The organism is Okeania sp. SIO1H4, from assembly GCF_010672695.1.
Taxonomy (GTDB): domain Bacteria; phylum Cyanobacteriota; class Cyanobacteriia; order Cyanobacteriales; family Microcoleaceae; genus Okeania; species Okeania hirsuta.
In genome coordinates, this window is sequence record NZ_JAAHGB010000045.1 from 1 (window position 1) to 57,671 (window position 57,671).

At 35.4% G+C, this 57,671-nt stretch carries 54 protein-coding genes and 2 pseudogenes (1 of these 56 running past the window's edge); 41 read left to right on the forward strand and 15 right to left on the reverse strand.

Annotated features, from left to right (window positions below; all coding sequences use genetic code 11):
• Positions 1-209: 209 nt before the first annotated feature.
• On the forward strand, positions 210-332 hold the full coding sequence (locus F6K06_RS23175; RefSeq protein ID WP_275670435.1) for a hypothetical protein: 123 nt from the start codon (positions 210-212) through the stop codon (positions 330-332).
• A 480-nt stretch (positions 333-812) separates the two neighbouring features.
• Here the strand turns inward: F6K06_RS23175 and F6K06_RS23180 are convergent, their stop codons facing one another.
• On the reverse strand, positions 813-2,825 hold the full coding sequence (locus F6K06_RS23180; RefSeq protein WP_287243071.1) for an ABC transporter ATP-binding protein: 2,013 nt from the start codon (positions 2,823-2,825) through the stop codon (positions 813-815).
• 597 nt (positions 2,826-3,422) lie between these two features.
• Between F6K06_RS23180 and F6K06_RS23185 the strand changes: the two are divergent.
• The 10 genes and pseudogenes from F6K06_RS23185 to mnmH all read left to right on the forward strand — a co-directional run.
• Positions 3,423-3,665, forward strand: a pseudogene (locus F6K06_RS23185) (response regulator); the annotation flags it as partial.
• 24 nt (positions 3,666-3,689) lie between these two features.
• Entirely contained in the window at positions 3,690-4,022 is a 333-nt protein-coding gene (locus tag F6K06_RS23190; protein WP_275670388.1) for a PAS domain-containing protein, read from the forward strand.
• Positions 4,023-4,509: 487 nt separating this feature from the next.
• Entirely contained in the window at positions 4,510-5,064 is a 555-nt protein-coding gene (locus F6K06_RS23195; protein WP_124145443.1) for a DUF4168 domain-containing protein, read from the forward strand.
• A 14-nt stretch (positions 5,065-5,078) separates the two neighbouring features.
• Positions 5,079-5,516: an urease accessory protein UreE gene (gene ureE, locus F6K06_RS23200; RefSeq protein ID WP_124145442.1), complete on the forward strand. Its 438-nt coding sequence runs from the start codon at positions 5,079-5,081 to the stop codon at positions 5,514-5,516.
• Between the two features lie 48 nt (positions 5,517-5,564).
• On the forward strand, positions 5,565-6,278 hold the full coding sequence (locus tag F6K06_RS23205; protein ID WP_124145441.1) for an urease accessory protein UreF: 714 nt from the start codon (positions 5,565-5,567) through the stop codon (positions 6,276-6,278).
• 995 nt (positions 6,279-7,273) lie between these two features.
• The gene (ureG, locus tag F6K06_RS23210; protein ID WP_124145440.1) at positions 7,274-7,876 is read left to right on the forward strand and encodes an urease accessory protein UreG; all 603 of its coding nucleotides are present in this window, start codon (positions 7,274-7,276) and stop codon (positions 7,874-7,876) included.
• 31 nt (positions 7,877-7,907) lie between these two features.
• Positions 7,908-8,327 (forward strand): peptide chain release factor 1, encoded by a 420-nt coding sequence (locus tag F6K06_RS23215; protein ID WP_124145439.1) that lies wholly within the window; start codon positions 7,908-7,910, stop codon positions 8,325-8,327.
• Between the two features lie 21 nt (positions 8,328-8,348).
• Positions 8,349-8,864, forward strand: a complete 516-nt coding sequence (locus F6K06_RS23220) for an isoprenylcysteine carboxylmethyltransferase family protein (protein WP_124145438.1) — start codon at positions 8,349-8,351, stop codon at positions 8,862-8,864.
• Between the two features lie 396 nt (positions 8,865-9,260).
• The gene (locus F6K06_RS23225) at positions 9,261-9,584 is read left to right on the forward strand and encodes a Mo-dependent nitrogenase C-terminal domain-containing protein (protein WP_124145437.1); all 324 of its coding nucleotides are present in this window, start codon (positions 9,261-9,263) and stop codon (positions 9,582-9,584) included.
• Positions 9,585-10,040: 456 nt separating this feature from the next.
• Complete coding sequence (gene mnmH, locus F6K06_RS23230) at positions 10,041-11,057, forward strand: tRNA 2-selenouridine(34) synthase MnmH (RefSeq protein ID WP_124145436.1); 1,017 nt, start codon at positions 10,041-10,043, stop codon at positions 11,055-11,057.
• A gap of 112 nt (positions 11,058-11,169) precedes the next feature.
• Here the strand turns inward: mnmH and F6K06_RS23235 are convergent, their stop codons facing one another.
• Complete coding sequence (locus F6K06_RS23235) at positions 11,170-11,688, reverse strand: matrixin family metalloprotease (protein WP_124145435.1); 519 nt, start codon at positions 11,686-11,688, stop codon at positions 11,170-11,172.
• A gap of 272 nt (positions 11,689-11,960) precedes the next feature.
• Positions 11,961-12,635: a hypothetical protein gene (locus tag F6K06_RS23240; RefSeq protein WP_287243075.1), complete on the reverse strand. Its 675-nt coding sequence runs from the start codon at positions 12,633-12,635 to the stop codon at positions 11,961-11,963.
• A 292-nt stretch (positions 12,636-12,927) separates the two neighbouring features.
• Between F6K06_RS23240 and F6K06_RS23245 the strand changes: the two genes are divergently transcribed.
• The 3 genes from F6K06_RS23245 (at position 12,928) to F6K06_RS23255 (ending at position 14,556) form a co-directional block, all read left to right on the forward strand.
• Positions 12,928-13,449 carry a hypothetical protein gene (locus F6K06_RS23245; protein WP_287243076.1) on the forward strand — a complete coding sequence of 174 codons (522 nt, stop codon included), beginning with the start codon at positions 12,928-12,930 and terminating at the stop codon, positions 13,447-13,449.
• Between the two features lie 354 nt (positions 13,450-13,803).
• The gene (locus tag F6K06_RS23250; protein ID WP_287243077.1) at positions 13,804-14,244 is read left to right on the forward strand and encodes a CAP family protein; all 441 of its coding nucleotides are present in this window, start codon (positions 13,804-13,806) and stop codon (positions 14,242-14,244) included.
• A 69-nt stretch (positions 14,245-14,313) separates the two neighbouring features.
• On the forward strand, positions 14,314-14,556 hold the full coding sequence (locus F6K06_RS23255) for a patatin-like phospholipase family protein (protein ID WP_287243079.1): 243 nt from the start codon (positions 14,314-14,316) through the stop codon (positions 14,554-14,556).
• A gap of 64 nt (positions 14,557-14,620) precedes the next feature.
• On the opposite strand, the gene F6K06_RS23260 is transcribed toward F6K06_RS23255, so the two are convergent.
• Positions 14,621-15,703 carry an RNA-guided endonuclease TnpB family protein gene (locus F6K06_RS23260; RefSeq protein ID WP_287243081.1) on the reverse strand — a complete coding sequence of 361 codons (1,083 nt, stop codon included), beginning with the start codon at positions 15,701-15,703 and terminating at the stop codon, positions 14,621-14,623.
• Between the two features lie 59 nt (positions 15,704-15,762).
• Between F6K06_RS23260 and F6K06_RS23265 the strand changes: the two genes are divergently transcribed.
• The 8 genes from F6K06_RS23265 (at position 15,763) to F6K06_RS23300 (ending at position 25,330) form a co-directional block, all read left to right on the forward strand.
• Complete coding sequence (locus F6K06_RS23265) at positions 15,763-16,347, forward strand: hypothetical protein (RefSeq protein ID WP_287243083.1); 585 nt, start codon at positions 15,763-15,765, stop codon at positions 16,345-16,347.
• A 420-nt stretch (positions 16,348-16,767) separates the two neighbouring features.
• Positions 16,768-17,910 (forward strand): hypothetical protein, encoded by a 1,143-nt coding sequence (locus F6K06_RS23270; RefSeq protein WP_287243084.1) that lies wholly within the window; start codon positions 16,768-16,770, stop codon positions 17,908-17,910.
• Positions 17,911-18,466: 556 nt separating this feature from the next.
• Positions 18,467-18,925: a hypothetical protein gene (locus F6K06_RS23275; protein WP_287243086.1), complete on the forward strand. Its 459-nt coding sequence runs from the start codon at positions 18,467-18,469 to the stop codon at positions 18,923-18,925.
• Between the two features lie 234 nt (positions 18,926-19,159).
• Positions 19,160-19,750 (forward strand): hypothetical protein, encoded by a 591-nt coding sequence (locus F6K06_RS23280; RefSeq protein ID WP_287308888.1) that lies wholly within the window; start codon positions 19,160-19,162, stop codon positions 19,748-19,750.
• Positions 19,751-20,723: 973 nt separating this feature from the next.
• A complete protein-coding gene (locus F6K06_RS23285; RefSeq protein ID WP_287243089.1) occupies positions 20,724-21,392 on the forward strand; it encodes an RNA polymerase sigma factor in 669 nt (222 codons plus the stop codon).
• Positions 21,393-22,279: 887 nt separating this feature from the next.
• Entirely contained in the window at positions 22,280-22,885 is a 606-nt protein-coding gene (locus F6K06_RS23290; protein WP_124145429.1) for a C39 family peptidase, read from the forward strand.
• A 259-nt stretch (positions 22,886-23,144) separates the two neighbouring features.
• Positions 23,145-23,927: a glycoside hydrolase family 19 protein gene (locus F6K06_RS23295; RefSeq protein WP_287243091.1), complete on the forward strand. Its 783-nt coding sequence runs from the start codon at positions 23,145-23,147 to the stop codon at positions 23,925-23,927.
• A gap of 416 nt (positions 23,928-24,343) precedes the next feature.
• Complete coding sequence (locus F6K06_RS23300) at positions 24,344-25,330, forward strand: hypothetical protein (protein ID WP_287243095.1); 987 nt, start codon at positions 24,344-24,346, stop codon at positions 25,328-25,330.
• Positions 25,331-25,711: 381 nt separating this feature from the next.
• Here F6K06_RS23300 and F6K06_RS23305 read toward each other — a convergent pair whose 3' ends face one another.
• Positions 25,712-26,116, reverse strand: a complete 405-nt coding sequence (locus F6K06_RS23305; RefSeq protein WP_287243096.1) for a hypothetical protein — start codon at positions 26,114-26,116, stop codon at positions 25,712-25,714.
• A gap of 504 nt (positions 26,117-26,620) precedes the next feature.
• Between F6K06_RS23305 and F6K06_RS23310 the strand changes: the two genes are divergently transcribed.
• Entirely contained in the window at positions 26,621-26,752 is a 132-nt protein-coding gene (locus tag F6K06_RS23310; RefSeq protein WP_287243098.1) for a hypothetical protein, read from the forward strand.
• A 342-nt stretch (positions 26,753-27,094) separates the two neighbouring features.
• On the opposite strand, the gene F6K06_RS23315 is transcribed toward F6K06_RS23310, so the two are convergent.
• Together F6K06_RS23315 and F6K06_RS23320 are read right to left on the reverse strand one after the other, a co-directional pair.
• Positions 27,095-27,559 (reverse strand): hypothetical protein, encoded by a 465-nt coding sequence (locus F6K06_RS23315; RefSeq protein ID WP_287243099.1) that lies wholly within the window; start codon positions 27,557-27,559, stop codon positions 27,095-27,097.
• Between the two features lie 251 nt (positions 27,560-27,810).
• Complete coding sequence (locus tag F6K06_RS23320) at positions 27,811-29,145, reverse strand: TMEM143 family protein (RefSeq protein WP_287243101.1); 1,335 nt, start codon at positions 29,143-29,145, stop codon at positions 27,811-27,813.
• Between the two features lie 176 nt (positions 29,146-29,321).
• Between F6K06_RS23320 and F6K06_RS23325 the strand changes: the two genes are divergently transcribed.
• The 3 genes from F6K06_RS23325 to F6K06_RS23335 all read left to right on the forward strand — a co-directional run bounded on the left by F6K06_RS23325 (position 29,322) and on the right by F6K06_RS23335 (position 32,605).
• Positions 29,322-30,722, forward strand: coding sequence for a DICT sensory domain-containing protein (locus F6K06_RS23325; RefSeq protein WP_287243103.1), 1,401 nt, complete (start codon positions 29,322-29,324; stop codon positions 30,720-30,722).
• Positions 30,723-30,980: 258 nt separating this feature from the next.
• Positions 30,981-31,601 (forward strand): pentapeptide repeat-containing protein, encoded by a 621-nt coding sequence (locus F6K06_RS23330; protein ID WP_124146429.1) that lies wholly within the window; start codon positions 30,981-30,983, stop codon positions 31,599-31,601.
• Between the two features lie 242 nt (positions 31,602-31,843).
• Complete coding sequence (locus tag F6K06_RS23335) at positions 31,844-32,605, forward strand: DUF2993 domain-containing protein (protein WP_287243106.1); 762 nt, start codon at positions 31,844-31,846, stop codon at positions 32,603-32,605.
• A gap of 223 nt (positions 32,606-32,828) precedes the next feature.
• Here F6K06_RS23335 and psb35 read toward each other — a convergent pair whose 3' ends face one another.
• The 3 genes from psb35 to thrC all read right to left on the reverse strand — a co-directional run bounded on the left by psb35 (position 32,829) and on the right by thrC (position 35,160).
• Positions 32,829-32,996, reverse strand: coding sequence for a photosystem II assembly protein Psb35 (gene psb35, locus F6K06_RS23340; protein ID WP_192901174.1), 168 nt, complete (start codon positions 32,994-32,996; stop codon positions 32,829-32,831).
• A 312-nt stretch (positions 32,997-33,308) separates the two neighbouring features.
• Complete coding sequence (locus F6K06_RS23345; RefSeq protein WP_124146427.1) at positions 33,309-33,584, reverse strand: MoaD/ThiS family protein; 276 nt, start codon at positions 33,582-33,584, stop codon at positions 33,309-33,311.
• A 262-nt stretch (positions 33,585-33,846) separates the two neighbouring features.
• Entirely contained in the window at positions 33,847-35,160 is a 1,314-nt protein-coding gene (thrC, locus tag F6K06_RS23350) for a threonine synthase (RefSeq protein ID WP_124146426.1), read from the reverse strand.
• A 59-nt stretch (positions 35,161-35,219) separates the two neighbouring features.
• Here thrC and F6K06_RS23355 point away from each other — a divergent pair, with 59 nt between their 5' ends.
• Positions 35,220-35,369, forward strand: a complete 150-nt coding sequence (locus tag F6K06_RS23355; protein ID WP_161564647.1) for a hypothetical protein — start codon at positions 35,220-35,222, stop codon at positions 35,367-35,369.
• A 576-nt stretch (positions 35,370-35,945) separates the two neighbouring features.
• Here the strand turns inward: F6K06_RS23355 and F6K06_RS23360 are convergent.
• The gene (locus tag F6K06_RS23360; protein ID WP_124146425.1) at positions 35,946-36,197 is read right to left on the reverse strand and encodes a MoaD/ThiS family protein; all 252 of its coding nucleotides are present in this window, start codon (positions 36,195-36,197) and stop codon (positions 35,946-35,948) included.
• Between the two features lie 776 nt (positions 36,198-36,973).
• Between F6K06_RS23360 and F6K06_RS23365 the strand changes: the two genes are divergently transcribed.
• The gene (locus F6K06_RS23365) at positions 36,974-38,305 is read left to right on the forward strand and encodes a lipopolysaccharide assembly protein LapB (protein WP_124146424.1); all 1,332 of its coding nucleotides are present in this window, start codon (positions 36,974-36,976) and stop codon (positions 38,303-38,305) included.
• Positions 38,306-38,991: 686 nt separating this feature from the next.
• Here the strand turns inward: F6K06_RS23365 and F6K06_RS23370 are convergent.
• Together F6K06_RS23370 and recR are read right to left on the reverse strand one after the other, a co-directional pair.
• Positions 38,992-39,135 (reverse strand): hypothetical protein, encoded by a 144-nt coding sequence (locus tag F6K06_RS23370; RefSeq protein WP_287243110.1) that lies wholly within the window; start codon positions 39,133-39,135, stop codon positions 38,992-38,994.
• Positions 39,136-39,143: 8 nt separating this feature from the next.
• Complete coding sequence (gene recR, locus F6K06_RS23375) at positions 39,144-39,737, reverse strand: recombination mediator RecR (protein WP_287243131.1); 594 nt, start codon at positions 39,735-39,737, stop codon at positions 39,144-39,146.
• Between the two features lie 180 nt (positions 39,738-39,917).
• Here recR and F6K06_RS23380 point away from each other — a divergent pair, with 180 nt between their 5' ends.
• The 4 genes from F6K06_RS23380 (at position 39,918) to F6K06_RS23395 (ending at position 42,217) form a co-directional block, all read left to right on the forward strand.
• On the forward strand, positions 39,918-40,436 hold the full coding sequence (locus F6K06_RS23380; protein ID WP_287243111.1) for a hypothetical protein: 519 nt from the start codon (positions 39,918-39,920) through the stop codon (positions 40,434-40,436).
• Between the two features lie 175 nt (positions 40,437-40,611).
• A complete protein-coding gene (locus tag F6K06_RS23385; RefSeq protein ID WP_287243112.1) occupies positions 40,612-40,962 on the forward strand; it encodes a glutathionylspermidine synthase family protein in 351 nt (116 codons plus the stop codon).
• Entirely contained in the window at positions 40,922-41,857 is a 936-nt protein-coding gene (locus tag F6K06_RS23390) for a hypothetical protein (RefSeq protein WP_287243114.1), read from the forward strand. The genes F6K06_RS23385 and F6K06_RS23390 overlap by 41 nt, the downstream gene beginning before the upstream one ends.
• 225 nt (positions 41,858-42,082) lie before the next feature.
• A complete protein-coding gene (locus F6K06_RS23395; protein ID WP_287287206.1) occupies positions 42,083-42,217 on the forward strand; it encodes a hypothetical protein in 135 nt (44 codons plus the stop codon).
• Positions 42,218-42,774: 557 nt separating this feature from the next.
• Here F6K06_RS23395 and F6K06_RS23400 read toward each other — a convergent pair.
• Together F6K06_RS23400 and F6K06_RS23405 are read right to left on the reverse strand one after the other, a co-directional pair.
• A complete protein-coding gene (locus F6K06_RS23400) occupies positions 42,775-44,196 on the reverse strand; it encodes an NAD(P)/FAD-dependent oxidoreductase (protein ID WP_287243118.1) in 1,422 nt (473 codons plus the stop codon).
• A 906-nt stretch (positions 44,197-45,102) separates the two neighbouring features.
• Complete coding sequence (locus F6K06_RS23405; protein WP_124147062.1) at positions 45,103-45,585, reverse strand: ABA4-like family protein; 483 nt, start codon at positions 45,583-45,585, stop codon at positions 45,103-45,105.
• Positions 45,586-45,617: 32 nt separating this feature from the next.
• Here F6K06_RS23405 and F6K06_RS23410 point away from each other — a divergent pair, with 32 nt between their 5' ends.
• The 9 genes and pseudogenes from F6K06_RS23410 to F6K06_RS23450 form a co-directional block, all read left to right on the forward strand.
• On the forward strand, positions 45,618-46,931 hold the full coding sequence (locus tag F6K06_RS23410; protein ID WP_287243120.1) for a serpin family protein: 1,314 nt from the start codon (positions 45,618-45,620) through the stop codon (positions 46,929-46,931).
• 132 nt (positions 46,932-47,063) lie between these two features.
• Positions 47,064-48,188, forward strand: a pseudogene (locus F6K06_RS23415) (serpin family protein).
• A gap of 213 nt (positions 48,189-48,401) precedes the next feature.
• Positions 48,402-49,679: a serpin family protein gene (locus F6K06_RS23420; RefSeq protein ID WP_287243123.1), complete on the forward strand. Its 1,278-nt coding sequence runs from the start codon at positions 48,402-48,404 to the stop codon at positions 49,677-49,679.
• Positions 49,680-50,402: 723 nt separating this feature from the next.
• Positions 50,403-52,298 (forward strand): serine/threonine-protein kinase, encoded by a 1,896-nt coding sequence (locus tag F6K06_RS23425; protein WP_124147057.1) that lies wholly within the window; start codon positions 50,403-50,405, stop codon positions 52,296-52,298.
• 759 nt (positions 52,299-53,057) lie between these two features.
• On the forward strand, positions 53,058-53,327 hold the full coding sequence (locus tag F6K06_RS23430; protein WP_287243125.1) for a hypothetical protein: 270 nt from the start codon (positions 53,058-53,060) through the stop codon (positions 53,325-53,327).
• A gap of 244 nt (positions 53,328-53,571) precedes the next feature.
• Positions 53,572-53,748 carry a hypothetical protein gene (locus F6K06_RS23435; protein ID WP_161564687.1) on the forward strand — a complete coding sequence of 59 codons (177 nt, stop codon included), beginning with the start codon at positions 53,572-53,574 and terminating at the stop codon, positions 53,746-53,748.
• Positions 53,736-53,918 carry a hypothetical protein gene (locus F6K06_RS23440; RefSeq protein WP_124147055.1) on the forward strand — a complete coding sequence of 61 codons (183 nt, stop codon included), beginning with the start codon at positions 53,736-53,738 and terminating at the stop codon, positions 53,916-53,918. The genes F6K06_RS23435 and F6K06_RS23440 overlap by 13 nt, the downstream gene beginning before the upstream one ends.
• A gap of 369 nt (positions 53,919-54,287) precedes the next feature.
• Positions 54,288-54,647 carry a hypothetical protein gene (locus F6K06_RS23445; RefSeq protein ID WP_287243128.1) on the forward strand — a complete coding sequence of 120 codons (360 nt, stop codon included), beginning with the start codon at positions 54,288-54,290 and terminating at the stop codon, positions 54,645-54,647.
• A gap of 341 nt (positions 54,648-54,988) precedes the next feature.
• A protein-coding gene (locus F6K06_RS23450) for an efflux RND transporter permease subunit (RefSeq protein ID WP_287243129.1) crosses the window boundary here: on the forward strand, positions 54,989-57,671 show its 5' portion. Its footprint extends 239 nt past the window's final position; 2,683 of the gene's 2,922 nt are visible here — the first part of the coding sequence; its start codon is at positions 54,989-54,991; the stop codon falls past the right edge of the window.

Below are 57,671 nucleotides of genomic sequence, written 5' to 3' on the forward strand. Positions count from 1 at the left end.
CATAGTCTTCAGCGGCACCCTTACCTAATTCTCCAATAACTTCCTGAGCAATAAATTTAACCGCTTCACTACTCCCCCAAGCAATTAACCATTCAATCATAATTATTTAATCTGTTATGTGTTAGTTATTTTTTATAATAGCGCTGTGCGCAGGCAACAGGCAACAGGCAACAGGCAACAGGCAACAGGGGGAATAAAAAACTGATAGTTTGAAGAAGGAGACAGGAGACAGGAGACAGGAGACAGGAGGAAAATTACATGGGGATTCGCTCCCCCAAGTAATTTTGAACACCCCCGTTGACGGTGGGGTATTAAACCCACAAAGAAAATGATAAAACTTTTAGCTATTGGACAGTTCTTTTCAACAATTAATAATTAATAATTAATAATTACCTCTCCTTGAAAACAAGAGGATTGACTAATAATGAAAATTTTTCTTTATTATCCCCTTAAAAGGGGAGGCTTTAAACCACAATTTTTCGGTAATTTGTAAATATGCAAGCGCACATTGCTATACATTTTGTTGAGCAGGGGAGTAGGTAGGAACGTTGCATGCAACGTCCGTACAGGGAGAAGCAAACATAAGAATAATTAACATTAACGCAAGCTAAAATTAGCATACAAAGTGATTTTGCTTGTACCGATCGGTTGACAACTGAAGTATTGCCCAACTTCTTTCTTCCCTCCTGACTCCTGACTCCTGACTCCTCTAAATTAAGAACACCACTCCGCGACCAAAAAACTTTCTCCTCCTTCCTTCTTCCTTCTTTCTTCCATGCTGACTCCTGACTCCTGACTCCTGACTCCTCAAGTTACGAAACCTTGAACTTCTCTAAATTTCCAGTAGGAATAGAGGCAATAAGTTGTCGCGTATATTCTCGTTGCGGTTGATTATAAACTTGTTCGGCAAGGCCAATTTCTTCAACTTTACCTTGATTCATTACCATGATCCGATCGCTCATAAATTTAACTACACTCAAGTCATGGGAAATAAATATGTAAGTTAAACCAAACTCATTCTGCAATTCTTTAAACAAATTCAAAACTTGCGCTTGCACCGATACATCTAAAGCTGAAACAGACTCATCACAAATAATCAATTTAGGATTCAAAGCTAAAGCACGAGCAATACAAATTCGTTGACGTTGACCACCAGAAAAAGCATAGGGATAACGATTTAATGAATCAGCAGTTAATCCTACCCTTTCTAATAAATATACTGCGCGATCGCGCCTAATTTGGGAATTATTACCTACTCGATGAATTAACATTGGTTCCATTACTGCAGCGCCAACAGTTAAACGAGGATCCAGAGAACTAAAGGGGTCTTGAAAAATAATTTGCATATCCCGTCGTAACCTCCGCATCAATTGCTTAATTCCTGACCTACCTGTATGGGAGTTTGTTATTTCTTGACCCTCAAAAAACACCTGTCCGCTTGTAATCGGAATCAATTGTAGTATTGCTCTAGCTAAGGTACTTTTACCACAACCAGATTCTCCCACTAAACCCAAAGTTTCACCGGGAGCAACACTAAAAGAAACATCATTAACTGCCATATATAAACGTTTAGTTTGACCAAACATTCCTTTAACTGGGAATCCTACTCGCAAATTATTAACTTGTAAAATTGAATTTTCTGTTGTTTGGGGAGTTGTTTGTTTTGCCAAATCTACATTTTGTTTTTCTGCTGTTACTGTTATCTTTTTTTCTCTAATTTCAATTTCGCCATTTGAGTTTGTTACTTCTTCCATAAAATCAGAAACAGTAGGCAAGCGCAAAATTTTTCCATGGAGGGGAGGACGACAAGCTAATAAACCTTTTGTGTAGGGATGCTGTGGTTGAGTAAATATTTGTCCGATCTCGCCAGACTCAACTATTTTACCTTGATACATTACTGCTATAGTGTCCGCAACTTCAGCCATTACTCCTAAGTCGTGAGAGATAAATATAACTGACATTCCTCTGCGTTGTCCCAACTCCCGGAGTAATTCTAAAATTCTCGCCTGGACTGTAACATCTAAAGCTGTTGTAGGTTCATCTGCAATTAATAAAGTGGGGTTACAAGAAATCGCCATTGCTATCATCACTCTTTGCAACTGACCGCCAGAAAGTTCGTGAGGATAACGGTCTAGCATGGCCAGCTTTTTTTTGTTGACTTGTAGCATAATTTCGCGTTCGCTTGTACCACTACTTATTCCTTCTTCCTCCTTCCTTATTCCTTCTTCCTCCTTCCTTCTTCCTTCTTCCTTATTCCTCTCTTGGTGCGCATTCCCTTGCGACTGGCGTCGTCGCGGGGTCGCACCGCTTCTTCCTTCTTCTGCTATTTCTTCTATAGATTTTTGTCGCAACACTTCATCATTAGGCAGAAGTTTTACTTCTTGAAGTAGAGATGCTACTTGACGTCGTGCTTCTGCTGGTGAAACATTTTGATGAAATCTAATAGCTTCTGTTAACTGAAATCCAATGGTATAAACAGGGTTAAGAGAACTCATAGGTTCTTGGAAAATCATGGCTATTTCGCCACCCCTGTATTCTTGTTTTTGCTCTGCTGGTAACTGTAATAAATTTATTGGTTGAGAATTTTGTTCATTTTCAGCAGAATTATTGAACCAAATTTCACCGTTAATTTGACAAGATTTAGTTAGTAATAAACCCATAATTGCCAGAGATGTAACAGATTTTCCGGAACCTGATTCCCCTACAATTCCTAGAGTTTGCCCTCGTTTGACTGCAAAAGATATACCATCAACAGCTTTTAGTAGTTTTTCTTCTGTTGTAAATTGAACTTTAAGGTCGCGAACATCTAGTACAATATTACTCATTATTACTCATTAGAAACTAAGTATTAATAATTAGGTTAATTTATATTTATATTTAAAATTTATTTAAATTATATAACAATACTATGATTTTGTCAATTTTATTTAAGAGTTAAAATATTCTCTATAGCAATCCTAAATAGATTGCGGGTAATCAAAAAGTAAATAAAAAAACTGAAACTCTTACCTGTTCCCTGTTCCCAGTTAAGTGTTCCCTAAAAAGCAGTAAGATTTTTGACAGGAATAAAATAGGATTGCTATAGTTTTTAATTTGCCCAAATCGAGACTCAATTAATTAAGTATTGGATCTAGAAAATTATTAAGGTAAAATAGTTACTAACTATGACTTAGTAGATAATAATTACCTACTAAATAATAATAATTGTGAAAAAATTATCTTTATTTTAGATAATTTTACTGAAATATTTCAATGGATTTAGTTAGAGTAAATTACTAATTTCAGTGTATATACTTAAAATTATGGATAACAATCAATTTAAAGAATTTTTGGGTGATATCTTAGTAGTGGACGACCAACCTAATAATCTCCGAATTTTAGCTAAAATACTCTCTGAAAAAGGGTATTAAGTAAGGGAAGCCACCAATGGAGAAATGGCATTAATAACTATCCAATCACAAGTGCCAGATTTAATTTTATTAGATATTATGATGCCACAAGTAGATGGTTATCAAGTTTGTCAACAGTTAAAAGCAAACCCTAAAACGAAAGATATTTCTATCATTTTTGTTAGCTCTATCAACGGTTCTGTAGATAAAGTAAAAGAATTTTCTGTGGGAGGAGTAGATTATATTACTAAACCACTACAAATAGAAGAATTATTGGCTCGTGTAGAAAATCAAATGATGATGACTAAACAAAAACAAAAATTGAAAGAAGAAAACACTAAACTCAAACAAGAGCTTTCAGAACATCAACAAAATGAGGAGCAATTACAATTATTACACAGAGCAATTGATGCTTGTCAAAATGGGATAATGATTACTGACTCTACTCAAACAGATAATCCTATAGTTTATGTGAATCAAGGCTTTGAAACAATAACTGGTTATTCAAAAGCAGAAGTAATGGGCAAAAACCCTAGATTTTTACACAAAAATCACCCAAATCAAACTGCTCTGACAGAAGTCTCCACAGCTGTGCAAGAACAAAGAAAATGGGCGTTGCACAATCAGGAATGATAAAATCCGAAAGTAGATATTTTTGGATAATTCTTTCCTCAATATATGTACAGTTTAAAATCTATTATCATTAATGTGCAATCCCTCTTTTTAAAGATATCTCAAATGGGTTCTATAAGTAGAATTCCCAATTGGCCTACAGCTATTACATATCCCAGAGCTTTATATTTAAAATATACCTATTGAATAAAATATCTAGTTCCTAAAAATTACAAATTCTTGGATCAAACACAGATGATGTGCTGTATTATCATTTTCTTTGTGGGTTTAATACCCCACCGTCTACACGGTGTTCAAAATTACTTGGGGTTAGAATCCCCATGTAATTTTCCTCCTGTCTCCTGTCTCCTGTCTCCTGTCTCCTTCTTCAAAAATAACTTTAATTTTTCCACTTTCATTAGAAACTCTTAAGTAATTAGGAACTTTCTCGGACTAAAATAATTCGTAAGTATTTAGATAGTTTAAATTTTATTCGTTATCACAGATTATGAAGATTAAAGCTTTATTTCGTACTGTTCCACTATATCCCCATAGACTAATGTCCCAGTCTTTATCAGCAGTAACTCTATCTATATTAGGCTTAATGATGGGTGTAATACCTACTAGGTTATCTAACTCATTAATTCCTGTATTTGATAGAGCTGTCTACGCTCAGGAATCTTTTACAGATACAGAAGAAGAACAAGAAGCAAACTTTACAGATGAAGAAATAACTAAATATAGTACTACAGTTTTACAAATTGAAAACTTAAGAATAGGAGTTTATCAAGAAATTCAAAATGAATTTCAAAAACAAAGTCCAGGAGGATCTATTCCTCCAATTATTTGCAATCAGAAAAACACTGTTAACGATCTACCACGAAATATTCAAGTAATTGCCGTGAATTACTGCAATCAAGCTAAAAAAATTATTGATAGTAATGATATGACCGTTACTCTGTTTAATCAGATTACAATGGCTCAAAAGATTAATCAAACCTTACGAGAAAGAATTCAAACTGAGTTGCTCCGTCTTCAACAAGAGCGAACAAGTAGTCAATAAACCCATGACTGACAATGGTAATTTTAACCCAACGTTTAGCTGCTGACCAAAATGCAGTAGTTTGTTTGACTTTACCTCTGACTGCAGTACAACGGACCAGGAGTCGCTATCGTTTTGATACAGAGAATGGGGAAATTTTACATCTGCGTTTGTCTAGAGGAACAGTGCTGCGCGATCGCGACTTACTGGCCAATGAGACGGGTGAGTTTATAGTCAGAATAATTGCTAAACCAGAACCCATCCTGAGAATAACAGGGAAAACTTCCTTAGATTTACTCAGGGCAGCTTATCATTTAGGTAATAGACATATACCAATAGAAATTACTCCTACCAATTTAAAGTTATCTCCAGACCCAGTGTTAAAAGCTATGCTGGAACAATTAGGTATGGAAATTATAGAAGAAATCTCTCCATTTCAACCAGAAATAGGAGCTTATGGTCATGGTCATTAAGCAAGAGATAGCAAACCATATATATGTCTGTTTTATAAACCGGAAATCATGCACTATCAAAACCAGGGAGAAAACCAACTTTTATGTCTTTTACAGTTAGCAAGTCCGGCGTTACCAGTAGGAGCTTATAGTTATTCAGAAGGTATTGAAGTATTAGTAACTACAGGAAAAATTTCCGATTATGATAGTCTCAAAAATTGGTTGATAGATTGTCTCAAATTTGGAAGTATTCGATTAGAAGCAGCATTAATAGTTAGAGCTTATTTGGAAACTAATTCAGGAAATTTACAGCTTTTAAATAATTGGAATAATTGGGCAACGGCAGTTAAAGAGACAGAAGAATTGCGTCTGCAAAGTTTACAAATGGGTCGAACTTTGATTCGTTTATTTACGAATATTCAGCCAGATTTATCAACAGAATTAATGAGTTTTGTCCAAAAAAAACTCGAAACAGAAACAGATTTTTGTAACTTTGCGATCGCTTATGGTCTAATTTCTGCTAGCTGGCAAATTGAGATTGAAACTGCAATTTTAGGTTATCTACATAGTTGGGCAACTAATCTAGTTAATGCTGGTGTCAAATTAATTCCTCTAGGTCAAACAGTAGGACAAAAGTTATTATGGGAATTGCAAAATCAAATAGTTTTGAGTGCCAAAGAAATCCTCAAATTAAAAGATGATGAGTTAAACAGTTGTAGTTGGGGATTATCTCTAGCAAGTATGGCTCACGAAGTTCAATATACTAGATTATTTAGAAGTTAGGTTTGAGGTGGTAGTTCAACAATTAATAATTAATAATTAATAATTAGGGCTTGCTGAAAAAGTCTTATGAGTGAGGGGAGGAGCAGGGCAAACGCATCTTATTTTGCCGTTCCCTATATGTAGTGTTTATTTGATTTTATAGACACTATATGTTGAAAGTCTATTGTCAACAAGCGCAATAAAACCCGGTTTATTGAGAATTACCCCTAGTTTATTGACGAGATGCGTTTGCCCTGAGGGGAGGAGTCAGGAGTCAGGGTCAGGAGTCAGGATAAATGCGAATTATAGAGGAGGTAGTCAGATATTTTGCCCCTTGATTTTTCTGTGCTTGTCTACCCAAAATGCCAACTTTTTGAGCATTTTAGACTGAAACAAGCGCACTTTTTTCGATCCTTTAAAGGCTAAAACCTTTATCTGTAAATGCTTTGATATTTAATCAGCAAGCCCTAATTAACAATTACATCTCCTTGAAAAGAAGAGGATTGACCCTTAAGGAAAAAATTTCTTTTTTTCCCCTTGAAAGGGGAGGATTTAAAGCTGAATTATTTAATTAGGGTTTGCTGAATAAAGTCTGTTGGTAGGGGGAGGAGACAGGAGACAGGAGACAGGAGACAGGAGACAGGAGAAATGGGGAATGAGCGAGGAGGCAGTAGGAAGAATTATCCCTTGATTTTTCTGCCATAATCATCCCAAAATATTAGCATGCATGAGCTTTTTAGACCGAAAAACTTGCACTTTTTTCGACAAAAAAAGGCTGAAACTAATATCAGTCAATGCTTTGATATTTAATCAGCAAGCCCTAATTATTAACAATTCGGTAAACTTTTACAGCACTTCCCGCTGCCCGTGAGGTACTTAATTACTACGGAATCTACTGTATTTTAATAATAGCCTGCTAAACTATTATTTGAAAGGCTTTTCCTTTTTCCTTCTTCCTTCTTCCTTCTTCCTTCTTCCTTCTTCCTTCTGCTATACCCATTAACAATTAGTAATTTATGAATGTTTTTCGGATTGGAATAGCTGGCCCGGTAGGCTCAGGTAAAACAGCTTTAGTTGATGCCTTATGTAAGTCAATGCGACAAGAATATAATATTGCAGTTGTCACCAATGATATTTATACCCAAGAAGATGCCCAATTTTTAGTGCGAAGTCAAGCATTAGATAGTTCCCGTATAATAGGAGTAGAAACAGGTGGTTGTCCTCATACAGCTATCAGGGAAGATGCTTCTATTAATCTCATTGCTATTGAGCAGTTAGAAAATAAATTTACCGATCTAGACTTAGTATTTGTCGAAAGTGGCGGTGATAACTTAGCAGCAACTTTTAGTCCCGAGCTAGTTGATTTAACAATCTATGTAATTGATGTAGCTGCCGGTGATAAAATTCCCAGAAAAGGAGGTCCAGGTATTACTAAATCCGATCTACTTGTAATTAATAAAATTGACCTTGCTCCCCATGTAGGAGCAGACCTGAATATTATGGAAAAAGATACTAAAAAGATGCGAGGCGATCGCCCTTTTGTCTTTACGAATCTCAAAACAAAAGTTGGTTTAGAAGCAGTTTTAAACTTTATCCACAGATATCTAATTGTAGATTAACTCAATTTTCCTAATTCTATCAACTTAAAACATGAATAATATTTGGCAACGTTTGAAAAGTTTACCTTGGCAAGAACTATTTTTAGTAAGTTTCATTGCTATTTTGGCAGTTGTAGCAACAGAAGTATTATTAATCTTAAGCTTCACTTATTTTGTTGTTATCCTGAAACCATTGAGTATGCTATTTTCTTCTCCAATTTTTGGCGTATTAATACCTGTAGGAGCAGCAGTAGGAATGGGAGCGTTAGCAGTTTATTTATTAGAATTCTGGCAAAAGCAGTGGTTACTGAATAATTCTAGTCTTTGGGCGCTAGTTTTATGTTTATTTATCGGATTATTATTCAAGTCTTTATTTCCTCTCCCTGCTGTATTAGTTAGTGCATCTAGAACTTCATTAATAAGTCTAGCTATAGGAGTTTTCTGGAAAGGGCGACCTTATTGGCGACGTTAAAAAAATTCTAAAAATATAATCATGAAAATACTTACAAATTGCGGTTTTACCAGAGATGGGTGGCGCAGTGGCAAACGCGGTGAATATTTGGTATTAATTCAAGGTTTATTGCTGGTAGGATTTATTTTTTTGCCTACATATCACCTACCAGGAATTAGTTTAGAATTGCCAAAATTAATATACTCTTGTTGGATCGTAGCAGCACTTTTTAGTGCTACTGCATTAGTTTTTATTGTGAAAGGATTATTAGATTTAGGCAAAAATCTGACACCTTTGCCATATCCAAGAGTAGATGGTGAGCTAGTGCAAACAGGAGTTTATGGCATTGTTAGACATCCTTTGTATAGCGGTTTAATTTTCTTGACTCTCGGTTGGAGCATTTTTCAACTTAGTTTGTCTCATTTTGTAGCTGTTATTGTGATTTTTTTGTTTCTTGACTTGAAAGCAAGGCAAGAAGAAACCTGGTTAAGTGAAAAATATCCAGAATATTCAGATTATCAACAACGGGTAAAAAAATTAATTCCAAGGATTTATTAATTAGATATTAATTCACGATATTTGTCTCGAGGTCAATATATTTATTCAGAAGCAATTGAGATTATAAAAACAGTATATTAGATAACAATTTATCAATATTTATTATTTCCATAACTATTTTTTAACGTAATTCTACTGAATATTCTGCTAAAGTGCGAATAACAGTAATTTTTTTAGCTTCAATGATTTGATTTTTGGAATAACAAATTTTGGCGATAAAAGCTAGTTATTTTAAACAAATATCAACAGATTTCATCTAATCTTCACAATACTAGGATAAAAATTAAAGTAATTGTGAAAGTTTGCAAAATCAGGCCAAATTGGCTATACAAGAAAGTGAGATCAAAGTTAGACTGAAAATATATTGATAGAGTTGATATATAGGATGATCTAATTATGAGTTCTATTACAAGTATTTCACAGCAAGCTGCTCAAACAAACCATAACTACCTAGATAAACTACTGCAACCAATTCGCGAATATCTCGATCGTGTAGAAATAAATAATCAAAAAATAGCACATTTGCTGTGTCAATTGATCCCAGCTCAATGTCCTTTTGAGAGAGATGTGAAACTATTCGGACATCTACTGTTTCATATTCCTGCAATGTGTAAACTGAATCCTTTGTATGACCAATTTATTGGCTTACGATTTCGCGCTTTAACTTTTCTAGCGGATGTTTGTGGAGAGGATATTACGGGTTATATCAAATCCGTTTAATTCGGTATAAAAACATTCTTTATCTTCACCATTACCAAATCTTCATAAATTTTTTCCCTCCTGACTCCTGACTCCTGTATGTCGCCAATCCGACGGCTCCCCTACCTGACTCCTACTTCAAAAGATTTTATACCGATGCTACCGGATTTGATATTATTGCTGAAATATATTTCTTAATTTTAAATACTTGCTTCTACATTTTGTCTTAGAGTAGCTCAATGATATTTAGGTTATGCTACCAAGAGCTTAGTTTTTCTATGAAACTAGGCTCTTTATTATTGCCGAATGCGATCGCTATAACAAAAGGCAGAAGGCAAAAGGCAGAAGGCAGAAGGCAGAAGAAAAAATATCGGGATAAAAAATCTAGGACTTCAGCAAATACCCTACACATAAACATGATAAAATATAATATTCAAGACTTTCTTCCTTCCTACTTCTGTCTTCCGTCTTTAAATAATGGCAAAATCCCTAAAACCTGACGCATTTTTCCAAACACCAGGAGTCATTCTCGATGTTCGTAGTCCCGGCGAATATGCTCAAGGTCATATTCCTGGATCTGTTAATTTCCCTCTATTTAATAATGATGAACGTGCCTTGGTGGGAACTTGCTACAAACAAAAAGGTAAAGATGAAGCAGTCGAATTAGGGTTAGCGATCGTCGGTCCGAAATTAGCTAATTTTGTTGCCCGTGCGAAGGTATTAGCTCCAGACCGTCAAGTTAGAATTCACTGTTGGCGAGGTGGAATGCGTAGCGCTGCAGTTGGTTGGTTACTGGAAACCGCAGGATTTAATGTTGCTCTACTGATTGGCGGTTACAAAGGGTTTCGACGTTGGGCACTTTCTCTATTTTCGATTCCACAAAAAATGATTATTCTGGGGGGAATGACTGGCAGTGGTAAAACTGAGATATTGACTGCTCTGGAAAATATAGGAGAACAAGTATTAGATTTAGAAGCTCTAGCTAACCATCGGGGTAGTAGTTTCGGTGCTTTGGGGCAGTTGCCTCAACCTACTAATGAGCAATTTTGGAATGCGATCGTGATGGAATGGGCAAAGTTCGACCGGAGTCAAGTTTTATGGGTTGAAGCGGAGAGTAAGCGTATTGGAATGTGTTGTATTCCCCAGGAAATTTTTGAGCAAATGGAAAGGGCGAAAGTTATCTCAATAAGTCGTAGTCGTCAGGAAAGAGTAGCATTTTTGGTCGAAATTTATGGAGAAGCAGATATTAATGATTTGATTGCTGCGACCGAACGCATTAGAAGACGACTGGGGGGTCTACGGACGCAAGAAGCGATTAATTTTCTGAGGGAGGGAAACTTGGCAGCAGCTTCAGATTTAATTCTCCACTATTATGACAAAACTTATACTTATGATTTAGAAAAAAGAGGAGTTAGTATTCATAAAGTAGATATTTCTGGTTTGTCGGCGGTTGATGCTGCCGTTTTGGTGCGGGAGAAAAGTCAAGAGATATAGTGGCGATCGCCGGATATTATTGTAGGGAAAAGGAAACAGCTAAGTTATTCTGTAGGGTGCGTTGCAACGCACCTATCGGTAGATTAGTTGTCTAATATCAAATCCGATACTCCTAAAATTGTGATATTAAATAATTGGTTTCTATTGCCCACAAATCAAAGGCTGTAGGGAATAAGTTTAGTGAATTTAAGTCAATGACTTCCGACACAACAGAATCTTGCCTGACAGTATGGTTTAAACCGATAGCGTGTACTACTTCGTGAGATATCACATACTGTTGTAAATATTGATTTTCAACATATAGCAATTCATCAGATAAGAAAATATCGCTGTTGATTGGACGATCTCCAGGGAAGTAAGCATAGCCAAGATAAGGAGTATTTGAATCTATACTAATTTTTATTTCTGCTGTATTGTAATCTACTTGTTGAAAGTCTAAATAGGTTCTGTTTTCTATGTAGTTGAAAGTATTGTTAAATAAGGCTTGAAGTTGTGGTGTAATACTATTGTCATAGCCATAAGTTGCATTTGGACTTAAAGCAAGTCCAGTTAGAATATCGTACATAATTACAAAAGAAGGTAAAGTGAAGAGAGGGTGGAATATATTTTTGATCGCTAATAAAGCAAACATGATATTATTGATTGAGCTGATTGCGATCGCTCAGTTGTCATATCATTAAGGTTGGGTTACTAAAGTAAGACCCAACCTATCAGCTAACAATTAAGAAAGTGCAGTTAGTTATTACAAAGGCATTCTGACAGCTTCTGAATACCGAATAGTGTAATCATAGGTTTGCAATTAAGTTACAACTGTGTTACACCTCAAATCAGAAAGGTTAGGTGTTACCAACGTCCAACTTCTCCAGCAGTCTTAGTCCCTAGATTCGGAGGCCAATTTGATTGTTACAAAGTCTGCATATAAAACCGATATTCACTACCATCATGCAACATTGCCATACTCGCTAAATTGCAACTTGGCGGAATGTTCTCTAGAGTCAATACTTGACAATTAGCAGATTTGTAACCATACTTATACTCGCTACCATTCCAAGCTCCTTGATAGAACTCGTTGTTGCTACCAAGTTTGAATGCGTAAATGCGGTAATCATTACCATCATTCAGCATCGACCACCGAGACCAGTCCGTGTCATCTGGAAATCCAGATATTGGAAGTGCGGGACCAGGGACATAACTTTCAGCCTCTTGATCCCATAAAAATTGATACAGTTTATTGGGATTACCAAGTTGACGGAAGTAGACTCGGTAATATTCCTCCCCATAGAGCATAGAGAAACTATTGGTATCTGCATCATCAGGAATGCCAGATATAGTTAACACGCGATATGAATTATGACCATATTTATAAGAGCTACCATCCCACCCAAATTGATAGAGTGTATCATGGGTACTACCCTTGAAACAATACATACGATAGTCAGATCCATCGTGGAGCATTGACCAACGTCGCCAATTTGCATCAGAGGGCGCATCAACGACCGGCAAGTTAGCACTTACATCACCTAAAAACTTATAGGTGCTAGAATTAGGAACATAAACAGCTTGATTAATAGAAGTCATTAATTTCTTTCCTTGTTTCTTGGTTTTTGGCTTCTATCTAATAGACGCTTCCCAGTAGTAATTTCTGAATTTTCAATCGACTTTTTGACTCAATTTTTTATTCGATTTATTGCTCAAAGTATCTCTATATCTATCTTTTCAGCCTATAAATTTTATTTGATCAAATTTTTTCTCTTAAAATCTCACTCAAAAAAGTTCAGAAATTGATAACCATGATCGTCTTATTAATAGAAACGAGAAAGGAATTTAACCAATCTCTGTTTTGAAATACTGAAAGTTAAGGACGAAAAAAATGGCTATTGTTGAGAAAGGCGATTGGATAAAATTCAATCCCAAAGCTAAAGAAGATCAAACGATTAAATGGCAACAAAATTTAGGTAGCAGGCAAGAAGAGTATATTGTTGTGCCATACTCTGTTAAGGATAAACAAGCAAGTGGTAGCCTATTTATTGAGCTAGGTCTTGCTGATTCATTTTTTGAGAAATGCCAAGAAGATGAGTCCAAAAATCCTCTAGTGAGTGGTGGATACAAAATCCAGGTTGACGATGCTTTTCAGTATGGGCAAAATAATGAGAAAACATTGCGGTTTTTAGTCTATCACAATAAGTCTAACAAGCCATATCAACACCGATTTATTGAAACAACTGCCTTTTCTAACATAGGGAAAAAGATTGTAGCATCTGCAAATGCTGCTGGAGCTGCTGCTGCAACTGCTACTGGAGCTGGAGCTGCAACTGCTGCATGGGAAGACCTTTTGAAGCAAGGAGAAGATATAGCAAAAGCTTTCATTGGTGATTATTTGAGGAATTTTTAATCAGATTCCTACTTTTTGACCTAAAACTTGATAAATGGTAGTAAAATTGCTACCGATCAATTATGTAAGGGTAAGAAAGAGAATCATGCTGACATAAACCTAGCTGACATAAACCTAGAGTCGATCGCCTCTAACATATCTAGTATAAAAGGAGGCGATCGCTCTTTTTTTGATTTTTTCATTCAGACGTTTCCCAGAAGGAATTTCTGAATTTTCAGCCTACTGTTTTGAGTTAAGCTTTGATTCAAATTAATTGGAGCAAACTCAAGTCCGACTCAAAAAATTCAGAAATTGATGTCGAAAATCGTCTTATAGATAGAAATGAAAACAACTAACTAAAGAGCGAAGTCAATCATGCCTAACATAGACACTGAAAAAGTCCTATCTGCTCACAATAAATGGAGGCAGGAAGTTGGAACGCCAGATTTAACTTGGTCTGATGATTTAGCTAAATTTGCTCAGGAGTGGGCAAATAAGCTAGCCAAGGATAATAGCTTCGAGCATCGCCCTGACAATAAATACGGCGAAAACATTTATCAGGGAACAAAAAAATCAGTAGAACCTCAAGAAGTTGTAGATTATTGGGCGAGTGAGAAGAAAGACTTTAAGTACGGTACATTTCCTGATGTTGTAAAGGACCCACAGAAAGATTGGTCTGATGTTGGCCATTATACTCAAATCATCTGGAAGAATACAAAAGAAGTTGGCTGTGGTGTTGCCCAGTCTAATCAGCATGAGATTTGGGTTTGTAACTATGCTCCAGCAGGGAATTTTACAGGTGAGAAGCCTTATTAGTTTTGAAATTATACATCTAATATCATGCCCAGTTGAATAGTTATCATTAAAGTTCGTAGTAGGGCTTTAATGATAACTATAGATGGGGCTAAAGCCATACTGCAAACAAAAACTTTTTTGTTTCGCTTTCCTAAAAAAATTATGAGTTTTAAGATTCTTTGTCTAGATGGTGGAGGTATCCGGGGAGTTTTATCAGCTAAACTTCTGCAAGAGGTAGAAACAACTGTCAAAGAAAAAAAAGGACAAGAATTACACGAATATTTCGACTTAATTTCTGGTACATCCACTGGCTGCTTCATAAAACCGATATAAAACGTCATAACAAGTGACATTTTAATGTTTACTTCCTGCTTCTACTGAGGCCGTCGGCGGCTACTCATCCACAGGCATTGACGGTCAAGCCGACCGCATCTTTCAAATTAATACTGGCGTTTAAATCTCTATCTATTGACAACCCACATTCTGGGCAATCATAAGTTCTCAGATGCAAGGGCATATCTTGAACATGACCACAGTAGGAGCAAGTTTTTGATGATGGAAAAAATCTCTCAACTACTACTAGCTCAGAACCGTACCATTCGCACTTATATTCTAGCTGTCGCCTGAATTCATAAAATCCTTGGTCGGCTATTGATTTCGCTAGTTTATGATTGGCTAACATACCCCTGACATTCAAATCTTCTATGACTACACTGCCGTGGTTTTTGGCTAAGTATGTTGTCAGTTTATGAAGTGCGTCTTGACGGATGTTTGCTACTTTTCTATGCAATCTGGCTATCTTCCGTTGTGCTTTTTTCCAATTAGCAGAACCTACCTCTTTATGACGATTTAAGTATTGCAGTCGGGATAACTTGGCTTCAAATTTCTGGTACGATCTGACACTTTCAAATACTTTCCCGTCACTTAATGTAGCCAAAGTTTTCACACCTAAATCTACACCGACTACATCAGTTTTTTTGGGTGTAGTTGTGGGGTGAAATTCATAGCTACAGCCAATATACCAATCACCAGCTTGTCTACTAATTGTTATTTTTTTAGTTGTTGCCTCAATGGGTTCATAAGTTTTGACAATACCAATAAATGGTAATTTATGGCTCCATCCGTTTAGTTCTATTGGTTTTCCACAATTATCTATTGTGAAAGAATCATGTTTACCTTTTTTCTTAAATCTTGGATATTTACCCAATCCTTGAAAGAACCTCTTAAATGCCTCACCCAAGTTTCGGAAAGCATACTGATAAACTTTAGATGACAAGTTTTTCATCCAAGGATATAAAGGTTTTGTGTGATTGGTAAAAACTTCTCTCAGCTTACGGGCATTAGGTTTACAGCCATCAATATATGCAGCATTCCACAAACTTAAACCCCAGTTATAACACCACCGTGAATAGCCAGCGTGTTGAGCAAAGAGCGTTTTTTGCTTATTATTTAATTTAAGTTTGGTTCTAATGGATTTCATTTATGGGTGAGTGCAGCCTTTATAAAAGTATGCTTTTTAAGGTATTATATCGTTATTCTATGATTAAGTCAATACTCCCCTATAACGAGGAGGAAAGTCTGCCTCATATTGATGGAGGAGTATCGGCAAATAATCCTGTGTTAGTGGCGATCGCTCATGCATTATGGATGGAAAAAAACAATGGATTAAAATTGAGCGATATTGCGGTCCTTTCTATCGGAACTGGCAATACAACTTGTCCTTACAGTTATGAAGAAATCAAAGAATGGGGTTTACTCGGTTGGGTGCAGCACATACCGGACATTTTTCTGAATCCTTCTGCGAAAAATTCTGAAGATATCTGTAACCAAATTCTAGACAGTGTAGGGGGCGATATCCTCCGTTTGGATTTCGATCTTAATGACCGTTTAGAAAGGGAAAAACAACCTGGTAGAGTCAGAAAGCTACTGAAAAAGCCTCATAACAGATATATTAGGGATAAAAAACAGCACTATCAAGAAATAAATGAAGATATCGACGATCCAGATAATTGTCAAGACCTAATCGATGCTGCTGAATGTTATCTTGACTGTGGGGAAGTTTATTATCAGAAGCCAAAGGTTCCAGTGCGAGAGGCTCTTCAAAAGTTTATCGGATCTAATTAAGCATCCAGACAGTTTTTTCTAAGGAATGAGAACTAAATAAAGTCCAGAATTTTTTTCAGAACTCAGACGCTATGAAAATTAGGCAATTTAACTTCTGTAGATAATAAAATTCTCATTCCTAATCTATCTTTTAGCTTTCCTGTCAGCCTATGAATTTTATTTGATCAAATTTTTTTTCCTGAAAATTTCACTCAAAAAATTCAGAAATTGGGAAGTATAAACGTCTTATTAATAGAAACGAGAAAGGAACTCAACCAATCTCTGTTTTAAAATACTGAAAGTTAAGGACGGAAAAGTTTCTCTAGGAATATCTATCTTTAAAATCAGTAATTTCTGCCCATTGTGATCGTATTACCAAATATGACTCGCTGTTGCTTTTTGGGCATCAAATCACAATCACAAATTGACACGGAGAATAACATGGCTAATAATCTTCTTATTGTTTTTGGTGGAACAACACAATCAGAACCCCAAACTATATTTTCATGTCAAGACTTGTCAACCGCTTCGGTTGACGTCTTACAAATTAATCTACTCACGATAGAACCTAATGTTAGTTTTATTTCAATTAATAATAATAATAAAGACACATATTTCTTGTCTCAACTAGATGGAAACTGGTTAGAAGGGACTCCTACTGGCACTTTGCGAAATTTACAAGTAAAATTACTATTGCAAGAAAACGATGTTTTAAAAGCACTTAAGACAACAATTGAAAAAGTAAACTGGAGCCACGCCAACTACACTAACGATTCAGATGCAAAAGGAATGCAGAAAGAAACTTTTGATAGTTTTTCACAAGTTTCACAACAACTCATTGTAGATTTTTTGGAATGGACAAATAACCAAGGCAATGATTATCAAAATGTATTTATTTTGGCACATAGTCGAGGTTGTGCCTTGGCAATCCAGTCCCTATCAAAATCAAATGTAACAGAATTATCTGATAATTTATTAACACAAAAACTTAAACGTATTGTCTTGCTAGATCCAGTCTCAAAAAATGCTGGTAAAAGTCTGAGTTGGTTTTCTAACGAGGAAGGTGTAGATGAAAAAATTATTACTGCAAATGCGAAAATCGTCGAACTCCTAAGCAAAAAAAACAAGGAGATACACATTATTGTCAAGTCGGTGAAAAAAACGATGAATTATGAGTGTTACGCAGATCGTTTAGTTGGTACGAAACGAGGTGGCTGCTACACTACTTTCTCTCCTATTGATATGAAAAATGTCTATGTGCATATTGCTGCTATGGCGCACGAGGGAATGCTGGGAAAACGTTTTCGCGATAACTTCAAAAACTACCGAAAAATAATAGATAACAATTGGAACGAGATTTTTTGGAATGATAAAAAAGTAGATTTCACACAAATGAGAAACTCAGATGCTTTAAAAACATACAAGAATGGGGAAAAAAGTGTAAGCACAATAGTCAAAGAAGTATCCTCCAGCACCAATGATTATTTCCAGAATTTTAATGCATTTTCTAACGAGAAAGCATTGCTGGATCGCCAAAGAGCTTTTGTACATTGCCTAGCCCAAAAAGTTCAGCCGCTTTCCTAAAGCTTGGGATGAATTCTGAAAGCCGATCGCCCCCAACATATCTAGAACAAAAGGGGGCGATCGCTCCTTTTTTTTGTATTTTTTTTATTCAGAAGTTTCCCAGAAGTAATTTCTGAATTTTTCGACTACTGTTTTTACTTCAGCAACAAAGGGGGGCGATCGCTCCTTTTTTTTTGTATTTTTTCATTTTTCTAATTCTTTCTCCTCCTGACTTCTGTACGTCGCCAATCCGACGGCTCCCCTACCTGACTCAATACGACCACATTTTGGACCTCCATAGGTTCGTGTTATATCATGTCCGGATAAGAGCGCGATAAAACTCCGTTCCGCGCTCCGCGACCAAAAAGTTTTTGTTTGTAGAATTGCTCTAGCCCCTATCTGTTATCGGGCTGGAGCCCTACTACAAGCTTTAATTATACATATTCAACCGGACATGATATTAGTCCCAACAATTAAGTTCTAAATCAAATATTAAGTTTTGTTAAAACCTCATTTTTAGCAGCTAATTAGATTATATTATTAATATAAGTTCCATATAGCAGTCAAATAGAACCTAATGATCGATAGTAATAGAAAAACAAGGTCTGAAAAAATATCTGTCACTATGTCCGCAGGAACCTATAGACAGCTAGAGGAAAGAGCTTTACAAGAAGAGCGAACTTTAGTTAGTCTGGCCCTGTTTTACATAGAGAGCGGATTAGCTAGGAGTAGAGAATATGATGTTCTGCATGAATTAAGTTTTGACTATAAAAAGGCTTTAGCAGAACAACAAGCTCGGATAAAAACTCTTGAAGCCAAAATTGATAATTCCGCTCCTCCTTTGGACAATCTTGTCAGAAAGGCGATAATCAAATCAATTTCAGGCCAAGCTTTAAACAATGTAGACATCAGCCTTATATGCGAGTACCTTGATTACGATCAGGAATTGCTACCCGATCTAGTCTATGGAGATCAAATCCTAGAAAAAAATGTATATGAGGAAAAAGATCGAAAATCAGCCTCAATTCCTGAATAGACATCTCTGAAAATAATCAAACATCTACTATAACCATCTTTATGGCAAGAAATCGCTATCAATGGATGGATTAAAGCTGTATTTAAACAGGGTGCATGAAATTGCACATTAAAGAATGATAATAAATTTTCAACTGTACATATATTGAGGAAAGAATTATCCAAAAATATTTACTTTCAGATTTCATCATTCCTAATTGTGCAACGCCGGGTGCAGACACAATCCCAGAAAAAAATGCAGATGAGTAAAAATATCAAAGGTAATCAGCCTCAATTCCTGAATGGATGGACTGAAGCCGTCTTTAAACAGGGTATCGTCTTTATTGCCCCTTTTTATTATAGGAAAGAAGACGTAATTGCTATCTACAATCAACATGAAGATTGGTTTATTTTATTAGCTACTAAGTGGGGTGAGGTTCGCCTCATCTGGAATGGAGCAAAACGAGGTATCAGAATTATAGGGAAAAAAATAATGATTAAAGAACTAGGTAAAAGTCTAATTGAAATTTACGGCGAGGTTAACCCACAGTTTATCACTGATATGAATACTAACGAGGTTATTTGGATGAACCAAGCCGCCATTGTTGCTAATAGTAACCAACCAATGAGTAAAATTGTTGGTCAGCAAGCCAAAGATTTATGGCAACCTGGTGAATTGAATAAAATGCTTGATTTCTTAGATAATGACGTTTACCTTCCTAAATTTGAAGTTAAAGGCTATAGGTTTCTTCCCGATGGAGAAAAGGAAAAATATACTACCTTAAACGAGTACAGAATTATCAATGCTTTTGGCAGAAAGTGTCGATGGTCTAGAGTTAATGTTTAAATATTCTAGCCTTGTTGATGCTGCTTGAGTAAGGGGAACCTCAAAAAGTACTCAATTACTTAGGTGAATACAATCAAAATCAGTGGGCATCGCATATCTCGTGAAAATCAAGTAGCAGATTTGATTTATTCATAGAGTGTACGGTGCTCAATTCCATGATACAGAATGGTAAGCTGGAAAGCTAGAAAGTGGAATTCTAGTTAATTCCTCCAGTAAAGAGTTTGACTCTTGCCTTGATTCAACAAAGCTTATTCAGATTACGAATATTGATCAGATTAGCGATCAAAGTAGGCGATCGTAATTTGCCCAATCAATCTGACTATAAAGATCGTTAAAAATGTTTTTTGGCATATTACTCAGGATATAGTAAAATAGAAATAAAGTTATTCAGCGATCGCGATATTTTTTCAAGGTGATTGGTAGTAACAGAACAAAAATCTAAACTAAGATTACGATTCCTACTGGGAATAAATTAAGGAAACAGGACTTACACATAAAGCAGGAAAAACTTGGATTTGAGATTATTTTCCCTATCGGTCACAATGATGGAAATACCTTGTGGTGACTAAGTTATAAGAAATTAGATTTTCCTACATAAGTACATAGGCAAAATCAATTACACATATTTTAAGGTAATAATAAATCGCTCTATTCTTTGAATATAGACTATTACAGCGTTTATTGTTTTCGGTCTTAAATTTGCATGACTACTTATCTAGGAATAAATCAGCTTTTCAGAGATGATTAGATACTCTTTATGACTTACACATGAGGTAGGAAAAACTTGGATTTCAGATTACTTATTCCGGACTGGTCTACAAACCCCATCGGTAGCTTTGGACAGAAATAGATCGTATTGTGTAAGTTTCATGGTGTTAAATTATAACATACAATTCCCAAGAATGCTACCCATTCCCTTGAAATTATAGTTCTGCTCCAACTAACTAATAGATTTCTTTAAGGGTTGACTATTATGGTATCAAATTCTCTCAAAGTAGTTTCAGCTACTACATTGGGTCTAAATTGTACTGAAAAAACAGAGCAAGAGTTTTGGCAGCAATGGCTAAAGCATGAAGATTATCTTTATTATTGCTGTGTCAAGTGGATGGGCGGAAACCGAACTAATGCTGAGGATGCCCTCAGTCGGGCAATGCTCAAAGCTTGGGAGAAGAAGCAAAAGAATGCAGCAAAAATTTATAATTCTAAGGCATGGCTGACAAAACTGACTTATAACCTCTGTGTGGATATTCATCGAGAACACATTCGGGGTGCGAATAGAGTTGAAAATATCGAAGATTACGCATCTGCTGAGGAGCAAGAAGTGGTTTTAGTTGAAGAAAGGCCAAATTATTTTATAGAAGCAGAAGAGAAAAGGATTGTGATTCGTCGTGCTATTGATAATTTGCCGACGAGAATGCGTGAAACGTTTATCCTGCATTTTTATCAGCAACTTCCTCATCAAGACATTGCCCAAAAACAAAATATTTCCTACGATAATGTCTGCAAGCGAATTTCTCAGGCACGGAACATATTACGAAAGGAGTTGAGGGAATATTTTATCGGGGGGGGGGTGGCCAGTAAGATGAAAAAAATATTTCTACTGGCTGTAACAGGGTGGTTGATAGGGAAATGTTCTTGGTGAGACAGTGACATCAAATCCGGTAGTATCGGTATAAAAAAGCAGAGAAACCGGGTTTGTATTTAATATCAAATCCGTTTAATTGGACATAAAAAAAATCTTCAATCGTCATAACTACGCTCATCTTTGTAATTCTTTCTTCTCCTGACTCCTGACTCCCCCTCCCAGGAGGGGAGGGGGAGGGGCGGGGGTGGGTTGACTCCTCCTAACTTAACCATTCTATGGTTGTTTAACCGGATTTGATATAATGCCCCACTATACTAACATATACTTTCCACAAACCCGGTTTCTGATAACACTTCCATTGCAGGCAGATTTGATCTGACATCAGAAGTTGCTTTTCCTAAGCAGACAACATCTATAGCAATGAGCGCTGGTATATTTACAAATTGTAGTAGGGGCAAAAGAGCTAGAAGTCTTATATTATCGGCAATTTATTCCCCCTGTTCCCTGTTCCCTGTTGCCTGTTCCCTGCGCACAGCGCTATAAGTAAAGTTTCTTTGAATTTTAAGAAAAAAATAATTCAGAAATTTGCTTCCTTAAACGTCTAATTAATGAAAGCAATTACAAGCTTTCTATTTAGTGAGGACAATATTATGCTGTAGTTGAGCTAAAACAGCCCAAAACTCAAGCATTAATCAAATCATATCAAGTCCAGATAATTACTTAGTGTAAAAGTCATTGCGACTGAAATGGAGTTCAAGGTTTGCGGAGCATTCCGGAACGGAAAGCAATCTCTCAAAGCTGGAGATTGATTTTCTATAGAATGTTCTACAAATGTCGCAATGACAACTGTTCAACCGGACTGGAACTCAAAAAGTATTCTGCCTCTCTAAACTTCTTGTTCCATCTGTTTTTTGTACTTTTTTGTATACAATACTATTTCTCAAATGACACAGACAAAAGAAAAATTCAAAAAACTCGAAGTTCCCTATTTCTCTCAGTTGGATAACGATACGGCCTATCACGGACCTGGTTACAGACAATGTAACCTAACTTCTTGTTCAATGTTTTTAGCCTTTCTCAGACCCGATCTTGTTGAAAAAGCAAAATCAGAGGGTTATAGTGAATTTGAAAGTATGTATGGGAAGATACTAGATAAATATGGGGATACTACCGATCATCAAGCAAATACTCGTGCTTTACAATATTTTGAAGTAGATACCTATTTTTCCTATACACTTTCAATTGATGAATTAATCGAGTGCTTGCAAGCAGGATATCCAGTAGTTATGGGTATGGCATATAAAGGTAGCGGACACATGGTGGTAGCTACAGGATTTGACCTAGACAAACAGAAAATTTTCATACACGATCCTTATGGTATTAGAGACGGAGCGGGCAATACTTACCAGGTAGGGGTAAAAGCAGCTTACGATCCTTACAGTTTCGATCTTTTAAGAAAAATTTGGGTCGATATGGGTGAACAAGCAGGATGGGGTAGAGTCACTGTTTCTGTTAAAGGAAAACCAACAGGACTACCTCAGAATTTGTAGATTTTGCTATGCTGTCTCTGCCGATAGCAGGGAACAGGCAATGGTGGCAAAACATTAATATTTATGCCTAATTAAATCTGACTAGATCATTGCGACCGGAGTGGAAGGAAGTAACCTCTAATGTCCTAAGATTGCTTTCTAATAGAATTGCTTTGCCAACTTTCCACTCCCTTGCTCCTTTACCTCCTGTCTCTCTTCTGTTTCTACCCTCTTTTGCTCGTTGCCTGTTGCATTCACAAAAATATCAAGACTATAAAAAATGGAAACTATCAAAGCAATTAGTCAAACTGTTCTCAAAAAAGCAGTAGCTCAAGCTTCTCAACTTCCTGAGAGTCAAAAAACATCTGTTGCTCAAGGAAAAACTTATGAAGTTATCAAATATTCTCTAGCAGAACAGGGACATTACCAAGTTGAACTCAATCATAATGCTGGAACCTGGTATATTTTCTCCGATCATTGGGAGCTATCCTGGGAAAATCAGGCAGAAATTATAGAATCTAATAACTCAGATTTATTGACTGCTGAAAATCTGAAAGCAATTATGCCCGATGCTTCTGATGATGATATTCATAGATATGTCGCTCCTCTCAATCAAGTTATACATGATTTTGATTTAGCAACAACAGCAAGAGTTTGTGCATTTATTGCTCAAATTGCCCATGAAAGCGGTTCTTTTTATTATAAAGAAGAATTAGCTAGTGGTGCAGATTATGAGGGACGAGAGGATTTAGGTAATACTCAACCAGGAGATGGCAGACGATATAAAGGAAGGGGTCTGATTCAACTTACTGGCAGAGCTAATTATCGTCAATGCGGTGAAGAATTGGGTTTGCCTTTAGAAGACAACCCGGAAATGGCTGTTCAAGACCCTTATACAAATGCGGCAGTGGCAGCTTGGTATTGGGAAAGTCGGGATATTAACGAGTATGCAGACCAAGGAGATTTTGAAAAAGTCACCCGTCTGATTAATGGTGGTCTGAATGGTTATAGCGATCGCCTGCAATTCTGGGAAAGAGCTAAAAAAGTTTTTGGCATTGATTAAGAAAGGAACAGGCTATTTTGACTCTTTCTTAGAAAAAGTTAATTTAGTGCAGGTAAACCTCAAAATGTTTGCCTTTGTTAAGTGTTAGTCTTAAGACAAATTATCCATTGGCAAAGCAGATCTCAAGGATCAACCCAACATTCATGTTTTGTTGGGTTACCTTTGCGGGAAGCAAGCTAAATTCTTCAACCCAAACTTACCCCCATGGGATTAACTCTTATTTCTCTATAATAGGAGTTTTCATAAATATGATATAGAGTACAGAGATTTTGGCTTAAAGGCATAATTTTTGTAGTTAACATTTCTGGAAAACTTCTAAAATTGCCTAATTTAATAATTCTGAATTCTACATTCACTCATTCTACATTCATAAAAATGAAGTTTTTTAGTCTACCTTTGTGAAAACTTTTATAAGTATGCAGCCTCAAAATGATTTTGATAATTCTGATTCCACTCCTCTAGAAAACAAGCAAATTTTAGAGGAACAAAATTCTATTCCGGTTATTGATGAAATAGATACTAAAGTTTATGATTTGTTAGCCCAAATCAATGAGGTAATTACCGACCCTAATTTTCTCCAGCAATTAAGCGAGGAAAATCAAGAAGAATTTTCTAAAGTTATGATATTACTCTCAGACATCAAAACTCTATATCTATCTGGAAAATTAATTAAAAATATTCACCAAAAATCAGAGGTTGCTAATTTAGTCTTTAATCTTAGTCTTGCTATTAAATCTTTTCAGCATAACCCCCAAAAGCGACTGATTGAAAAACTGCGAATTGATGGAGAATTTAGAATCAGAAGAATTAAAAACTTTTGGCTAGCTTTACCTATTAATTTTTATCGAAGAGTTACTTCTAAGATTATTCTGAAAATTTTACTAGGGTTAATTTTAGGACTTCCATTATACATAGTACTTCCACTAGGGTTATCATCAGGAAGCGACAACTTAGAAAAAGCTCTACAGTCAAAAGGAATTCTTTCATTCAATGCTGATAGTAGAAGCCATGAAACACCAGATATGTATATCAAAGATTTTCAAATGACAGTTTGGCTAGGAAATTTGTGTTTTACTGCTGGCGCTCTAGGTAGCATAGTTAGTATCTTATCTCGACTTAGTAATTATGAACAATCTGAAGAGGATTGCCAATATGAAGACTCAATAATTCCTATCTTAGTTGGTTTTTATAAGCCTCTGATCGGAGGTACATTTGGCATTTTAATTTTTGCTATTTTACAGGGTGGAATTATTCCTATTACCTTTGGTGCAGTTAATAATGAAAAGAGGCAAGATCAAAGATGGATGTCTCTATTTTCTTTGTCTTTTGTGGTGGGATTTAGCGAGCGGTTAGCAAAAGATATTATTAATACGACTGAAAAACATTTTGATTCGGATAAATAGGAAGTAATAGATGGATGGACAAAAATGTTGAAAGGTAATTACTTAATAACTGAAGTTTTATATCATGTCTGGATAATCAGTGATAAAAAAACTTTATCCCTTTTAATCTTTGATTCCCTTCTGCCTTCTTTCTTACTTCCTCCAAAGTGTAAGTATTTAACTGGACATGATATAATCATTTGTATTCGTTCTCCTTCTTTAGCTGTTATTAATTAAACGCTTTTCAAGTTCGGAAATGTTTCATTAATTTTGACTTTTAAGAGAGGAGCCATAAATACAAGAGCGTTAGAGGAGCGTGGCGTCAGCCGTATCGCTCCCTAGTTTTCTTCACTATTATATCTGATTAACTTATATGAAGCACAGCTTCATAGAGAATTGGTATCAAATTTGTGACACTATATAATTTGTTTCTATTGCCCATAAATCAAAAGCAGTGGGGAATAAGTGTAGAGAATTTACGTCATCAACTACTTCCGATACAACAGAATCTTGCCTGACAGTATGGTTTAAATCTAGAGCGTATTCAACTTTCTGAGATATGAAAGACTGTACCCAATTTTGGTTTTCAGTAGATACTAATTCGTCAGCTAGGAAAATATCGCTGTTGATCTTTATTTCTGCTGTATTGTAATCTACTTGTTGAAAGTCTAAATAGGTTCTGTTTTCTATGTAGTTGAAAGTATTTTTGAATAAGGCTTGAACTTCTGGTGCAATACTATTGTCATAGCCATAAGTTACATCTGGACTTAAAGCAAGTCCAGTCAGAATATCATAATTATCAGACATAATTTCTTACCTCATCTACAATTTTGAACAATTCAATTAAAAAAAACGTTTAAAAAGCTTCACCCCTATTAATAAATTATCTTATTTCAATGATTAATAATCCGCAACCCTTCCCCAAAAATCTTCACTGAATCTTCATAAAACTGATTTTTTTGATATTTTATTCGTGATTATAACGAGTTTTTCTTCTTGTTGTTATATGGTATATTTTTTTTGACTACTTTATTTAACTACTTTTTTTAGTAAAAAAAAACTTGATATATATAGATTATAGTTAACTTGAATGTGGTCTTTAATACCGGAAAAGATTTAGCGATAGTCCTTTAAAAAACTTGGACAAAAAGTTTACATCTCTATACCAACGCTAAGTAGAACATGGTAAATTTGGTAGTGCATCAAGAAAGTGTGGGAATGGTAATATAACTATTGTCCCTAAATACTTTTAACTCTTAAGCAAATGCTTACGGATAATGTAGTTTTTTTCAAATTAAAAGGTAAGAAATAATGTTTGTTAAGAATGAAAAATTGTGTGCTGCTTTTACTTTGGGAATAGCAATGGCAATATCCTCTCCTCTGTCTGTTCAAGCTGCTGTATTATCTTATGAAATAGGATTTGAAGATAGAAGATATAGATGAAACTGCATTACAGATGGAACTGAGTGGTGAGGATCTGAATAATGATGGAAGAAATCACCATAGAAGAAGTTTTTGAACTAGAGATAGAAGAGGAATGGGAATTATAGAGGAGGTAGAAGTCAGAATTTGCCCTTGTTTTTTCTGCCGTTGTCTGCCGAAAATGCTAACTTTTTGAGACCGATCGAGCGAAAAGCTCGTACTTTTTTAGATTCAAAAAGGCTAAAACTTTTATATGTCAGTTCTTTGATGATTATTCAGCAAGCCCTAATTATTTTTGTTATCAGACATAGCAGTGGGAGCATCTTGCCCCCATACTAGGCATTCCTTGTTTGTATTTTTGAGCTATTCAGAATATAGTTTTCGCAATTCATCCATTGAGGAAATCTGGGGAATTTGATAAGCGATCGCCTCCAACAATTTCAGATCCTCTATTTGGGAAATATCAGATAAGATCCCCATATATTCATCACCAAACTTGAGTTTCAATCCCATTTCAATTGCCAATAATAATGCCTGTTTAATTTGAATATCTTTTTGAAATATTTCAGCATCTTTTTGAGATATCTCAGCATCTTTTTGAGATATTTGCAGATTTTTTTCTGCTGCTAATTCATCTCCTGTTTTAATTACATTCCCATCAGCATTACACCAACTTAACCAAGTACCACTTAGATTTTCAAACACACCATTCCAAAGAGTTAATCCTAAATTTACATCAGCAAACCAAGCATCATTTTTAGGAATAAAAGAGTCAATTTTTCTGACATAGTTCCTCCAGATTGATTTGGTAATTATAGCGCTACGCACAATTCAAAAGTCAGAAGTAATATCTGACTGAGTTTGAGAATTTATAAATTTCCTAACCTAAATCCGTAGTGCTATATTTAATATATGAAATTTCAGTGGTACTCAGCAGTATATCAAAACGCGCAATTCAAAAGTCAAAATTCAAAAGTCAAAAGTAATATCTGACTGAGTTTGAGAATTATAAATTCTAAATTCTTAATTCTAAATTCTTAATTCTTGAACAATTCCCGACTCCTCAATTTCTTGGTCTCTTAAGCATAACTAAACGCATTATCCCAAATATAATCTATTAATTGTTTCGCATCATCTAAGGGTAATACTCGACAACAAAAATTTTCATCATAAGTTAATAATGGTATATTTGAAATCTCATTCTCATCTTCACCATCCCTGACAATTTTGCCCTGAATTTTTGTGAGATTATTTAAAGGTCCATTAATATCAAAATCAATTTTTGTATCAAAATTTTCCTCCATCCAGGCTTCAATCTTGTTATCCAATTGTTCTGGAGTTAGATATGTATTGCTTGTCAATAAGTGATAGTAAACTAAAATAATTTCCTTACATTCTTCTTCCTCTGCATCATCAATTAAAGTTTGAAATACACCTCCATTATTAGCAATATTATTGAAAAATAAAGTGTCTGTTACCTGTTTTTGAAACTTAATCTGTTTAGTTTTGTATTGAGTATACTGCTTGAAACAAAATCCTCCTAAAGTTACTAATAGAGATAATGAAGCTAATAAAATTCCAGTCATATTCCTCACATCCTCCGGATTAGCTCTCAAATTCAATTTTTCTACATAAGACGGACCGAAAGCTAGAAAAACAATTACACCGATAATTAGTAAAAGTTGCGGTAAAATTTTCAGGGCAATAGGTACTGCTGCACCAATAGCAGGTACTACTAACATTAGACGGTCTTTCAAAGTCATACTAACTTTTACATTGGGAAATAGAAATTCTATATCATTTTTAGGAATATTTTTATAGAGAGAAATATATATTTTTTTAGAACTCAGATGAGATTCTTCCTGAGAATATTCTGAACCATCAGTCTCTTCTGTATTTTGGCACTTAATTAATAAAGCAACCCTTTCAAAAATATCAATTTTCTTTTCAATTTTTCGGAAAAAGTTCTTAACTTTTATTGTCTTATATATATCTCCTCGACAGTAACATATCATCTCTTCAAAGTCATCAAAATTGATATCTGTTTTCAGTTCAATTAGGGAAGTTTCCTGAAAAGCACGTTCTAAACTAGCGTGAGATATAGGAAAAAAATTTCCTTGCTCTAGAATTTTCTCAAAACTCTGAACAACTTTAGTTTTCATCATTGCTAGTTCTGATTCAGAGAGAGAAGCAATATATTTAGTATTAGCATCTGGATTAAATGGAGCATAATTTTCCTTTAATATCTCCAGTGTTTTATGTAATTTAAAATGATAATAAGCCAGGAGAATAGAACAAAAATCTCTAAACTTTTGTAAAGATCCTTCTGGTAATTTACCATCTTGAATACAAAGTTCTATGATATCTTTTCTAGAATAAGGAATAAATGCTTCCCTGTCTTGATAAACTGCCATGGTTATATACCTCGATTATATGAGGATATATTTTACCACTTTTTTCGCCCCATAAAGACGCGATAATACTTGACAAAATCATCATAGTATGTATAAATAAAAGAAGCTATCGCTTTAATAATAAAGGTAGCTAAAAAATAAAATACAAATATATAAAATCATCATCATTTAATAAAATGAATCCAGAAGCAACTTTAAATCAACTTAAAGAAGCCAGTCCGGAAGGAAAACTTCCCTCTAGTTACGGAGTTTATTTCAAAAATACATTGGTAGCTTTATGCCATGCTTTAGAAGACCACATATTACAAACTAACCCTAAAAATTATGAAGAAAAACCATTAGTTTTAGTCACATTTCAAAGAGGTAAATGGTATTTACAAGAAGCAGATCGTTATCAAGAAATAGCACAATCTAGCCGTCACATTATTATTAGCGCAGTACCAGATAGTGGGTTACCCAAACATCCTACAAGTCAGCTAGAAAATGTCTCTTTAGTTAATTTAGAAACGACGGATAGTTTAGTTAATGAATGGAATCTAATTATCTTAGCTCCAGGTTACAGAGCGATGGTACTTTGCCATGAACTATCAGAAGATGAATATGTACTCAATGGTAAACCCACTGTAGATGTAGAAAGAAAATTTTACGGTTTATGGAGTTTCGACCGGAGTTTAGTAGTTAAAGCCGCAGAAATTCTCATAGAAAGATGTCGCCCCTACGATCCTGCCTTAGCAGACAGCATTCAAAAACAACATCAAGAAATTCTAACTATCAAAGATGCACCACCTACAGATATGACTAATGTGGTATCTCGAATAGTTTCTTATCTGGAAACTTCCCAACAGCAGATGATTACAATGAATCGTCAAACTAGGGAACTATGGGAATTGGAAGGTCAAGCGTTACGAGTTAGTCGCAACCTAAACGCTAATAAATTGCAGGCATTTTTACGAATGGCGCAGAAAGCAGATGAACGCGATCCGAGTAACCCTATTGCCTCTTTGCAAGTTGCAGCTTTATCTGAAACTCTTGGTCAAATGTTAGATTTACCTACTTTGCAGTTACGACGTTTGCGGTTAGCAGGATTATTGTTTCGAGTGGGGTTAGCATCAGCACCAAACGAAGTATTTACTCAAACACCAGATGAATTAGATGATGCAACTTTAGCTTTTTGGCAGGAAAGGAGCGTACTTGGTGGTCAATTATTAACAGCGATGCCAGAGTTAGCACCTATAACTAAAATTGTGACTCATCATTTAGAACATTGGGATGGTAGTGGTAAACCAGACGGTCTCAGAGAAGACGAAATACCCGTAGAATCTCGAATTCTGGGGTTAATTTCTTACTTCCAAGAGCTAATACAAGCACGAGGTAAAAGAATAGCTCTTAGTTTCGGAGAAGCTTTAGAAAAATGTATCAATCACAGTGGTAGATATTTTGACCCTATTCTTGTAGAATCTCTCAGCAACGTGGTTCGTTTAACAGAAATGGGTCTGATGCAATTACCTCAAAGACCAAGTCAACTTCCCAACGTTTGGTTAGAGGAAGCAGTTACATCAAAGACATCAGTCAATTAATATCTTTAAAAATACCTCGATCTTTTCTTTACTTTGGATGTAGGAGCTTTTCTATTTCTTGAGTGGGGGAGTAGGGGAGTGATGGAGTAGGGGAGTGGGGGAGAAGTAAACATCAGAATAATTAATACGCTAGTGGCGTGCTCATTATCAAAAATATCATTGTGCCTGTGTTAATTACTTAATAATTGAAGTTTCACCTCACAAAAGCATTCTTTTTTCACCCTAATACCTAAGACCTAACACCTAAGACCAATTTTTATGTATATGAATCAATCAACATCCCTAGATATTTCGGCCATTCGAGTTGGCAAAATCAAACTTTTAGCGAGTGCTAATCTCCCTGGTGCAGATTTAGCAGGAACCCAACTTTCAGAAGCAGACTTCTACCAAGCTAACTTGGTTGGAGTTAATTTTGCTGGAGCTAATCTACAGAAAGCACAATTGAGAGCTAACCTGCGTGGAGCTGACTTCACTGGTGCTGATTTGAGAGGGGCAGACTTTCGTAATGCTGATCTACGGGGTGCTATTTTTATGGATGCCCAAGTTAGAGGAGCTAGCTTTGCAGGTGCTTTCTTAAATGGAGCTGTACTGAATAATTTGGACTTGAGTGGGGCTGATTTTCGTGGTGCTGACCTACGAGGTGTGAATTTCACTAGAACTATTTTATTTCAGGCAGAATTTAGTAGTGCTAATTTAGCTGGTGCAGATTTATCCCAAGCAGATTTAGAAGAAGCTAATTTTACTGGGGCCATACTCCGGGGCACAAATTTACAACGGGCTAATTTGCTCTGCGCTATTGTCGATCAAGCTGACTTCAATGGGGCTATATTCACCGATGCTTGTCTACAAGGTACACCCCTTGATTCAGTCTATTCCTAAAAGTTTTATTTGCCTAGTGGATTGACACATCTAAAATTTTGCAATAGTAGGGGCGGGTTCGGCGTTAAATTAATTGCTCAACATTAAATTGAGATGAACCCGACCCATCCCCCTATGTCAGTCCAGTAGGCTATGTCTTCAGTAGATGCAAAGTAATGCTTATTAAGTACATAAGTACAAGTAAACTTTACAATTCTTTATCAAACTGCTAGGATATCAATGAAGGCAAACATTGAAAAATTATGGTGACTGCGTTGTTGACCAATGTACCAATGCAAAATCAAAGTGGCGATCGCCTAGTGAGCAAGGCAGCAGGAGCGGCAATAGCAGCTCTGTTTAAAAGCTCTGATAAAGTCGAAGCCAATGTCCGTGCCGAGCCAGTGGCCAAACTTTTACAGGGTAGTCTGGATGGGTTTGATTTCATTGGCAAAGGAATGCGGATGTACAATGGCCTTCGGATTGAAGTTATGGAGCTTTACCTGCAAGCTGTATCAATAGACTTTAGTGCAATTTTTACTGGTAAAGTCAAATTAAGGCAGCCGATTCAGGCCACTCTGAGGACTGTATTAACTGAGTCTGACTTGACTACCTCTTTCAATACACCATTTGTGATAGAGAAACTGCAAAGGCTCAAATATCAGGGACAATCCCTACATTTCCAAAATACTCAAATGACCATCACTGAAGATCGAGCCCTCAGACTTAAAACTCAAATCGGGGTAGGAAATCCAAATCAACCTATAGATGTTGATTTCACTGCTAACATTGAAGTGGAAAATAGACGTAAAATCAAATTTGTTAATGTTAAATATAATGGCGATCGAGAGTCAGTAGATTTAGGTAAATCTCTCATAGACCATGTAAATAATTTACTAGATTTAGATAAATTTGCTTTAGAAAATACTCAACTAAGAGTAGACCGACTAAGGGTAGGAAGAGATGACATCACGTTCTATGGTATAGCTAAGATTGAACAGTTTCCTAGTGGGATGAAGAATAAATAGTTGTTAATCTTTAAAATCCATTTAATGCAAGATCAAAATTGATGGAGTGAGATTGATAATCAAGCAGGAATTGACTAAAAGTATACAACTTCCTTGACAATTATGGATTATTTCTCAAACAATATCACAAATGAGATAATACTCAGGTCAGATAAAAGCTACTCTAAAACATAATCTCTACCTAGTTAGAGTAGCTTCTAATGTTCAGTAAACTGTTATGCTTTTAGCTATCTTTATCATCATTAACTTTAGGAACATAGTCTGGACGTTGTGCATCTTCCCAACCAGGTGGACGCTTAGAATTATACCAAGCAATTGAACCTATAGTAATAGCAGCAACAAAGCCTACTACAACTACTGCAATTGGAATCCATATATTACCCTGGACCATATTAAATCTCCAAATTATTTCTATAATTTAGAAATATTATCTCACGGCCTGGATTGAGTTTAAATAAAATCAATCATTATTGCTAGGCGGGGTCATTTCAGTCATAAGTTAACAGTTATCAGTACCTTTAGCTGAATCAAGAGACTTGAAATACGGAATATTCTTTTTTTTATCCTCTTAAAAGAGGAAGATTCAGACCAAAATTTATCGGTCAAAGTAAGAAACAATCTAGAATCTGAATTTGATAGATTTTTTTGCGGTTGTAATCGTGGAGCTTAGTGTAAGCCGTATTACTAGTTTCATCACACCTATTTAACCACCAGCAACAGCAGGAACAATACTAACTTCATCTCCATCTTGTAGAGATGTTTTTGTTCCCTCTAAAAATCGGATATCTTCGCTGTTGACGTAGAAGTTTAAAAATCTTCGGGGTTCTCCTTGGTCATCACAGAGACTTTTTTTAATGCCAGGAAAGTTTGCTTCTAGAGAATCTATTAGTTCGGAAATATTGCCACCGCCACATTCAATTTTTGCTTTACTCTTGGTGAACTTTTGTAAGGGAGTAGGAATTAAAACTGTAACTGCCATAGTTGAGTAATGTTATTGATATAACTAAAACGTCTTTGCAAATTTTTATTCTAATGGTGGGCTAAGAAAAACTGTCAATTTTTAAGAAAAAAATTATTTTTCCTAACCCACTATTACTGCCTGGAAGATACACCAGATTTAACCTTGCTGAGGTATATTCATCGCGGACAAGATACCCGCACTAGGAACATTTAACTGTTAGTATCTTTACTTCAGATACCACCGAATCTGCTGTCTTTAGGAATTTTTGAGGTAAAGTTGCTTAAACCAAAACTTGCTCCCAATCAAGACGCTCTAATGTTTGAGCACGTTCCCAAGCTCGCTCGAAACTGTCTAACTTTGCATCTATTGTTAAAGGTTCGCCGATATAACCTTGTACTGCTTCTTGTGTCTTTAAGCCGTTACCTGTAATGTAAGCAACAGTAGTTTCTTCTGGATCGATTTTGCCTGCTTCTGCTAATTTTTTCAAGACCGCAATAGTTGTACCACCTGCTGTTTCGGTGAAAATTCCTTCTGTTTCTGCCAATAACTTCATACCTTCAATAACTTCAGCATCCGTGACAGATTCGATATTACCGTTTGTTTTGCGAGCTACTTCTAATGCGTAGATACCATCTGCGGGGTTGCCGATTGCGATTGATTTGGCAATAGTATTAGGTTTAACTGGGGTGATAAAATCACGACCTTCTTTGAATGCTTGAGCTACTGGAGAACAACCTTCAGCTTGCGCTCCACTAAAACGAACTGCTTTATCTTCTACTAAACCTACTTTAACAAACTCTTGGAATCCTTTGTAAATTTTTGTGTAGAGGGAACCGGAGGCTATGGGAGCAACTATATGGTCTGGTAGTTGCCATCCTAGTTGTTCGGCGACTTCAAAGCCTAGAGTTTTTGAACCTTCTGAGTAGTAGGGACGGAGGTTAATATTTACAAATCCCCAACCGTAGGTATTGGCAACTTCGCAACAGAGGCGGTTTACTTGGTCGTAGTTACCTTTAACTGCCATAACTGTTGGATTGTAAATTAGGGTGCCGAGAATTTTGCCTGCTTCTAGGTCGGCGGGGATAAATACACAACACTCTAATCCTGCTTTGGCTGCGATCGCTGCGGTGGAGTTTGCTAGGTTGCCTGTACTTGCGCAGGATACTGTGGAGAAACCTAATTCTCTGGCCCGACTTAAGGCCACTGATACTACCCTATCTTTGAAACTGAGGGTAGGCATATTTACAGCGTCATTTTTGATGTAGAGATTTTTTAGACCCAGGCGACGGGCTAAACGTTCTGATTTTAGTAGGGGGGTCATACCTGTTCCTACGTCTATTACATTATCTGTTTTTACTGGTAGGAATTGACGATAACGCCATATAGAGTTAGGACCTGCTTCGATTGTTGCCCGACTGACTGTTTGACTGAGCTTTTCATAGTCGTACTTTACTTCTAGGGGGCCAAAGCATACGTCTTCGCATATATGTTTGGCTTCTAGTGGGTATTCTTCACCACATTCTTTGCACTTGAGTGTTTCTATTGCTGTATTTTGACTGTGGATTTGACTATCGGTATTTGTAGCCTGGGTCATGGTCTTTACTCCCTACTTCTAACTAAGAACTATTCTTCTGCACTTTTTGAAATACTAGCATGGGTAAAAATCACCGTCAACCATACCAGACAAAAATAGTCGGGATTAATTTTATTCTATTTTTTCCATTATTAATTGCAACAGATAGATTTTCTGTTTTGGTAAGTAATTTTACTAATTTAGTAGTTAATTTTAATGTAGCGATTTGAGCGGTAGTATAAATGGCTTAGTTGTTTAGAATTAAGCTTAAAGTTAGTGACTTGCTTAACGAAGTCAGAAGTCAGATAGGGGAGTCGCCCCATTGGCGACGTACAGAAGTTATTTTTTTAAGGGGGATTTGAGCAAGGATCCAAAAATATTTCACCTTAAAAGGCGGGGTTTTAGACCCGATTATTTTGATAACTATTTTGTTCAAATTGATTAATATTTTGGTTGTCAATTTTACTGATTTTCAGGATAAATTTATTTTTTTTGTGTCACATTTTTTCTATTTAACTTAGTATTAAATGTGAATCATGTTATTGGATTTATTTTAATAAATGTAGCATTTTATAGTGAAAAAGTTTCTAGAGGTAAGTGGTTTAATACCATATACCAAAGAAATTATATTTTCTAAAAAAAATATCTAAATTCTAAAATTGTAAAGAAGAAGGCTTCTATAGAAGTCGGGAATTTCAACTCAAGCTTTTAGGGTCTTGAAAGCTGAGTGCTGTTTGCAAAGCATTCCGGTATGGAAAATGCTGATAGCTGTTTGCGGAGCATTCCGGTACGGAAAATGCTGATAGCTAGTTAAGGCCACCACTAACTGGAGGAATGAGGACTACTTCATCGCCGTCTTGAAGGACGGTTTCGGGTGGAGCAAAGTTGAAGTTAATACCAAATTTGGTTACTTTTCGCCACTGCTCTAGTTCGGGGTGTTGAGTGACGATCTGTTCTAAAAGTTGGGAGGCGGTAGTTCCTGGGGAAAGGGTGAGTTGGAGTTCGGAGACTCCATAGGCTTCTTGGTAGGCTGCGAATAGTTTGAGGGTGATGGTCATTTCAGTTATCAGTACTTCCTGCAATAGAGAGGCTTGAAACCTAATTTTTTGGTCATATTATGGGAAGAGGCGATTAACGAAGTCAGAAGTCATAAGTCAGAAGTCAGAAGTGAAGTTATTTTTGTAACGGGGATTTGAGCAAGGCTCCAAAAATATTGCGCCTTCAAAGGCGGGGTTTTAAACCCATATTTTTTTGATAAACTTCTATTTTCATTGATTTTTTTGCGTTGAATAAAAAATCATGCGCAGGGACGAACAGCCCCTTATACATTTTATAATCTTCAAAATATCAGAGTTTTTGTTTGAATGCAACAATTTCCCTGGCATTTTTTTCGAGAGCTTTTAAAGGGGAATCAGCTTCTTTATTTTTTGCGTTGAATAAAAAGTCATATGCAGGGGCGAACAGACCCTTATACATTTTATAATCTTCAGAATATCAGAATTTTTGTTTGAATGCAACAATTTTCCTGGCAATTTTTTCGAGAGCTTCTGAGGATGAGAATGATTGATAATTTATTATTTTAAATAGGGGCGTTGTTGAATGTATGATTTCACAGGAGTTAGGAGTAAACACTGCGGGTGACGGTGGAGTATAAAACCCAAAAGAAAAAGATAATATTTTAATTAGACAGGACTTACGCAAAATACGAAATTACACACAATCTGTAGGGGCGGAACGGAACAGAAACAGGCAAGATGCCTATTCCACATTTAATAATTATGTTCAGCCTCACATAAGACCTAAAATTATTATCAAAGTTAACCATCTAATTAAAATGCTCAAAATTCAAAACTTAGTTCTCACTAGCAGTTGTTTTTACCTCTACTTTTCAAGCTATTGTTTAGCAAAAACTCCTGAATTTTCCGAATATACCGTCAGAAAAAATGCTGTAAATATTATCTCTCAACGTCAAACAGATGCAGAACAAGAATTAGAATCTCCCAATAAATTTTCCCCTAACCCTTTAGAAAGCACTGAACCAGACCCACTCTTACCAGAACCCCCTACTACAGGAACCGTTACCGGGGACAAACGAGAAGAACTTTCTCAAGAACTCGACCGACTTAACGCTGAAGCTTCAGCATTATTCGCGGCGGGAGAAACAACTAAAGCTTTTGATACCTGGAATAGAGAACTTCGTTTGCGACGTTATCTGGGTCAAGCAGAAGAGTTAGCAGCTTTGGAACGAGTGGCGGAAATAGCATGGAATAATAGTCAAAAATTACAAGTGCAGTGGATTACAAAACGACTGGAAACCATACAACCAGAGATTCAAGAACAAGAACCAGTGAATATAGAATTGTTGCAAGCATTAGGTTCTGCATTTAATACTGTTAGAGCAAAAGATCCAGCAGTTCAAGTTTATCAACAAGTTATTGTTGAAGCAAGAGAGCGAGAGGATATTGCTACCCTGAAACAAGCTTTGACAGCTATGGGGGAAATATATTTGAATTGGTTAGATTATGATAATGCAGCGATCGCCTATGAAGAATTATTGGAGGTTCAGCAGCAGAGTAACTCAGCAACATCTACTAATGAAGAAACAACAGATCCTGCTTTAACTACTAATTTTGAAAAAGTAGATACTATCGAAAAATTAGCTTTCATTTATAATCAAGCGGGAAAACCTCTACAAGCAATTACAGCTAAAGAAAGATTGGTCAATTTTTACGAAGGTCAAGAAACTATCACAGAAATTCCGGATATAAAAATATCTATTGCTGGAGATTATGAGGAACTCGGTAAACTTAGTCTTGCCAGTCAATACTATCAGGAAGCTTATGATATTGCTCAATCAATTCAACAGTTTATAAGTGCTAGTGATGCTTTAGAAAAATTGGCAGCACTCTATCTTTCTCAGGATGAAAAAGAGGCAGCAATTGAAATATATAAAGTGCAATTATTGATGGATCAACAGTTTGTTAATGTTTATGGGATGATGGAAACTTATGACCGTATGGGTCAAGTTTATGCACAGTTAAAGGCTTTTCCTTTAGCAATTTCATCTTTTCAAAGAGGGTTAGAATTATCTAGACAATTGGGGGGATATCGAGAAAGTTATTTTCTACAAAAGCTTGATAAATTAAATAAAAATAAAAATCTGTGATTTAACTAAAAATGGAACGATACCGTGAAATTGTTGGTAAGAGTTAAGTTTATTCACTAATACAATTCTAGAAAATCATACTTTCAGCTAATAAAAATTTCGGTAGTTCTGCGTAGTAATGGTAGATATAAACAAGCAATGTTTGGCACGGGATCAAGATGCTCCCACTGCGGTCTCGTAACAACAATAATTACAATGGACGACTATTACAATGCACCACCACCAAAATTTCGGGGTTGCACATTATGGAATGATATTGCCAAAAAATAGTTTAGACTTTGACTAAAAAAAACCTAATATTAATTATTATAGCAATTGATTAATCCAAAATCTTGTTCATCAAAAATCTCAAATCATATCAAATCCGGTAACATCGGTGTAATTAGATAGTTAATCTAGGAGGACCGAGTCAGGAGGACCTCCTCAGGAGGGAAGAGAATGCGCGAAACATTTGCTCTTGGATGAAGATGAAAATTTTTTTTATACCGAACCCGAGCGGATTTGATATCATTCGTCACTGTGCAATGCCAAAATTTCGGCGTTGCTTAAATGTAATGATAATTAGATATCTACTCCACCCATAGGGAGTAGACAGTAGGCAGCTTTGCTGTAGGGGTAAAGAATTGATAATTTCTTTGGGATATAGATATTGATTTTTGATTCTTGGAGATGTCTATTAGCTGAAGTTAAAATTGAAAAACTGATGTTTTGCGCCCAAAGTTAATCTCAAAATCATTACCACTCAGCAACGCCAAAATTTCTGCATAATTCACTGAAACTTTTTCTATCAACTTCCCCGCTACTCTAATTACTGAAACTTTTTCTATCAACTTCCCCGCTACTCTAATTCCCGACGCCCCTCCAACGCACGCGCCAAAGTTACCTGGTCAGCATATTCTAAATCTCCTCCCATAGGCAAACCAAAAGCAATGCGGGTCACTTTTGTAAAAGGTCTCAACAACTGACCGACATATAAAGTAGTAGTCTCTCCTTCCACACTCGGACTAATAGCAATAATCACTTCCTGAATATTTCCCTGACTAACTCGCCGCACCAAAGCTTGAATATTCAACTGTTCCGGACCAATACCATCCATCGGCGAAATGACCCCCCCCAGGACATGATATTCACCCTTATATTCCCGTGTTTTCTCCAAAGCAATAAGGTCGCGGGAGTCAGAGACTACACAAATAATTTCCTTGTCTCGCTGAGGGTTACGACAAATTTCACAAATAGGTTCAGCAGATAAATGGAAACATTTCTCACATAAACCTACTTTTTTCCTCGCATCAACCAATGCTTGAGCTAAAGCTTGAATTTCTGCTTCCGGGCGCTTAATAATATGTAGTGCCAGACGTTGTGCCGTTTTAGGGCCAACTCCAGGTAACAGTTGTAATTGTTCAATTAATCTGGCTAAAGGTCGGGTATAAATTTTGGACTTCCTCCGATTCAGTTATCAGTTATCAGTTATCAGTACCAAACACTGAAGAGTCCAGCTTGAGACCTTATTTTTTAGTCACAACCTGCTATTTGATTGTAGCCATAAATAGTTTTACTCTTAGAAAAAATAAATATTATCAATTCTTACTTTCTAACTTCTGACTTCTGACTTTTGACTTCTGACTTCGTTAAGGCGATCGCTCATGTAAACCAAATGTTACAAATTGAGGGCTTTTCCAGATTGAGCAGCTATCGTGGAAAAAGTAGTAATCATCTTAAGTCCATGAGTGAGACAAGAAAAATTAAGAGAACTATTATTATTTCCTTAGTACTAATCTCTTCAATTTCCTTAAAAGCTTGCACATCTCGTAGAGACAACCGCGAAGTTTATAGAAATCTTGAAGACTGTCGTAGAGAATGGGGAGGAGCAGACAGATGTGAACCAGTCACAGACGGAAGTTATTCATCTGGACACTATTATGGTCCTCATTACTACAGGTCTGGTGGTAGTATCTACTATTACCAGAATAGTAATAGTCGTTATCAACCTGTTCCCAGTAATGCAGGTATTCTTAAAAGTCCTTCGGGAAGGTCTGGAAGTTCTGTTGGTACGGTGACCAGAAGTGGTTTTGGTAGTAGAGGTGGTAGAGGTGGTAGTAGTTTTGTCGGTAGAGGCGGTGGTAAAGGTTGATATAGCAGAAGTTTCAAGTCAAAAGTCAAAAGTCAAAAGTCAAAAATTTAAAGTTTAAGGTTTAAAGTCAAAAATTTAAAGTCATCCCTGACTGACTTCTGACTTAGTTAAAAATGTCTGCGTATTTGTGTCGTGCTATAAAATCAAAAATTAAAATTTAAAAATAAGGCAGAAAATGAAACGGATAAATATTGAACCTCGTGCCAACTGGCAGCAGAAATGTGAAGCGGTTGGCTTTCATTTTTATAATATGTACGGAGAACCATATTGGGATGAGACTGCTTGTTATCGTTTCACCACTTCAGAAATAAATGAACTGGAAGTAGCAACTCAAACTCTACAAGAATTGTATATTGAAGCAGCAGAACGAATTATCCAAGAAGACCGTTTTTCTCAATTATCTGTTCCGGAACAGTTTGCGGAATTATGTCGCCAGTCTTGGGAACGGGATGACCCCAGTCTTTATGGTCGTTTTGACTTTGCTTATGATGGTGTCAACCCACCGAAGTTATTCCTTTCCATGTAAAGAAGTTAGGCAGTTAATATTTTGTTATTCTAAGAGAGAATTATCAGCAAAGGTTAATAGCTTACAATACCAACTTCAGGAATCAGAAAAAATTGCTGTAAAAGGAAAAAGAGGAAAAGGAGAACTAAGCAGGCGAGCTTCTTTATACTGGTTATATATAGAACTAATAGATAGACTTGGTAAAAACAACATAAATAGTATTAAAAGAGTCAGTGAAACTTTAGAAGCTTTAGAACAACAAAGAAGTTCTGTATTAAATGAATTAAAACCTTTAAGACCAAAAATATGCGATTATTGGGATAATTTTCAACAATTTTTCCAATTTATAAGTCAAACTGAGGAGAAAAAAGACTATATCAGATTAGAGAAGAGTCTGAATACGATAGTTAATAACTTCCTAACTTCTGCTGCTTACAAAACAGAGAAAAAAATAATTTTAGGCATAATAGATGAGGAAATAAAAAATAATGTAAAAAATATAAGTCGTTCTAAATTAAGAATGATTTACAAAATACAAAAGTTGATTATAGCTTCTTTCCAAAATAGCGATCGGGAAATTTTAGGAGATAAAATAAGTATTAAAGATGACAAGAATCAATTTTATAATCTAGGTGTCGAGAACGATAAAAAATTACAGTCAATGCTAGAAATGCGAGAGCAACAAATACAAATGTTACGTCAAAATAATTATGCTAAATTCTCAAAGATACAAAAAGGAAAATATATTGGAGATATCAAGAAAAAACTAAGCTATCATTACAGCGATAAATGTGAACATTGGAAAGCATTAATGTTTGATTTTCATTTCAATCAAAAAGTTTCCAATGAAATTATTTTACAAAAAAATCCTAGTTACTTTGATGAATTAGGCATAAAAGAATGTAGAGATTGTTAGAACTATAAAGAGAGGAAAAGGAATTTTTAACATTAAAGCAATCCCACTTTACAAGCTCTAAATTATGAGTAGTGAGATAGTATTTAGATACTAAATATAAGTTACATTTCAATCTAATACTAAACAGATTAATAATCATCTTTGTGTAATTGTCTATTCGAGCAATAATGATTAAAAAGTTGTTTGCCTCAATGCTCAAATATGAAGTATATCCCGTTTGTTTTAATGAATCTTTCCCAGAGACTTTATGGAATTTTGAAGTCTTTGCAACGTAAATTAGGATTAGAAACGGCAGAAATTGATGATAGTTCAGAAAGTTTAATTCGAGAATATGGTATATTTATGTTTCTCTTTGTATAGCAATGTGCGCTGGCATATTTACAAATTACAGGAGGTGTCCAATAGCTAAAAATCTTATATTATCAGCAATTTATTCCCCCAGATGAGCTGTTGCCTATTGCCTGTTGCCTGCGCACAGCGCTATAATTAGCAAAAAAATTCTTTGACTCTTTTTAATTACTTAATAACTGAAGTGTTACCTAAGTTAAGCATTAATGCATGGGAATTAGTATAAGTTATAAGGTGAGTTGCAACACACCCTACAACTGCTGAAAAGTAAGTATAGCAATTCCCATATTGGTCTTGTAATGCGTAAGTCCTAATTAAGATCAAAAAATTGGTGGTGATACATTTTCATTGTTTGTGCATTGTAATTATTTTTGTTACAAGACACCGTAGTGGGAGCATCTTGCTCCCGTACCAAGAATTTTTTATTCCTATCTACAATTACGCGAGCAGGACTACCAAAAAATTATTATTTGCTCACCCTATGAATCTACTTAACTTATAAGGTGCGTTGCAACGCACCCTACAATTGCTTTTAAATTTACTTTCTTCCTTCTTCCCTCTTCCTTCCTTTAAAAGGATCGCCTCCAATTAAAGAACTTTTCTAACATATTCTGCTGCCATAAATTCTTGGCATATTTCTGTTTTTTCAACAATAAACCAGCTTTACTATTTACCTCAGATAAAGTCGGATAAATATGAATCCCAGTCAAAGCAGAAACAGGCAACTTATTCGACATTGCCAAAACAATTTCATGGATTAATTCACCAGCAGAAATACCAACTAAATGCGCCCCTAAAATTTCTCCATTTCCTCTAGTAATAATCTTACCAAATCCAGTTGTAGCTGCCTCAGCTTGAGCGCGGTCTACACCAGAAAAAGGCTGCTTCAATACACAAACATCATCTCCAAAACGTTCCCTCGCTTGCTGTTCTGTTAACCCTACCCTTGCCAATTCTGGGTCAGTAAAAGTTGCCCAAGGAATAACCCGATAATTAGCCTTACTAATGGGAAAAAATAACGCATTTGTTAAAGCAACAACTGCTTCATGACCTGCTACATGAGTAAACTGATAACCACCAATTACATCACCACAAGCATAAATTTTAGAATTCGTAGTTTGCAGCTTTTCATTAACAATAATTCCCTGCTTTCCTACTTCTACACCAGCAGCATCTAAATTCAAAGATTCTACATTAGGCAACCTACCACCAGCAACCAAAATCTCATCAAATATAATATTTTTTCCACCTGCCGTAATTACTTTTTTCCCATCCACAACTTCTACTTTTTCCGCCCTAGTTTCTGACAAAATCTTAATACCTTCGGACTCAAATTGTTCCTGTACAACTAGAGCAGCTTCCGGTTCTTCCTTCGGCAAAATATGACTTCTACTAGAAATAATAGTCACATCACTACCAAGACGAGAAAAAGCTTGACCCAACTCGCAACCTATCGGTCCAGCACCAATTATTGCCAAAGAATTTGGTCTTTCTTGGAGAGAAAATACCTTTTCATTTGTCAGGAAACCAGCAGAATTTAACCCCTCCACAGATGGAATAGCAGGTCGAGAACCTGTAGCAACAACAAATGCTCTAGCAGTTAATTTTTTACCATCAACTTCAAAAGTTTTACGGTCTATAAACTTACCTTCTCCAAAAATAACTTCAACACCCAAACCCCTAAATCTTTCTGGAGAATCATGTGGTTGAATATTAGCTATTACTTGTTGAGCATGACCAGTTGCCTTAGCAAATTCAATTTCTGGGGGTTGAGTATAAATGCCAAACCTAGAAGCATTTTTTACTTGATAAGCAACACGAGAAGCATGAATTAAAGACTTACTAGGAACACAACCAAACCACAAACAATCACCACCAAGACGGTCACGTTCTACTAATGCTACCTTAGCTTTAAGTTGAGCAGCAGCAGAAGCTACAACTAAACCCCCCGAACCACCGCCAATAATCACAATATCATATTCAACTGCCATAATTTTACCTCTATAAAAATGGGAAATTAAAAGAAGGAAGAAGGAAGAAGGAAGAAGGAAGAAGGAAGAAGGAAGAAGGAAGAAGGGAAAATTGCTGATGGATAGTCAACTATCGGCCACTTCGTGTTTGATCGCCCTAAACAGAAGAAGGCAGAAGGCAGAAGGAAAAATTGCTTACTACTAAAAGTAGATTAATAAATAGCTTTAATATCAAAAAAATACGATATTTAATAGTATTAATTAGTGGGGAATATCCCAGAAGATCAACTCCGCATCTTCAAACCTTCCCCCCCCACTATTCCCAGTATTCAAGAACTCATAAATTACCGAATAATTAATAATTAAATAATTAAATAATTAAACAATTCAGCTTTATTAGCTTCCCCTTGAAAGGGGAAAAAAATAAATTTTTTCCTTATTGGTCAATCCTCTCCCTAAAAGGGAGAGGTAATTATCCATTATCCATTAATGAACTACCACTTCAAATCTCAAATCCAATAATTATTTAGTAAGCATTCCGCAGGAAATGCTTACATTATTTATTTAACTCTCAAAATATTAGTCAGGTATGAGAAACTACTGAAGATTAATTAAGAATCTATAAAATTAACAAACTATTAGACTTCTCGAGAAAAGAGAGAGTAGGGAGTAGGGAGAAATAATTGATAATTTCTGTACGACAATTTATTTGATTTTTGATTATTAGAGATGTCTATTAAATACACCCCCTGAATTTTACTGAATAATTAAGGTTTAAAGCCTCTCCTTTCAAGGAGAAACAAGCGGTCGAGGGATGGCGAGGTCTCCTCGCCATATCCAATCGACCAAGAGAGAAAAAATTTTCATTATTAGTCAATCCTATCCGTTTTCAAGGAGAGGTAATTATTAATTATTAATTATTAATTATTAATTATTAATTGTTGAAACTTGTTCTACAGTGGGTGTTTTAGTTGTACCCTCTGTAAAATTACCGAAGAATTTCTGACTAATCCAATAGGTTAAAATATGAGATAATAAGCCAAAAGGTCCGGCAAATAAACAAAGAATTATTGAGTGGATAGTCCAAACACCAGTACGTTGTCCTTCCCAATAAATCCAACGACCGACAAATAAATCCATGACCAGAAAATGAATCCATCCTGTTGCTGCAGCAGATTCTTCTCCAAAGAATTTAGCAATATCTGGCAAAGTAGGGTTGGATAAAGCAGCAGCAGATTCAGGGGTAATACTACTAATAAGTAGGTAAAGATAAAGGACGGCTAATAATACAAACGGAATAAAAGATTCCATGATTTTGCGAGTAACTTTCCAGTTAGGCAAAAATATTATTAATGTCCAAAATGGTAATACAAATAAGTTAGCACCGTTGAAAATTAGATCGATTGTCATTGTTAGTTATTGACTCCAGTAGGGGTAAGAAAATGTTGAAAGAACTTTTAAATAAATGTTATGCCATTTCGGCAAAAATGTCTCTAGGGACGATGGCTATAATTATCATTATTAGTATCTATAATTTGCCTGGAGTTGCAATAAAGTTAAGGAATCGGGAATTTCATACTGATAATCAGACAAATTCCCGACAGAATATATTCGCTAAAATAGAAGATATGGACATCAGTATGAAATTAGTTTCCGCTAATAATAGATTTGCCTTTCAACTATTTTCAGAAATTCAAAAATCACAATCAAATAAAAATATTTTTATCTCTCCGAGCAGTATAGCGATCGCTCTATCAATGACCTACAACGGTGCCGAAGGAAAAACCAGAGATGCTATGACTAAAGCATTAAATTTTCAGGGAATGAGTTTAGAAGAAGTTAATCAAGCAAACAAAGAATTAGGCATTTTATTAAATAGTTTAAATCCAGACATTAAATTAGATATTGCCAACTCAATATGGACCAAAAAAGGGATGTCTTTTGAGCCAACATTTATGCAAAGAAATCAAAATTTTTATCAGAGCAAGGTAAGTCAAATAGACTTCGAGCATCCTATAAGTCCTGAAATTATCAACAATTGGGTCAACGATATTACTAAGGGCAAAATTGATAAAATCATCGAAAAACTCGAACCTAATACAGTGATGGTTTTGTTAAATGCTATTTATTTTCAAGGCAATTGGGAGCAAGAATTTGCAGAATATTCCACAAAAGAACAACCTTTTTATCTACCGAATGGCACAAAAAAACAACATCCAATAATGTTTCAATCATCTAGATATTTATATTACGAAGATGAAGAATTTCAGGCAGTAAGTTTACCCTATGGAGAAGGAGGAGTAAGTATGTATATATTCCTTCCCAAAGAAAAAGTAGGATTAGACAGATTTTATCAAATTTTAAATGAGGAAAACTGGGAAAATTGGATGCTGCAATTTGACTATTGTAAAGTAAATCTAGGCTTGCCAAAATTTAAAACCGAATATGAAATTACCCTCAATGATGCGTTGAAATCTTTAGGAATGGAGATAGCTTTTAACAAAAATAATGCTGATTTTTCTGGGATGCGTCCTATTCCACCAGAGTTATATATAGATGAAATTAAACATAAAACATTTGTGGAAGTTAATGAAGCAGGAACAGAAGCAGGAGCAGCGACCAGTATAACTATGGGAGTAAGAAGTGCAGAGATACCTGTTGATATGTTAGTCGATCGTCCCTTCTTTTTGACAATTACAGAGAATGATTCTGGCACTATTCTATTTATGGGAGAAATTACAAATCCAGAAAATTAGGGTGCATCTCAATGAGTGAATAAAGCCAAAAATTTATCGCTTTTAGGCAACAGGCAACAGGCAACAGGCAACAGGGAATATATAGGAAAAAAGTATTTTTGCAAATGAATGCTTACAATCGGAGATATAGACATGATTGAGAAATTAGTTTCTGCCAATAACAAATTTGCCTTTCAACTATTTTCAGAAATTCAGAAATCCCAGGCAAATGAAAATATTTTTATCTCACCCATTAGCATAGCGATCGCCCTATCAATGACCTACAATGGCGCTCGGGGAAAAACTCAAAAAGCTATGGCTAAAACTTTAAACTTTCAGGGAATGAGTTTAGAAGAAATAAATCAAGCAAATCAACAATTAGGAAATTTGTTAGAGAGTTTAAATTCAGAAATTAAATTAAATATTTCTAACTCAATATAGACTAAAATCGGAATACCTTTTGAGCAAAACTTTCTACAAATAAACCAAGAAATTTATCAGAGTCAAGTAAGAGAAATTGACTTGAAAAATCCGAAAACTCCAGAAATTATCAATAAGTGGATAAAAGATAATACCAAAGGCAAAATTGATAAAATAATTGAAACACTAGATCGTGATTCAGTCATGGTATTGTTAAATGCTATTTATTTTAAAGGAAACTGGCAAAAATAATTTGATAATTTTTCTACCCAAGAGCAGCCTTTTTATCTATCTAATGGAATGGAAAAACAACATCCAACAATGTTCAAATTATCTCAATATTCATATTATGAAAATCAAACTTTTCAAGCCATTAGTTTACCTTACGGAGAAGGTCGCGTCAGTATGTATGTATTTCTCCCCAAAGAAGAAATAGGATTAGAAAAATTCCATCAAACTTTAAATGAAGAAAATTGGGAAAATTGGATGCTAAAGTTTGAATCTCAAGGAGTCACATTAACTCTACCCAAATTTAAAAATGAATATGAAGTTACCCTCAATGACATATTAAAAGCTTTGGGAATGGAAATAGCTTTTGACAGAAAGAAAGCAGATTTTTCTCGAATTCGTCCTATTCCTCCAGAGTTATATATTGATGAAATTAAACATAAAACATTTGTGGAAGTGAATGAAACAGGAACAGAAGCAGCATCAGCTACCAGTATAACTATGGTAGCATTAAGTGCTATGATGACAAGTATAAATATGTTTGTTAATCGTCCCTTCTTTTTTGCTATTAGAGATAATAATTCTGGCACTATTTTGTTTATGGGAGAAATTACAAATCCAGAAAATTAAGAGTAAGTTTTATGCATAATATTTCTCAGGTTAATTAAGTAGACCTATCTTTTTTATTTCCTATTCCCTACTCCCTAAAACAAAGGAATTTTATACCTCACGCTTTTTGGGGATTGCTATAGTAGTCTTAAATGATTTATAACAGAAAAGTTAGTAATTTTGAAAATTATATTGATTGTAATTTTTATCAATTGACTCTAGTGAGGTAAAAGAATGTTCAAAGAACTTATCAATAAATTTTCCCCCATTTCTGCCAAAATGTCTCTAGGAGCAATTATTTTAATTGTAATTCTGGGAGTCTATAACTTACCTGGCAGTACAATAATTTTAAGAAATCAGAAGCAGCATAAATTAGCTCAAACAGTAGATACAAGTACCTTGAATAAATTAGTTAATGCCAATAATAAATTTGGTTTTCAACTATTTTCAGAAATTCAGAAATCCAAATCCAATGAAAATGTTTTTATCTCACCAATAAGTATAGCGATCGCTCTATCAATGACCTACAATGGCGCTGCTGGCAAAACTCAAGAAGCTATGGCTAAAACTTTAAACTTTCAGGGAATGAGTTTAGAGGAAATTAATCAAGCAAATCAGGATTTAGGAATTTTATTAAATAGTTTAAATCCCGAGATTAAATTAAATATTGCTAACTCAATCTGGACTAGAAAGGGAATATCTTTTTATCCAAGTTTTATCCAAGTAAATCAAGATTTTTATCAGAGTCAGGTAAGAGAAATTGACTTTGACGATCCTGAAAGTCTGAAAATTATCAATAATTGGGTAAAAGATAAAACTGAAGGCAAAATAGATCAAATTATTCAAAAACTCGAACCCGAGGATGTCATGGTGTTATTAAATGCTATTTATTTTCAGGGCAATTGGGAAGAACAATTTTCTGAATATTCTACTAAAGATATGCCTTTTTATTTAGCCAATGGAACTCAAAAACAACATCCAATTATGTTCCAATCGTCAAGACATTTATATTACGAGAATCAATATTTTCAGGCAGTGAGTTTGCCCTATAAAAAAGGTCTGGTTAGTATGTATATATTTCTCCCCAGGGAACAAGTCAGTTTAGAGGGATTTTATCAAGTGTTGAATCAAAAAAACTGGGAAAATTGGATGAAACAGTTTGAAAGTTACGAAGTTAATTTAGGTTTGCCAACGTTTAAAAATGAATATGAAGTGACTCTCAATAATATGTTGAAATCTTTAGGAATGCAAATAGCTTTTCAAGGTGGAAGAGCAGACTTCTCTGGAATGAGTCGTGAGAAGTTATTTATCAGTGAAGTTAAGCATAAAACATTTGTTGAAGTGAATGAAACTGGAACAGAAGCAGCAGCAACTACCAGTGTAAGAATAACATTGGAAAGTGAAGTAATAACTGTCGATATGTTAGTTAATCGTCCTTTCTTTTTTGCCATTAGAGATAATAATTCTGGCACTATTTTGTTTATGGGAGAAATTACAAATCCAGAAAATTAGACTTCTTGCAGAAGTCAGGGAATAGTGAATAGGGAATAGGGGATATAGAAGAAAAAAATGGGAAAAGCAGATTAATTGATTTTCGCACCTCACCAGTCAGGGGAAACAAAGTAGTCATTTTGGAGCTTCATAAAATGAAATGACTATTGCGACATACGCAACATATTGAAAATATCAACACTCACATCCGAGTGCTTCACAAAATGGGAAAAGCCGATAAATTGTTTTCGCACCTCACCAGTCAGGGGAAACAAAGTAGTCATTTTGGAGCTTCATAAAATGAAATGACTATTGCGACATACGCAACATATTGAAAATATCAACACTCACATCCGAGTGCTTCACAAAATGGGAAAAGCCGATAAATTGATTTTCATACCTCACCAGTTTAGGAAACAAAGCAGTCAATCATTGAGAAATTAGTTTATGCCAATAATAAAATTACTTTTCAACTATTTTCATAAATTCATAAATCCCAATGATTAATAAATCAAAATTACGAACTTAAGGTAATTAGTTAAAACCACTATCACAGTCACATCATCAGCTACCCTGTAGAGATAATAGATTAAATTAAATATAACCTCTGATTTTTAACAGAATTAAATTATCCCTAACCTTTATACCCCTAAACCTATAATTTCGATTTTTGTAACGGAAAGTTCAACTTAAATATAATGAAATAACCCTAACTTGGACCCAAACTAACCATAATCCCTGTTTATGAATAACCCTATATATCCCGGACTAATACTCACTAACCGCTATAAAATAGTCAAACAATTGGGACATGGTGGTTTTGGACGCACCTACCTCGCAGAAGATAACCATCGTTTCCAAGAACCCTGTGTACTCAAAGAATTTGCCCCCCAAGTACACGGTAGTTATGCCTTACAAAAATCCCAAGAATTATTTGAAAGAGAAGCAGGGGTACTTTATAAATTGCGACATCCACAAATACCCGGGTTCCGAGAAATGTTTCGCGTTAAATTAGATGGAGAAGGATACCTATTTTTAGTACAAGATTATGTAGAAGGTAAAACTTATCGTGCTTTGCTAGAAAACCGCAAACGTCAAGGCACTTTTTTTAGCGAAACAGAAGTAACAAAATTTTTACTACAAATATTACCAGTCTTAGAATATATTCATAACTTGGGAGTTATTCACCGCGACATTTCCCCAGATAATATCATTCTGCGAAGCTCCGATAAACTGCCAGTATTAATAGATTTTGGTGGAGTCAAAGAAACAGCAACAAAAGTAGTATCTGAATATGCTCATGGTATTTCGCTCCAAGCAACAAGGTTGGGTAAAGTCGGATATGCACCAGACGAACAAATGCGACTAGGGATGATTAATGCCAACAGCGACCTATATGCTTTAGCAGCAACAGTCTTAGTATTACTGACAGGAAAAGAACCCTCTTTTTTAATAGATCCTCACGATTTAACCTTTAACTGGCGCAAAATAATTAGCATTAGTCCAAATTTAGGTAATGTGCTAGATAAAATGTTAGCTCCTCAACCAAGCGATCGCTATTCTACAGTTAGTCAAGTTATAGCAGAGCTTGAAAATTTTGCTTCTAGCACTGACCTAACACCGACCCAAGCAGCACCAAATGTCATCTCCACTCAACCTATTACCGCAGATCAAATCTCCAATGTCACAACAACACCAGTTTCCCAAATTCCAGCTACGACTAATAACCCTCAAAAATTTTCAATTTGGTCAACAATTTTATTAGTATTAGTAACAATATTTGGCATGGGAGGAATAGGTTGGATAGCTGGTAATTTTTGGTTAGAATACAACTCTAATCAAAAAGATAAAATTGTCAAAGAGAAACCCCAAGAATTGAGCGATAGCCTCCAAAAATCTGGCATTGAAGAGTCTTTCTTTTTTCCTTTAGTAGATGACTTTTTCTACGCTAAATATCCTCAAAAAAAAGGGCAAACTTTGAGTGATGAAACTTCAGAAGATAAATTATGGAAGTGGCGGTGGTATGAAATAGCAAACCAGTTACTTAACAAACTAGAAACGCTAAGTTTAGATGCTCGTCGTAGATTAGGAAATTATAGTAAAGATGATATTTATCGATGGAAGTCTCAACTTCATAGATTAAATATTAGTAGTACAGCTTTTAATGATTTGACCGATGCTCGATTTTTTTATTTATTCTCAGAACAACCCCGTGGAAAAAACATAATTGGTTTACCAATGGGTCAAATTTGGCAAGCGATCGCTACCGATACAATGAAAGCTTTACAAAGTAGAAAATCTTTAGAAGAAATTCGTTTTACACCAGGTTCATTTAGAGAAGTTGTGAATGGTAATTTACAACCAGGAGAAGGTAAAATTTATTTAGCATGGATACAAGCAGACCAAATTTTACGCGTCAGGTTACGAGTTAATTCTCCAGAAGTTTTCTTATCTATTTATCCTCCTGAAAAGTATCGTGGTAGGTCTAGAGCATTAGTAGAAGATCGAAATATAAATCTATGGAGGGGTCAAACCCTAACCTCTGGTTATTATCAATTTGTAGTTGTTTCTAATTCGGAGCAACCTATAGAATATTTTTTAGGAGTAGCTGCTAGAGATAGAATTAATCGTAGGTATTAGAGGAAGAAAGGGGAGTTGGGGAATGGGGGAGTGGGGGAGTAGTAAACATAAGAATAATATACACTTACTTGCTAATAATCGCTCTTAACGTTATTGAATTATACTAACTACTTAATTATTGAAGTCTTGCATAAGTATAGTGGTTGAAGCAAAGAGCGCGAACAGATCAAAAGCTTAAAACTCAGACATTCCTTCTACCTTCTACCTTCTGCTATTTAAATCGAAAAGAAGAGGAACAGGGAACAACTTGATAATTTTGATAAAGTCGCTGAAATACTTCTTGATAGTAGGGATATTTTGCCTGAAGTTGAGCGAAAGTTGTTGAAATCATAAATCCTTGAAAAACAATACTATAGGTATCCCAAGAAAAACGGGAATCATCTATTTTGAAATTCCCATCATTTATCAACCTAAAAAATTGTGCATAGAATTAGGTATCTGGTTGCGCAGCATTCCCTCATAAAAGGCTTTTTAAAATTCAACAATTAATAATTACCTTTGCTTAAAAGGGATAGGATGAGCAAAAATATTTTTTGTTCTTATTTATTCTTCAAATAATAACCTTTAAACCTTAATTATTTAGTAATATCATGTCCTGATAATTAGTGATAAAAAACTTTCTCCTGTTCTTCCTCTTTATTCTTCTCTCCTGACTCCTCCCAAGTTCTTGACACTCTCAGAAAAATTATGAGATAATTGGAATAAGAATCAAACTATTATCTGAAAATTAATTATTCACAAAATCAGTTTAGGAGGTCTATGTTAAAATACGCAATTGTTGCTTTGATAACCCTGGAGTTAGTCTTGCTAAGTGCATTAGTTAAAGTGCCCGCTAATGCAAATATTAGAGACCCAGAAATTTTTACTTGGGATTATGCGTCTTTAAGTAATACTCAGGTTGTTTGTAAAAAGGTAGTCTTTCATCCTACAAATCGGTGGATACCAGAATCATCAGATATGGAGCCTATAAATATTAATTCTGTAGTAGTAAATGATAGTTATTGTTCTAACTTAACTAAACCTGTTTAACATCATGTCCAGATGATTATTCTCATAAAAAACTGTAGGGGTATATTTATAGATCGAGAATGTTCTACTTAACAGAAATATTTATGCTTAAATCTACCCCTATCTCAGATATAGAAAAAAATCAGAGAACAAACTTAAAAAAATTGGAAAACCGGGTTTTTGGTGACATAAATCCGGTTTATCTATATGATGTTATAAAATTATGGTAAAGTTCTTATTGTAGATTATATGAGGTAAAAAAAATATGAAATATCGTGTCACTCTTAATCGTAGGGATATAATAGTCGAAGCAGGAAGTAAAGAAGAGGCAGCCGAACAAGCAGCAGGTAAGATTCATCAAGGGGAAAAAATTAACAGGATTAAAGAGGTAGAGTCATCGGAATCTAAGTCTGGCTCTTGGTGGGAAATTTGGTTAGATTAAGTATTGAAGAAGCAAGAAGGAAAAAGGAAGAAGCAAGAATAAAAAAGGAAAAAGTGGATAGCGACAGTGTTCGACAAGCTACTTTGTGTCTACAAACCCCAAGCAATTGTAAACACCGTTTAGATAGCCGGGTATTAAACCCAAAAGAAAAAGATAAATTGACAATATAATAGGGTTTTGCATATTGATTAAGTACATTAACTAGACTACATTTTTGCTCTATATTAAGCCAAAAAATTAAAAGCTAATATCTTACTGCTAATGACTATAATTTAGGCATGAGGTTAAGAGAGTTGAGAAATATTTTATTTTTTCTATTACCCGATCGCCTCCCCCATTTTATAATTTAAATTTACTCTAAAAAGTTGTCAGTTGATGGATAATTATACAGCAATAATCAATAATAGATTGAGGTTACTTAACATATATAAAATATCAAAAAAATGTTTCCTAATTATCAAAAAAATTACACAATTTAGCTTAAGTAATTATCATAAAATATCCTCTCTTTCCGGTCTAACAAAGGACTAATTCTTAGGATGAAAATTAGCGGCAAACAACAACCTTTAGTTACTGTTTTTTTATTAACCTTGGTAAGTATAGCTTACTGTAGTTTACTGGTGAGTGAAGCAAAAAGTCAAACTCCTAAATTACTATCTCAAAACGAATATCCTCAAGATTTTACGGAGGTTTATCAAGCAAGTTGTAAAATTAATGCTGTGACAAAAGGATTATCAACAGAACAAGCTGAAACACTATGTGATTGTACCCTGAATCAGTTTCAATCTAAATATACCTTAGAAAAATTTCAGAAATTAATGAACAAAGCAGCAAAGGAAGAAACGCCAGAAGAATTAATAGAAGTTGGAGAGATTTGTGCTGAAGAGTTAATAAATTAGTTAGTTAGGTAGTAGGTGGTAATTCAAAAATTACAGCAGATTCGGTCGTATATGAGGTACAAATATTAACGTTAAGATGTTTGTAGTGCGGGCATCTTGCCCGCAAAGGATGTACATCACGCCTGATGAAATCTACTTTAATAGACATCTCCAATAATAAAAAATAAAATCAATTATCACACAGAAATCATCAATTATTTCCCTCTACTGCCTACTGCCTACTGCCTCTTTTCTGAAGATGTCTAATAATTACCTCTGCTGAAAATTATCAGAAAATTATAAGATTGGCGAATAAGATTTTTTTTTCTTCAAAAAAGAAGAAGTTTTAAACCTGAATTATAATGAAACAATCTACAGCAAAAAATCTACGACAACGCTGGAATATTTCCAGAAGGGCGATCGCTAAACCATGGTTAACTATTTGTTTTTGGTTAAGTGTAGTAATAGCAGGTTTTTTTGCCTTTAGTAGTCTCAAATATGGCTTATTTCCAGAAGTCAGTTTTCCAGTGGTGGTAGTACAAGCAACAGCAAATTTTGACAATACTATCGAAACAGAAACGCAAATTACAACTCCCATCGAAAAAGCTGTTAAAATCCTCGAAACAAAAGGGATGTATGAATTACGCTCCTCAACATATCCAGGTCAAGCAGTTATCAACATAGCTTTTACTACCCTAAACAATTTAAAATCAGCAACAGCAGATGTGGAAACTGCTCTCAAACAAGTACCTCTCCCTCCAGAAACTAATTTAGACATAATCAGTCTTGACCTCAATGAGTCAGCAGCAATTAGCTACGCCATTGTCAGTGACAGTAAGACCCTCAAAGAATTAACTGCCATTGCTCAAAATCAAATTATCCCTACTATTTCAGAATTACCGGAAGTTTTAAAAGTCAACCTACTTGGAGATGCTTCCTTCAAACAAAAAGACACTGACACATCACTCCCTAACACTTTCCCAACTTTAGTCAGTTTCAATCATAAAAATGCCATAGCTTTCCAAGTAGTAAAACGTGCTGATGCCAATACTTTAGAAGCTGTAAGTAAAGTAGAAGCAACTGTAGCAAAAATGCAGTCTGAATTGCCAGAAATAAAACTCGCTTTAGCAGAAACTCAAGCAGACTATATTCAGGAAGCAACCCAAGCTACTATTGATGCTTTATTATTAGCAATTATTCTAGCAGTAGCAGTCATTTTTCCATTCTTGCGGAATTTTTCAGCCACCATAATTACAGCTTTAGCAATACCTATTTCTCTATTAGGTACTTGTATTATCATGGCAATATTTGGATTTAACCTAGAAACTATTACCCTCCTCGCCTTAGCAATAATAATTGGAATTGTTGTTGATGATGCTATTGTAGATGTGGAAAACATTGCCAGACATCTCGAAGCAGGAGAAACTCCCAGACAAGCGGCCATCAATGGTACTGATGAAATAGGGTTAACAGTTGTTGCTTCTACCTGCACTATTGCCGCAGTATTTCTCCCAGTCGCTTTTATGGGAGATACCCTTGGTCAATTTTTTCAACCCTTTGGTTTAACAGTTTCCGCCGCAGTATTAATTTCTTTATTAGTCGCCCGCACTTTATCCCCAGTATTAGCAGTTTGGTGGTTAAATGAAGTCAGAAGTCAGAAGGTAGAAGGCAGAAGGCAGAAGGCAGAAGGCAGAAGGCAGAAGTTAGAAGGAAATAATAATGAAGTCAGAAGTCAGAAGGCAGAAGGCAGAAGGCAGAAGGCAGAAGGCAGAAGTCAGAAGTTAGAAGGAAATTATGATGAAGTCAGAAGTCAGGAGTCAGAAGTCAGAAGTTCTTTTTATAACCTAGAGAGTTTATTCAATCAAACACAAAAGTGGGAGAACACTTTATCCAATCAATACCAAAAATTACTTAACTGGTCCCTAGACCATCGAAAAATTGTTATAGCAATAGCTTTACTCAGTTTCATTCTTGGTGTGGCAATGATTCCTCTAATCCCTAAAGGTTTAGTACCCCAACTAGACCGAGGAGAATTTAATATTACCTACACTTACCCTCTACCTAATTTTGCTAAAAATACTGAAAGTGTTCCTCCACCCCAAGCAAATCAAGCACCTGCCAATAACTCAATTTTTCCTGAAGGAGCATTTAATTGGATTAGCGGTCTAACTCAATCTCCCACTAGGATCTTATTAAGAAAATCTCGTAGAGTAGCGCAAAATATCGAGGAAATTGTTTTATCCTCCCCAGAAGTAGAATCAGTTTTTAGTATTGCAGGTTTCCAAGGCGAACCAAATCGTGGTAAAATATATGTAAAACTCAAAAAAGAGCGATCGCTCACTACTGCCCAAATACAAAAGCAAACTCGTAAAGCTTTATCTGAGTTAAAAAATATTAGTGTTAGTGTGGAGGATATTCCATTTGTTGAGACTGGTGCCGGAAAACCTTTTGAGGTAATGTTATTAGGAGATAATCGAGAAATTATCTACAATACAGCTCAAAAAATTCAAACTCAAATTGCCAAATTACCAGGATTTGTCGATTTAACTATTGCGCCTCAGTATAATAATTTCGATAACCCCATGGAAATAACTCATCGCAGTCAAAAGCAGGTTATCTATATTACAGCTAATCTCTCTGAGGGTTTAGGATTAGGGAATGCTATAGATTTAGCACTAGAAATATCTCAACCAATTTTACCTCCTGGTGTCAAGTTAGATTTAGGTGGAGATTCTTTGAGAGTAGGGGAAGTATTTGGTAGTTTTTTTGTAACTTTAGGTTTCTCTGTTGTATGTATGTTGACAGTCTTAGTATTACTTTTTGGTAGATTTTTAGAACCCTTGGTAGTAGGTTTGTGTTTGCCTTTGTCTATTGTGGGGGCAATGTTAGGATTATTATTTACTCAGAGTGATTTTGGCGTTATTTCCCTACTCGGTCTAATTTTTCTCCTCGGTTTACTGGATAAAAATGCTTTGTTATTGATGGATTATATTAATCAACTGCGTCAGTCAGGGTTAGAGCGCAGACAAGCTATTTTGCAAACTG

Excerpts from the sequence above, each read along its gene's own strand:
- F6K06_RS23255 (WP_287243079.1), top strand. The coding sequence starts at position 14,314 with ATGATAACTATAGATGGGGCTAAAGCCATACTGCAAACAAAAACTTTT.
- F6K06_RS23335 (WP_287243106.1), top strand. The coding sequence starts at position 31,844 with ATGGTGACTGCGTTGTTGACCAATGTACCAATGCAAAATCAAAGTGGC.
- F6K06_RS23225 (WP_124145437.1), top strand. The coding sequence starts at position 9,261 with ATGAGTTCTATTACAAGTATTTCACAGCAAGCTGCTCAAACAAACCAT.
- F6K06_RS23385 (WP_287243112.1), top strand. The coding sequence starts at position 40,612 with ATGAAACGGATAAATATTGAACCTCGTGCCAACTGGCAGCAGAAATGT.
- F6K06_RS23390 (WP_287243114.1), top strand. The coding sequence starts at position 40,922 with ATGATGGTGTCAACCCACCGAAGTTATTCCTTTCCATGTAAAGAAGTT.
- F6K06_RS23290 (WP_124145429.1), top strand. The coding sequence starts at position 22,280 with ATGACACAGACAAAAGAAAAATTCAAAAAACTCGAAGTTCCCTATTTC.
- F6K06_RS23305 (WP_287243096.1), bottom strand. The coding sequence starts at position 26,116 with ATGTCTGATAATTATGATATTCTGACTGGACTTGCTTTAAGTCCAGAT.
- F6K06_RS23295 (WP_287243091.1), top strand. The coding sequence starts at position 23,145 with ATGGAAACTATCAAAGCAATTAGTCAAACTGTTCTCAAAAAAGCAGTA.
- F6K06_RS23420 (WP_287243123.1), top strand. The coding sequence starts at position 48,402 with ATGTTCAAAGAACTTATCAATAAATTTTCCCCCATTTCTGCCAAAATG.
- F6K06_RS23445 (WP_287243128.1), top strand. The coding sequence starts at position 54,288 with ATGAAAATTAGCGGCAAACAACAACCTTTAGTTACTGTTTTTTTATTA.
- F6K06_RS23190 (WP_275670388.1), top strand. The coding sequence starts at position 3,690 with ATGACTAAACAAAAACAAAAATTGAAAGAAGAAAACACTAAACTCAAA.
- F6K06_RS23355 (WP_161564647.1), top strand. The coding sequence starts at position 35,220 with ATGGGTAAAAATCACCGTCAACCATACCAGACAAAAATAGTCGGGATT.
- F6K06_RS23265 (WP_287243083.1), top strand. The coding sequence starts at position 15,763 with ATGATTAAGTCAATACTCCCCTATAACGAGGAGGAAAGTCTGCCTCAT.
- F6K06_RS23330 (WP_124146429.1), top strand. The coding sequence starts at position 30,981 with ATGTATATGAATCAATCAACATCCCTAGATATTTCGGCCATTCGAGTT.
- F6K06_RS23285 (WP_287243089.1), top strand. The coding sequence starts at position 20,724 with ATGGTATCAAATTCTCTCAAAGTAGTTTCAGCTACTACATTGGGTCTA.
- thrC (WP_124146426.1), bottom strand. The coding sequence starts at position 35,160 with ATGACCCAGGCTACAAATACCGATAGTCAAATCCACAGTCAAAATACA.
- F6K06_RS23435 (WP_161564687.1), top strand. The coding sequence starts at position 53,572 with ATGAAATATCGTGTCACTCTTAATCGTAGGGATATAATAGTCGAAGCA.
- F6K06_RS23250 (WP_287243077.1), top strand. The coding sequence starts at position 13,804 with ATGCCTAACATAGACACTGAAAAAGTCCTATCTGCTCACAATAAATGG.
- F6K06_RS23240 (WP_287243075.1), bottom strand. The coding sequence starts at position 12,635 with ATGACTTCTATTAATCAAGCTGTTTATGTTCCTAATTCTAGCACCTAT.
- F6K06_RS23215 (WP_124145439.1), top strand. The coding sequence starts at position 7,908 with ATGAATAATATTTGGCAACGTTTGAAAAGTTTACCTTGGCAAGAACTA.
- mnmH (WP_124145436.1), top strand. The coding sequence starts at position 10,041 with ATGGCAAAATCCCTAAAACCTGACGCATTTTTCCAAACACCAGGAGTC.
- F6K06_RS23425 (WP_124147057.1), top strand. The coding sequence starts at position 50,403 with ATGAATAACCCTATATATCCCGGACTAATACTCACTAACCGCTATAAA.
- F6K06_RS23275 (WP_287243086.1), top strand. The coding sequence starts at position 18,467 with ATGATCGATAGTAATAGAAAAACAAGGTCTGAAAAAATATCTGTCACT.
- F6K06_RS23235 (WP_124145435.1), bottom strand. The coding sequence starts at position 11,688 with ATGTTTGCTTTATTAGCGATCAAAAATATATTCCACCCTCTCTTCACT.
- F6K06_RS23395 (WP_287287206.1), top strand. The coding sequence starts at position 42,083 with ATGAATCTTTCCCAGAGACTTTATGGAATTTTGAAGTCTTTGCAACGT.
- F6K06_RS23365 (WP_124146424.1), top strand. The coding sequence starts at position 36,974 with ATGCTCAAAATTCAAAACTTAGTTCTCACTAGCAGTTGTTTTTACCTC.
- F6K06_RS23400 (WP_287243118.1), bottom strand. The coding sequence starts at position 44,196 with ATGGCAGTTGAATATGATATTGTGATTATTGGCGGTGGTTCGGGGGGT.
- F6K06_RS23325 (WP_287243103.1), top strand. The coding sequence starts at position 29,322 with ATGAATCCAGAAGCAACTTTAAATCAACTTAAAGAAGCCAGTCCGGAA.
- F6K06_RS23205 (WP_124145441.1), top strand. The coding sequence starts at position 5,565 with ATGCACTATCAAAACCAGGGAGAAAACCAACTTTTATGTCTTTTACAG.
- F6K06_RS23310 (WP_287243098.1), top strand. The coding sequence starts at position 26,621 with ATGTTTGTTAAGAATGAAAAATTGTGTGCTGCTTTTACTTTGGGAATA.
- F6K06_RS23405 (WP_124147062.1), bottom strand. The coding sequence starts at position 45,585 with ATGACAATCGATCTAATTTTCAACGGTGCTAACTTATTTGTATTACCA.
- F6K06_RS23280 (WP_287308888.1), top strand. The coding sequence starts at position 19,160 with ATGCAGATGAGTAAAAATATCAAAGGTAATCAGCCTCAATTCCTGAAT.
- F6K06_RS23260 (WP_287243081.1), bottom strand. The coding sequence starts at position 15,703 with ATGAAATCCATTAGAACCAAACTTAAATTAAATAATAAGCAAAAAACG.
- F6K06_RS23360 (WP_124146425.1), bottom strand. The coding sequence starts at position 36,197 with ATGACCATCACCCTCAAACTATTCGCAGCCTACCAAGAAGCCTATGGA.
- ureG (WP_124145440.1), top strand. The coding sequence starts at position 7,274 with ATGAATGTTTTTCGGATTGGAATAGCTGGCCCGGTAGGCTCAGGTAAA.
- F6K06_RS23320 (WP_287243101.1), bottom strand. The coding sequence starts at position 29,145 with ATGGCAGTTTATCAAGACAGGGAAGCATTTATTCCTTATTCTAGAAAA.
- F6K06_RS23220 (WP_124145438.1), top strand. The coding sequence starts at position 8,349 with ATGAAAATACTTACAAATTGCGGTTTTACCAGAGATGGGTGGCGCAGT.
- F6K06_RS23345 (WP_124146427.1), bottom strand. The coding sequence starts at position 33,584 with ATGGCAGTTACAGTTTTAATTCCTACTCCCTTACAAAAGTTCACCAAG.
- F6K06_RS23430 (WP_287243125.1), top strand. The coding sequence starts at position 53,058 with ATGTTAAAATACGCAATTGTTGCTTTGATAACCCTGGAGTTAGTCTTG.
- F6K06_RS23245 (WP_287243076.1), top strand. The coding sequence starts at position 12,928 with ATGGCTATTGTTGAGAAAGGCGATTGGATAAAATTCAATCCCAAAGCT.
- F6K06_RS23195 (WP_124145443.1), top strand. The coding sequence starts at position 4,510 with ATGAAGATTAAAGCTTTATTTCGTACTGTTCCACTATATCCCCATAGA.
- psb35 (WP_192901174.1), bottom strand. The coding sequence starts at position 32,996 with ATGGTCCAGGGTAATATATGGATTCCAATTGCAGTAGTTGTAGTAGGC.
- F6K06_RS23410 (WP_287243120.1), top strand. The coding sequence starts at position 45,618 with ATGTTGAAAGAACTTTTAAATAAATGTTATGCCATTTCGGCAAAAATG.
- F6K06_RS23270 (WP_287243084.1), top strand. The coding sequence starts at position 16,768 with ATGGCTAATAATCTTCTTATTGTTTTTGGTGGAACAACACAATCAGAA.
- F6K06_RS23300 (WP_287243095.1), top strand. The coding sequence starts at position 24,344 with ATGCAGCCTCAAAATGATTTTGATAATTCTGATTCCACTCCTCTAGAA.
- F6K06_RS23180 (WP_287243071.1), bottom strand. The coding sequence starts at position 2,825 with ATGAGTAATATTGTACTAGATGTTCGCGACCTTAAAGTTCAATTTACA.
- ureE (WP_124145442.1), top strand. The coding sequence starts at position 5,079 with ATGGTAATTTTAACCCAACGTTTAGCTGCTGACCAAAATGCAGTAGTT.